Origin of the sequence: Exilibacterium tricleocarpae (assembly GCF_007004655.1) — a bacterium.
Classification (GTDB): domain Bacteria; phylum Pseudomonadota; class Gammaproteobacteria; order Pseudomonadales; family Cellvibrionaceae; genus Exilibacterium; species Exilibacterium tricleocarpae.
Genome location: NZ_ML660089.1, coordinates 346,029 through 403,699, shown reverse-complemented (window position 1 = coordinate 403,699; position 57,671 = coordinate 346,029). Strand labels below are relative to the sequence as shown.

The window sequence follows — 57,671 nt, the reverse complement described above, 5'->3', positions numbered from 1 at the left end:
CTAATGAGCGACCCTTGAGAGACATGTTTTTTAGATTTGACTGTCCGGAAGCGATTTCCTCCAGTAAAGCCCCGCGCTGGCGCTCCATTTCTTTGATGCTAATCCTTACTTCAATAAATTGCGAATACTTTACATTGTATTCGTTCTTGGGGATTATCTTTTTATCCAGCAACTTTTTGGCGGCCGACAGCTCGCTACTAAGCAGACTGAGATGTTTTCGCTTTAATTCTATCTCCTCTTCTATATGCGCTACCGTTATTTTCTTGCCGTCAATTTTCTTGGTGAACTCCTCGGCATCCAAACTCATAATCTCTTGCTGGTACTGTATTTTTTGTTCAACCAAGGCGTAGCTCTCTTTTAGGTCCTCCGCCAACTTTGTGTTAATCGACCCGGTGGCCCCATCTCGATCCGTGCCTATTTTGTAGAGTGCGTCGCCCTCTTCCACTATGTCGCCTTCTTCAACGTACAGATCGATTACGGTGCCTTCCTCGAAAGCGAAAACCTTCGTCATACCTTCGGTGGTTTTCAATACCCCTTTGACGCCAATGGACTTGGTGTAGGAAGAAAGACTCAGGTACAGCCCCGATATAAACAGGATTGCGAATATAAGGCCCGTTATGACCGAAAAAGACATCGGCCTGGCCAGCACGACGTGTCCGTGATTTTTAAGCTGGCTTTCTATGGCCTCTTCACGAAAGGTGGATTTTCTGATTTTTTTCGTTGTTGGCGAACTGATATCACACCTCTTCTGCCGGCTTACGGGTAGGTTGCGTTTTCAAATAGTAGCATTGAGCATCACATCGGCCAGATAACGTTACGGCCATTAATCATAAGAAAAAAGCCAGCTTTGAAATAGATACTAATCAGACAATAGGCGGTAAATATCAGCCAAAAAACGAGGGCGCGCCCAATGAAAATATATATTCGACTATACTATTCGACAGTATTTACACTGAGGAAAGAGCAATGAATAGCGGAAAGAACCACAGCGGCAAGCAAAAGAGTGAAGGCAAAACAAAAGAGGAGAAGTATGACGACAAGGAAACTGATGATACCCACAACGACGACATGTTATATGACGATGATCTGCTGGATGAGATATCTGGCGGGACGAGTAATGTAGGGTGCCAGCCCCACGGCGGGTGAACCGGTCGCTAGAGGGGCGCTATCAGGTCGAAACAGGGGGCAGCTTGAAGTTTGGAGAGCGATTTAAGAAGAAATTTTTTGTCGCAAGTAGCGAAAACTACCTGAACCTGACGATTCTTCCAACAGAAAAGTGCAATTTCAGATGTACGTACTGCTATGAGGACTTTGCGCTGGGAAAAATGTCAACCGACACCATAAAAGGTATAAAGAGCCTGCTTTCAAAAGCAGCGCCCACGCTGAAAGGTCTGTCGGTCAATTGGTTTGGGGGAGAGCCGACCCTGCACATCGCGGCCGTTAAAGACATCTCTCGCCATATCATGGCTCTCAGGAGAAAACGCGAATTTGGTTACGCGGCATCTATGACCACAAACGGCTACCTGCTTGATCGAGAACTGTTGGCGGAGCTCTGTGCTCTGGGGATACGTAAATATCAGATTAGCCTGGATGGTGATAAAATCGACCACGATACTACCCGGAAGTTAACTAATGGGACGGGGAGCTTCGCCAAGATATGGGGGAATCTTCTGTCTTTTAGAGGTTTGGAAGATCAGTTTAAAATAATATTGAGACTCAATATTTCTAGCTGTAATTCTGTCTCTATGTTGAAGCTGTGTGAACGTATTAAAAGTAGACTACTGGTCGATAAACGCTATGTGGTAAATATCGAAAAGATTAACAATCTGGGAGAAGGTATAAGCTCTGATGTAGAGCAGTATGTCGCCAAGGACGTGGATGACACTATTGCCCGTATCAGAGACTCTGTGGGCCTGTCGCTAAGAGATCAAGATGAGACCGACAAACAGAGTGATCCCTATATCTGCTACGCGGCCATGCCTAATCACCTGATGATAAGGGCAGATGGCAGTCTTGGTAAATGCACGGTTATGTTAAAGGACGACAGAAATATTATCGGTCATTTGAACACCGACGGGACCTATACGTTAGATAACAGAAAGATGGAGCTTTGGACCAGGGGTTTCGTCGATATGGATGCCGCATCGCTGGGTTGCCCTGCCTACAGACTGCCAAGTATCCATACCAGGAAAGGGGTAATCAACTCTGTGACTATATAGCCTTGCCGGTAATTCCACAGGCTTAGGAGTTTTCTGCGGCTTTAAATGGCGCATATGTACTCTCTCCCGGTAACTCGAACGAGCAAAGTGATGGAAGCTGACTCGGACGGGATAACCGCAACAGACTATAGCCGATACCGGCCATACCGTACGATAGACCCGGCGTTTCGACCCCTGTGGTTGTAGCGCAAATCGCTCTACTGTGCTCAAGCCTGGCCAATAACACTGCCGTTCTCCGTTCCAAGAGCTGATGCCAGCCAGCGCTCGGGTACATTAGACAAGCCTGTGATATAAAATCCAAGAGGCCCGCCTCACCTTTAACTAGTGAGTGATCTTGCTGATATTTTTCATTCTCCAGGCTCTCTATGAAGGTGCTAATGCGGCGGAGAACAGTAGTGTCATGGTCCGCCGCCCTAGCCAGCAGCACTGGCCCCGGGCCGAGCGGTTCATAGGGAGAAGGATGTACCGTGCGACACGGAGATTCATAAGGCTCTATCGTTATGCTCCCTAGTCTGAGTTTGTCCGGGCCGAGCTGTCGTACCAACATTTTCAAACTGAGTTTCACTCCATCGAGGTAAACCGGGCGCCTGACTTGCTGATGACAATCATGTTGATGCTCCAGGTTTTCATCACGCCGGTCTCCGAAGCGTATCCTGTTTGACAAATCTTCACCCCATTCAACAACCATGTTCTCAATGGGCTTTGACTGGCGGCACCGCAAGAAACTTAAAACCCCCATAATACCCGATGCCCTTTCGTACAGGCCGTCAGTGCTTTTGGCGCTAGCAGCCGACCCATCGAAGGTGTCAATCAGGGCCTCTGCACGATCGAGCAAACGCTGGTCTTTCCAAAGACGACTAAGATGAGAAAAGCTGTAGACCAGACCACCCAAGCCGTCAAAGCCTATCGATGAGGCGGGTTTGTGCTCGAGAATTTTGGTGGCATTAAGTACCGCCTGTTTCGCAAGTGCGGTATAGCGGGTGGTGTTTGTCGCCACCCCAAGGCTAGCCAGAAAAAGAGCGATACCGGTCAGCCCGTTCGGTAGATCGGCGCCCAACGGCTCGAGGCGCCAAAAACGGCGATGCCGGAAGTTGAGGCCAATCCAGCCCATATTGCCGTTGTCCCTAACGGCCAGGCGCTCCAGCTCATCGCCAATCGACATGCTGTGATATATAGGACAGGGGTTTTTCGGAAAGCGGTCCCGGCACTTATTGATACGTATGGCGGATTTGGTTCTGGGTTGGGGCAAAGTGGCAAAGCAGGCGCGGATATACCATAGCTGTCGATGGTATGCTTTCCGGGTGAAAGTCGTTAGACGCTGTTGTACAACTTCCCAGCCACTGCGTTCGAAGAAGTTACGCACGACCTTGCCTGAATTGAGTATAAGGTCTCTCGAATCAGCTTGAGCCGTAAACAGTGGCACATCGTTTCGTAACAGTGCTGAGTGTTCATCGGCATTGGTCTTGTCGGCATTTTCCATACCGGCGGTAGCAATCCACAAGTCATCCATCCTGCGATCCCGTTCCAGTGCATCCCGTAAGGAAGCCGGCTGCACGGCACGCTTTAGTAAAAGAGCATAGGCCGAAGTTGGACGCAAAACTATCCGGCATTTATCGTTACGGAATGGACAAAGGGGGCCTGCCGATGAAAGCAGAGTGCTGCGATGGCGGATAAAAACATCGCACATCTTTTTGAAGCCCGAAATAATTGTGTTTTCGTAGCTGGAAACATCGATACTCTTATCATTGAGGGTCGGCGTATTGTCACGTTTAACGACGGGCTTTTTCACACGGCGGAATTTCATTTCATCGGTGGCAGGATTCACTAACTCTAAGGTAGTGGATTGACCCGACCAGGATACCAGCCCGCCACCGACCCGCCCCTCCTCAGTCACATAAGGCAGAAGCATGACATTAAAGACTGACGCCTCGATCTCCTTGCGTGAAGCGATATTGTACCGATCCTTAGCCGGGCAAGAGATGACGGGGCGGAAAAGCGCTTCTAGATCGATCAGCATTGGGTGCTCGCCAGCAGCGATAACGTTTTCTGAATGGAAGTCGTGTCCGCGGAGAAAATACAGGAGGGCCAAGTAAGCACCCTGTCTTTCAAAAAAACGCGTCACCTCCTGCTGTTGGGTACAGGTCGAAGAAGAGACAAATTCCTGCCAACCATAATCACCTCGATCGAAGGTTTTGACCGGGCGCAAAGGCGGGAATTCTCCCCAGGCGTTAAGGCTGACCAGCAGTGCTGTAAAATGAGTCTCAAGTAACAGGCTTCTGGGTTTGTAGACTACTTGAAAGCCGGATTCGAATCCTGCAATCATCACCGAACGCCCATTTCTGTGAGTATCTCCAGTCTGTGTCAGTGAGACAAGCGCGCCCGGATGTTCAGAGTGATTGAATTTGTCGAGGATCGACTGCCAGTCGGTGCCAAGGCGGTGTAGGAATTCGCACTTGGCGGTGGTCCAGGTTTCTAGAAAGTCAGAAGTTATTCTGGCTAGTACGGGATACTCTCTAAATAATTCAAGCCGCCTATCTCGACGCCCCAATTGGCTAATAAAAGCCTGATAACGCTCGTCCGCACTCTCCCCATAGAGCTGTGAAGTCAGCTTGCTGACATGAAGTTCGAGTATGAGAGTATAGTTTAGTAGCACCAGGCAGGATTTTTCGAGCGCATCGTAGAAAACTGATGCATGCCTGTCGAAATCGGAATCTTTTTGGTTTGTTACTTTCTGATAGTGCCTTATGGCAGAGGTCAGGCGGGTGTTCGGAGTATGTAAAAAAGGTGCAATTAGTGTAAGAAAGCTCCCGCTTAGTTTTTTCTCAAGAAGGGCGGGGAGTGGACGATCGCTGCCATATATTATGGCCTGAAGTATTTCAATCAACCACTTGGGAGGCTGACAGCAACTGGACAGCACTGCGTCGGACGTGCTTATCGCCCTGCGGAAGGTGGCCTCATTCAGTTCGATTGAGCGAAGTCGTGCATGGAAAACAGTATCGTCGTTAAAAGGGCGTTGATTTTTCCAAACTTGGAAGAGATCTTCTGTGGCGGTATTTGAAGAGCCATCAGCGGTATTTGAAGAGCCATCAGCGGTATTTGAAGAGCCGTCAGCGGTATTTGAAGAGCCATCAGCGGTATTTGAAGAGCCGTCAGGGGTTTTTAAGGGTACACCAGCGGTTGTTAAAGGGTCATCAGCAGTTTTTTTTGTACTACCCCCGTCGATCCCAGAGACATCTTCTTCCGCCCTTGGCAAGGCGTCGTTTTTGGCTTTCTCACAGTGCTCCCGCAACAAGCGGGACCGTTCATATAAGGTCAAGGCGCGAAACCAACCGCAATTACTATGTAATTCCGCCTGGATTGTTTCTGTACGACTGGCTTTCATGGTGATTTTTTTAGGTCTTCGGCACCGCCTGTAGCTTAAAAGCGACTGTGATTCTGAGATCCCAGAATTCCCGGCTCGGGGGGGAACCAAAATGAGGAATCCGTGCATCAAAGAAAACCAACCGCAACGGGCTTGGTAAGACAGTGTGGATGACCTGAGAAAGATCATCGCTATAATATTGCGTTTCTCCTCCAAATCTTGGATGCCACTCTGGGTTGGCATAGTACAGCAACGTGTAGAAGCCAGGGGATTCATTGTCTTGATGAATCGATCCTCCCAGGCCGTGGGTGTGGCCATTTGCGTAAACCTTACGGATAACAAGGTCGTTGTCGGCAATTGTGGGAAGGCGGTGTTTCACTCCCTCAAACAACTCGATAATAGCTTCTTCATCGTCCAGATCTTTTGCCCAGAATTTTTGGGGGGTCTTTCCTGTCGAACGCTGACCCCAGCGCCAGTCGGGGCGCTGTAGGATCTCCCAGATACGATCTGCCAAACCTGTATCAACACCATTGTCTATAATGCGAAAGTACTTATCATCGGTCTGTTGGCCTGTTTCGGTACAGGCAATGCTGTTATGCATAGGCGTCCCACCAACTCTTGGTATTAACGTGCGGGCCCTTGGACTGAGGGGCCCCCCTCTCCTGTGAGTGAAGCGAGGTTTAGATAGTCGTTACCAACACCGCCCACTCTTCTTTCTCAGAAGAGTGGGCTTCGCTGTTTTAACTACCTGTGGGGAAATAGATGCCCGAATATTCGCTTATCTCAAACATTCGTCAAGACATCGTTTTCGGTGCCCGCTGTGCACTCGCAGCCACCTGCCACTTCTTCCAACTCCGATACTGATAACTCGCTGGCATCGGCAGGGGCTTCGGGAAGATGCTTTAACTGCTCTTCGCTTAGACTTTTGCGATAATCGGCATCTTTCCAGGCCCGTGCTATTTGTTCTTTAGTCAACATACTCATTTGCGACTCCTAACTTTTCTGATAGGTGATAAATGTTTCCTCAATACCGCTACAATCCTACCTTTATTTTTCTACCGGTTGCTATAATTATCCGGCCATTGAGCGAGCTAAATGGGCCAATATAATGAGTCGGTTCAGCTATTTTGAATCGGCCTAAGTCGATGAATGCAATGAGCTTACTGTCGTAACTGGAATTTTGGGTCAGGCAGTAGTCGAAGGGAAGACCTTGAGCTTGTCTTTGGAGATGAGCTATAGCAAATGCGGACAAACCCATTCTCACCTAAGCAGGAGAGAATGGGCTGGCTGACGGCCTTGAGGTTGCCATCGGTGACGGTGATATCAAACTTCGTTCAGAACGTCATTTTCGGTTCCCAGCGTGCACTCACAACCACCGGCTACTTCCTCCAGTTCGGATATGGACAATTCATCAGCATCCGTCGGCGCATTGGGAAGCTGCTTTTGTTGTTCAGGCGTCAGACTCTTGCGGTAGTCAGCGTCTTTCCAGGCTCGTGCAATTTGTTCTTTTGACAGAGTGCTCATTGTGTGGCTCCTAGTTTTCAAAATATAAAGTTCTGTATTCCACCTAGCAATATCATCCTATCCCGATTAGTTAATGAGCTACCATAACTATTCAGCCATTGAATGCACGAAACGGGACAATATTTTTCTGAGTGGACGATGTTCTCTATGCCATTGTTAGCGACCGTGAAGCGGGAGATGTTTTACATAATCGTCCGAAGCGTAACTCGCTTGAATATAGGACGTTGTCATCACCGACAGCGTGTTTGCCGAAAAGTCAGGTATTTTTTTCACCGGCATAGCTGACGCGATAAATCGCGTCAACACAGTCGCCGGAGGCTAAAATGAAATCATCTGCTCCGACAAGCACCTTTTTCCGGGCCAACCAGCCTTCAGTAAACGACTGACAGCCGGTACTATTATCGCTGTCGGATGTCGCCACCTTCAACCGATCACTATCAGTCCAGTCTGTGGATTTTTCACCGTTTAGGACAAGTGCACTTAGGATAGCCGTCAATTTTTGACGTGAGTGCTGGACTGGAAATAGCCAATGCAGCACGATGCTATTAAATACCATACCCGAGAAAGGACCAAGGAGACAGAGAAGTACGCCTATTTGTTTTGATGCAAGCAACACACTCGAGAGACTTAGAGGGCTGGTGCAACGCCGCAGATGTTAACATCGCCTTGTTAGGCCAAGCAGCATCAGCGACGCGATCCTAATAACTGTCTTGTACGATCAAAAAGACAGGCTAAGTCTCGATTTTACGCCTTGCTGAAATTTAAGCTGCCCCCAACCCTGAATGGTTACTGGTGTTAGCATTGTTAAACCATTTAGAGATACGATCTGCGGCCTCTTCGAGCACATCCGGTTGATCGTAGTAGGAAAGATGCGGTGTGTCGTTCCAGACCACTTCATGTTTTGTGGTGGGGGCAATCGCCCCGATATGACGCTTTGCCGCTGAGGGCAAGAAGCAATTGTCGCCGTGAATCATCAACCATGGGGCCTTAATGTTCGGCACTGCCGAAATGGATTCAAAGGACAATAAATCCGCATCGCTCATAACGGCATACCGGTTTTTCCAAATACCGCGATCAGCCCAGGGGCCATACCACGCAAAAACGAAGTCGCCGGGCATGCCAACATTCACATCGACTGGATCAGAGGCCTTTACATAGTCGACTTTTCCAGTGTCGGCGTACTTCTTCGCAGCGGCCTCCCCTGCGGCTTTGCGAGCAGCATATCCGTCTTCTGTCAGCCACTCAAAGTCGCCTTCAGCGTCTCTATAGTGACCCGCCAATGTGGCCAGTGCGTGCAAATCTGGAAGTTCCCCGGCGGCTTTGACTGCTTCTGAACTACCTTGACAGATGGCCAAGATCGAGACTTGACCGGACTCTACATCATCGCGGCTCTTCAGGTAGTTCACCGCTGCCTTTAAATCTGCAACTTTGTGAGCGGGGTTTTCCCATTCCCGTGGCTCACCACCGCTTTCACCACGGTAGCGACTGTCATAGGCTAGCGCTATGAATCCGCGATCCGCGAGGCGCTTCGCATACTCTGTTGGAGCTTGTTCCTTGTGATACGTCATTGGGCCGATGATCGCTACCGCTGGCGCCTTACCTGTACTAGCAGGTTTGTAGAGATCGCCAACCAGGGGTGTTCCGTCGATATTGAAGCTTACTTTTTCCACAATCATTGTCCTCCTAAATGAATGAATAGGCTAATCAGTGAGGTATCCATTTAAATTGCCGGGGTTCAGAGGTTGTACGCGCTCAATTGTTTAAGCGCGTTCTAATGTTGACAATGGGACTACGTTTTGGGGTTTAAAGCGGATCAACTATCTTGTTCAGTGGGACAAGGAAAATCCACAATGGCGCCTTAAAAAACAAATTATTTGACATCCAACAGGAAGGCCATTTGTAGTGGTGCAGTAGATGGCACTTATTTGAGACCCCGATTTCATTGAGCCGGGCGATCATAGGATCATCGCGACATTAGAGAGCAATATGGCAGCACCTGAGCACAACAAGTTCTGGGCGTTACACAGCTCTCACGGCCGCCGTCCTAAATTCAAGTCCCCCCGATGATTTGTGGTAAAAATGCAAGGGCTATTTCAACTGGCTTCAGGAAACACATGCACAAAAGGTCAGAGCTGCTCGAGTCCGCCAAGCCATCCTCCCTGGAAGCATTCGCATGTCCAAATTTTTCGGGGAGGCCGGCGTACCTCTGGCAGAAATCAAAGAGGCCATGCGACACAGCAACATCAAGGAGACGGAGAAATACGCCCATCTGGCCAAGGGGACGGCGGCCAAAGTGGTGTCGGTACTGGATGGCGTGCAACGAACGCACACTGGTAAAACGGGCACGTCTCGCGATGTGTTACTGGTAGAGAAATTACTAATGGAATCAAGGTGCTAGATGGTCGGAGCGGCCGGATTTGAACCGACGACCACCACACCCCCAGTGTGGTGCGCTACCAGGCTGCGCTACGCTCCGAATAGGCTAAGCTCGGCCGGGAGGCTCCGCTTGCTTTTTATAACTCACTATCTTGATAACTTATTGATTTGCTTAGAAATCAACCCCTATGAGGGAGGCCAAAATAATAACTGATCGGGTCCGGATTGCAAGCGGTTTTTCAGGTACCGAAACGAGATCGGAAGCTGTTGGAACGACCCGATGCCGGCACCTCAGGAATCCATACGCAGAACCTGCAACACCTCTTCCAGCTCATTGACCATCTGACTGACCAACTGATTGAACTGACTGGCATCCTGCTTGGCACTCTCGCCGTTCATCTGCTGGCGGGCACCGCCGATGGTAAACCCCTGATCATAGAGCAGCGCGCGAATCTGGCGGATGGTCAGGACATCCTGGCGCTGGTAGTAACGGCGGTTGCCGCGGCGTTTAACGGGCTTTAGCTGAGGGAATTCCTGCTCCCAATAACGCAGGACGTGGGGCTTGACCGCACATAACTCGCTGACCTCACCGATGGTGAAATACCGTTTGCCGGGAATGACCGGCAGCTCGTCATTGTTGCTTGGTTCCAGCATATGCCTCGACTCGCGCCTTTAGCTTTTGTCCCGGTCGAAAAGTTACCACACGCCTGGCGGTGATAGGGATTTCCTCGCCCGTCTTCGGATTGCGGCCCGGGCGTTGGCGTTTGTCCCTTACCTCGAAATTGCCAAAACCGGACAGTTTTACCTGTTCGTTATTCTCCAGGGCTGAACGAATTTCTTCGAAAAACATCTCCACCAGCTCTTTGGCTTCGCGTTTGTTGAGGCCAAGCTCTTCATACAGCTTTTCGGCCAAGTCCGCCTTGGTCAGCGCCTGTGTCATTGGTCAGAGGCCCTTATTATCTGAGAGTAGCGTTAAATTCCACCTCCAGGCTTCTAACCACCGCATCCATAGAGGCGTTAATCTCATCCTCAGTAAGAGTGCGGGAAGGATGCTGAAACGTCAAGCCCAAAGCAACACTTTTTCTATGTGGATCAATGCCTTTGCCCACATACAGGTCAAATACCTTTAACTCTCGGAGGTAATCCCCGGCCTTTTTGGAGGCAACCTTGCGTAAAGTCTCAACCGGTTGCGATTGGTCGACAATAACGGCTATATCGCGGCGAACTTCGGGGAACTTGGACAGTTCCCGGAACTTTGGCAGCCGTGCCTCCCGCAATGCCGATTGGGCGATCTCAAACAGGAAAATCGGCTGTGATAAACCCAAAGACTGTTGTATTTGTGGGTGAATGGTGCCGATATAACCCACCTCGGTACCATTGTTCAGGATCGCGGCCGACTGGCCGGGATGCAGGGCCGGGTGGGCTGCACTGACAAAGGAAAACGCCACTTCATCGCCGGTTAGGGTCAACAATGACTCAAGATCGCCTTTCAAGTCATAAAAATCCGAGGGGTCCGCTTCCTGCCCCCAGTTTTCAGCGTGGCGCTGGCCGTATATCACACCCGCCAGTACGGGTTCCTGCGCCAGGCCACGCGAACCGGGTACGAAGCGCAAACCGGCCTCAAACAAACGCACACGGCTTTGTTGACGGTGGATATTGTGCAGCACGGCTTGCACCAGACCGGCCCACAAGGTAGTGCGCATCACCGCCATTTCGGCACTGATCGGGTTCTGCAGTGTGACCGGCTCTGCCTGGGGATCAAGCAGTTTGAGCAAAGCGGGATCAACAAAACTATAAGTAATTGCTTCCCGATAGCCTCTGGCAATTAGCTGCTGGCGCAGCGCAGCCAGTCCCCGCAGTGTTTCCGGTTGTGGTTGAATGCGCATTTGACCGCTGAAACTGGTGGTGGGCAGGCGGTTGTATCCGTAGATCCGGGCCAGCTCTTCTAGCAGGTCCTCCTCCAGAGCGATATCGAACCGGTAACTGGGAATGCCGAACGTCCAACCCTGCGCATCGCCGTCGAGTTGTGTCAGACCCAGACGGCTGAGGATATCGACAACATCCGCATCGTCCATGGCGAAACCGAGGCCATCGTGGATACGCTCACGACGCAGTGTTACCCGACGTTCTGTGGGTACCTCCTCTGCCAGTTCGGTCACTGTTACCGGCCCCGGTGCCCCGCCGACGATATCCAGCAACAGTTGCGTGGCGCGCTCCACCGCCTGCTCCTGCAGGCGAAAGTCGACTCCCCGCTCAAAGCGGTGAGAAGAGTCGGTGTGCAAACCATAAGCGCGCGCCCGACCGGCAATGGCAATGGGATCGAAAAATGCACTTTCCAGGAAGATGTCCTTAGTGCCGGCACCCACGGCGGTTTCGGCACCGCCCATAATACCGGCCATGGCCACAGCCTTGCCGGCATCGGCAATGACCAGGGTATCGTCACTCAGTTTCACGTCCTGTCCGTCCAGGAGCTTTAACGGCTCCCCAGCGCGCGCCATGCGCACCACAATGCCCTGCTCGAGGGTATTGAGATCGAAGGCGTGCATTGGCTGTCCAAGTTCCAGCAGGACATAGTTGGTGACGTCGACCACCGGATCGATACTGCGCACACCCGAGCGGCGCAGCCGTTCCTGCATCCAGGTGGGACTGCTACGGGAGAGATCGACATTGCGAATAACGCGGCCGACGTAGCGGGAGCAGCGTGCCCCGGCCTCGAGAGTCACCGGCAGAGTGTCATCGATGCCGGGCGACACCGGGGCGATATCCGGTTCGACCACCGGCAGGCGATTGAGCACGCCGACATCGCGGGCCACACCTTTGATGGACAAACAGTCGCCGCGATTAGGCGTGAGATCAAGTTCAATAATGGTATCGTTCAGCCCCAGGAAATCCTGCAATACGGCACCGGTCGGCGCGTCGCCAGGCAGTTCCCACAGACCGCTGGCGTCATCGCCTGCCTCCAGTTCGGTCTGGGCGCATAACATGCCGCAGGATTCAACCCCGCGCAACTTGGCCTTTTTGATTTTGAAATTGCCCGGCAACTTGGCGCCAACGGTGGCAAACGGCACCTTGATACCGGCACGGGCATTGGGCGCGCCACACACCACCTGAGCTACCTCAGCGCCGCCGGCTACCTGACAGACCCGCAGTTTGTCGGCGTTTGGATGCTGCTCGACACTGAGAATCTCGCCCACCACCACGCCGGAGAAAGCCCCTGCCACCGCCTCGGTAGCGTCGACTTCCAACCCCGCCATGGTAATTTGCTCCACCAGTTCGGCGGTGTTGAGGTTCGGGTTGACCCACTCGCGCAACCAGGATTCACTTAACTTCATAAGCTGTCTCGAATTGTTTTGTCACTGGGTTCAGTTCACCATCGTCGGCCCATCACTATCGGTTCACCGCTATCGATTCACCAAGCCGGGCTCACACAGCACCGGAGACTCACCGCCCCCGGCCGATGGAAAAATACTCAATGCCCTTTTCCGCCATCAACGCCGGATCGTAAAGGTTGCGGCCATCGACGATCACGGCATGGGTCAAACGCTGTTTGATTTCCGCAAAGTCCGGTGAGCGGAACTGCTGCCACTCGGTGCAGATCACCAGGGCGTCGGCACCGTCAAGCACTTCAAACGCGCTGCTGCAAAGCTGCAGATCGTCGCGGTCGCCGTAGAGCCGCTCGGCTTCGTGCAGCGCTTCGGGATCAAAGGCGCGCACCTTGGCGCCGGCCGCCCACAGCGCCTCCATCAGGGTGCGACTGGGCGCTTCGCGCATATCGTCGGTGTTGGGTTTGAAAGCCAATCCCCACAGGGCGATGGTTTTGCCCGTGAGGTCATCCCCGAAGCGGATCCTAAGTTTTTGAAAGAGGCGCTCTTTCTGGCGGTCGTTGACGGCATCAACAGCGGACAGCAGTTGCGGCGCGTAGCTGAGGTCCTCCGCAGTCTTAACCAGTGCTTTTACATCTTTCGGAAAACAGGAACCGCCGTAACCACAACCGGGGTAAATAAAATGGTAGCCAATACGCGGGTCGGAACCTATGCCCTGACGCACCTGCTCGATATCGGCCCCCACCTTTTCAGCAATATTGGCCAACTCGTTCATAAAACTGATTTTGGTGGCAAGCAGCGCATTGGCGGCGTATTTCGTCAACTCGGAGGAGCGCACGTCGGTAAAAATCAGCTTGTCGTGGTTGCGGTTGAACGGGGCATAGAGTTCCCGCATCAGCTTCTCGACCCGTGGCGAATCCGTGCCGACAACGATACGGTCGGGTTTCATAAAGTCACTGACAGCCGCGCCCTCTTTTAGAAACTCGGGGTTGGAAGCGACATCGAAGGCTATAGTGGCGGCACGCGCCTCGAGTACCTCTGTCATCGCGCTTTTCACCTTATCTGCCGTACCCACGGGTACGGTCGATTTAGTGACAACCAGCCGATAATCCTGCATATGTTCGGCAACGGTTTTGCCGACTGCGAGCACATAGCGCAAGTCCGCTGAGCCGTCTTCATCCGGCGGCGTTCCCACGGCGATAAAAATGACCTCGCCGTGGTCGACAGCCTCCCGGGCATCGGTGGTAAATGAAAGCCGGCCCTCGGCGACAGCATGCTCGACGACATCCTTGAGGCCCGGTTCGTAGATAGGAATAACGCCGGCGCGGAGACTGGCGACTTTGTCTTTATCGACATCCACACAGCAGACATTATGTCCCACCTGCGCCAGGCAGGCGCCGGTTACCAAGCCTACATATCCGGTTCCAAAAATGGCAATTTTCATCTACATATTCCTAAAAAAAGATAATCCCAAAAAACGACGCCGTGGAGCTGCAGCTACCGAATACAAGAGTTCCTGCAGACAAAGGCCCTCGGAAACAGAAATTCCCACAAAAAAATACCAGTCGCAAGCAACGTCCTTAAAGCCCCCGCGGTTGGCACCTAAGAGTGAGCTTATTAAATGTGCCGAGGGTAGGCCCGGCTCTGCGAGGGGCTTTCAGAAACTCTCGACAGCAGGGATGCTGTCGAGAAGTCCCCAGGGAAGGGTTTACGACGTGTTTCTGAAAGCCCCTCGCAGAGCCGGGCCGATCAAGTGGCACAATCCCTCTTCCAAGCATCAGCCAGGCCCCCTAAAGCGAGCCTCTTTCGCGCCAGCCTTTGGTTTCGACGACTGGCGTTGAAAGCCCGACCAGCCTAAAACTGCTTTAAAAACTTCAAATCATTTTCAAAAAACAGGCGCAGGTCGTTGACGCCATAGCGCAGCATCGCCAGGCGCTCCACACCCATGCCAAAAGCAAAACCGGTATAAACCTGCGCGTCAATACCGGACGCCTTAAAGACATTCGGATGCACCATACCGCAGCCCATTATCTCCAGCCAACCCGTGTGGCTGCAGACCCGACAGCCATCGCCGCCGCAATTGGTGCATTGAATATCCACCTCAGCGGAGGGCTCGGTAAACGGGAAATAAGATGGGCGAAAACGCACCGGCACATCCGCCTCGAAAAATGCCTTGATAAACTGGTCCACCGTGCCTTTGAGATCGGCAAAGCTGATGCCCTTATCGACCACCAGGCCCTCGAGCTGATGAAACATCGGGGTGTGGGTCAGGTCTGAGTCGCAGCGATAGACCCGGCCGGGGCAGACGATGCGGATCGGCGGCTCGCGATTTTCCATGGTTCGCACCTGCACCGGCGAGGTATGGGTGCGCAGTACATAGGACGCCGACGAGTCGGTCTTGCCACTGCGACCCATGGTGGCGGCATCGATATAAAACGTATCGTGCATGGCCCGGGCCGGATGGTGGGCGGGAATATTGAGCGCTTCAAAGTTGTGGTAGTCGTCCTCGATTTCCGGCCCTTCCTCGACGGTATAGCCGGCCACGGCAAACAGGGCCGTCATACGCTCCAGGGTGCGGGTAACCGGATGCAAGCCGCCGCTGTCGCCGCCGCGGCCCGGCAGGGTGACATCGATGGTTTCCGCGGCTAATTTCGACGCCACGGCGGCCTGTTCCAGGCGCTGCTTCGAGGCGGTAATCTGGTCCTGGATACGCTGCTTGGCCCGATTGATCTCCGCCCCTACTTTCGGTCGCTCTTCGGCAGACAGGCGGCCGAGGCCTTTTAGCAAGGCAGTAAGCTGGCCTTTTTTACCGAGATACTCCACCCGCACATGATCGAGTGCCGCCAGGTCATCCGCCTTCTCCACCAGCTTCAGGGCCTGGTCGGTCAGTGTTGACAAATTTTCCATTCACGGTCTCCGCACAAACTGACGGCCTGTTATCGCTTCGAGTGGCGGTCAGCGCTGTATACACTGTGATCTGTAAGCTTTATGAAAAAAGGGAAGAGAACTCAGCAGTCCCCTCCCCTTCCTATCGTACCCGCTTTGGTGACAAACAACGATAACACAAAGCGGGATAATTGCAGTCTGGGCGACCGGCTCCTAAGCCTAAGCGGCGGGAGCCAGGGCTGCTTTAGCCTTATCAACCACAGCCGCAAAAGCCACCTTGTCGTGTACCGCCAGGTCGGCCAGGACGCGGCGGTCCAGACCGATTTCGGCCTTTTTCAGACCGGCGATCAACTGACTGTAGGTCATGCCCAGGGCTCGCGACTGCGCGTTGATGCGGGTAATCCACAGAGCGCGGAAGTTGCGCTTCTTGACGCGACGATCACGATAGGCGTACTGACCGGCTTTGATCACCGCCTGCTTGGCGACGCGGAAGACGCGCGAGCGCGCGCCGTAATAGCCTTTGGCTGCTTTCAAAACCTTCTTGTGACGACGGCGCGCCTCTACACCACGTTTTACACGGGCCATAATTCAATCCTCTTGCTGGCAGGCTCCGGCTGGAGTCTGCATAATCATACGAAACGAAAAAAACTAACGAATGGAAACGGCCGTTATTTGGCCCGCAGCATACGCTCCACCAATGGCTTGTCCGCAGCGTTAATTACGCTGGTACCACGCAACTGACGCTTGCGCTTGGTGGTCATCTTCGTGAGGATATGGCTTTTAAAAGCGTGCTTGTGCTTGTAACCGGCACCGGTTTTCTTGAAGCGCTTGGCAGCGCCACTATGTATTTTAGCTTTTGGCATGAGAAAAACTCCGCATTTGGAAGCCTTTTGGCTTCTAAGTGAATAAACAAAGTAAAGAGGCAGCTAAAAGCCCGGTTACTTTTTCTTTTTCGGGGCAATCACCATGATCAGCTGTCGGCCTTCCATTTTCGGTCGCTGCTCAACGGTGCCCAATTCCTCCAGGTCGTGTTCGATGCGTTGCATCATCTCCATTCCCAGTTCCTGGTGGGCCATTTCGCGGCCGCGATATCTGAGCGATACCTTGGCCTTGTCCCCGTGCTCTAGGAAACGTATCAGGTTGCGCAGTTTGACCTGATAATCTCCCACTTCCGTCCCTGGGCGAAACTTCATTTCTTTTACCTGTTGCTGCTTTTGCTTCTTCTTCGAAGCCGCTCGCGTTTTCTTTATATCAAACAAATGCTTGCCGTAATCCATGACTTTACAGACGATCGGGTCGCTGTCCGGGGCGATTTCCACCAAATCCAGTCCGGCGGCCTGGGCCACCTGCAAGGCCTCTTCCAGTGGTACGATACCGGCCTGTTGGCCTTCGGCATCGATCAGCCGTACCTGTGCGGCCTCAATTTGGTCGTTAATCCGGGCCTTTTTAGACCGCCCTTTCGCATTATCTCGTTTGATAATTGTTGTCTCCTGTCTCGGCTATACCGCCTGTTATACGCCCGGGTTCTTATCAATGGATGACCCGACGCGCTACTCTCAACCACAAAAGCCCCGATCCACGGGGAAAAAGCCACAGCCCCAGAGCTGTCGATGCCCCGGGGTAAAGCGGCTGGTCCTGAGTTATGGCTTGTTTTTCGTCGGTCCGGCGGCCAGTTTGCGCGGGGGCCGTCCAACAGCGAGCCATTCAGTAATGTGACCGCGGATTTTATAGGCGATTTGTGCGTTTCTCAAGTCAGATGTGGCTGCGAAGCCCTTGTTTCTTAAGGAATCTTCTATATTCCGCCTATTTTGTTCAAATAGGGGAGCCTGTGGGATGAAAGATTCGGAGTCACACTGAAATTATTGGCGCAAAATGCGCCTTGCGGGGCGGGAGGTGTGTTCACATGACAAGGTACTCGAACATCGGCTGATTAGTTCTCGAGGTGAGTGCCGGGATTAAATCTGGGCAGGGCGCCGCCAGGTCAGCGGGCAGTTAGCAGATCAACGCCAACAATAAACCAATTCTATTGGTGCTTCTGCCGTGATAAGGTCTTTTGATAGGATTTGTAGGCATCGTAAGCCAGAAAGCCCATAAACCCTAGAAAGCTAATTAACATAACGCCTAACAACGCTGCATTAAGCATCGCTCAACTCCTTCAACAAAGCCTGGATTTGCCGATAGTTCCAAAGCCCGAAACCAATCGCCAGTGTCGATCCCGCGGCCGCCGTGGCCAAAATCCACCCGTTAACTGCCTGATAGTTCTCGACTGCCCAGGCTATCAAAGCAACGAAGACTGCCAGGGCTGCGAAAAACATTTTTTCGTGGAACGCAATTTCGGCCTTAAGTCTATCAGACTTGGACATGATTTGGCTTCCTTGCCTGGGGTCGTTATTTCTTGCCTTGGGCCGCTATTTAAAGGACCGATTCGCCCGCGGCCAACGGATCACAGGCTATTTAAACCATCGTTCTCCGCGACCAATCGCTCAAGACCCTTTCGGATCATAGGGCACTGCCCGCTTCTGCTCCACCTCGGCCGCTAAATGCTGAGCGAAGGCGTCAACGGACATTGAACCCAGGTTGTCACCGGAGAGACTCCTGACCGACACTGTGCCGCTGTCCAGCTCCTTGTCGCCTACCACCAACAGGTAGGGAAGTTTCTGTAAGGTGTGCTCGCGAATCTTGAAGCCGACCTTTTCATTTCTGACATCAGCAATCGCCCGGAAGCCTTTGTTTACCAATGTTTTTTCCACACTGCGGGCGTATTCAGCCTGGTTGTCGGTGATATTCATGACTACGGCCTGTTGCGGTGCCAGCCAGGTGGGAAAGGCCCCCTCATATTGCTCTGTCAGAATACCGATAAAACGTTCAAATGAGCCCAGGATAGCGCGGTGCAGCATCACCGGCACCTGCCGAGACCCGTCCTCGGCGACATACTGTGCATCGAGGCGGCCGGGCATGGAGAAATCCACCTGGATAGTGCCGCACTGCCAGACCCGACCAAGGCAATCCTTGAGCGAGAACTCGACTTTAGGTCCGTAGAAGGCTCCCTCTCCCGGCAGCTCATCCCAGGGCAGGTCTTTGGCATTTAGCGCATCGGCCAGCGCCTGCTCCGCGCGATCCCAGTCCTGGTCGGAGCCGACCCGCTGTTCCGGTCGGGTCGACAGCTTGTAAATCAGCCCCTCAAAACCGAAATCGCGATAGACCTGGTGGAGAAAATCGATAAAGGCGGCCACTTCCGACTGAATCTGCTCTTCGGTGCAGAAGATATGGGCATCATCCTGGACAAAGCCGCGCACGCGCATAATGCCGTGCAGCGAACCCGAGGGCTCATTGCGGTGACAAGAACCGAACTCCGCCAGCCGCAGGGGCAGATCGCGATAGCTGCGCAGGCCCTGGTTGAACACCTGCACATGGCAGGGGCAGTTCATGGGTTTGACGGCGAAGGTTCGCCCGTCGGCATCCAGCATAAACATATCGTCGCCGAACTTGTCGGCGTGGCCGGACCGCTCCCAAAGGCTCAAATCGACCACCTGGGGTGTGCGAATCTCCTGGTAGCCGTGCAGTTCCTGCTGGCGGCGCATGTAGGTTTCGATCGTCTTGTAAATCGTCCAGCCTTTGGGATGCCAGAAGATCATGCCCGGGGCTTCGTCCTGCAGGTGGAACAGGTCGAATTTCTTGCCCAGTTTGCGATGATCGCGCTTTTCCGCCTCTTCGAGGCGATGTAGGTAGGCTTTTAGGTCTTTCTTGCTGGCCCAGGCGGTGCCGTATATACGCTGCAGCATTTCGTTGCGGGCATCGCCGCGCCAGTAGGCGCCGGCCACCTTCATCAGTTTGAAAAACTTCAGCTTGCCGGTAGAGGGCACATGGGGGCCGCGGCAGAGGTCTTCAAAGTCCCCCTGCTTGTAGAGAGAGAGCTCTTCATCGGCGGGGATACTCTCTATGATTTCCGCCTTGTACGCCTCGCCGATACCCCGGAAATAGGCGGCGGCATCGTCCCGCGACAGCACCCGCCGGGTTACCGGATAGTCGGCCCTGGCCAGCACCTCCATTTTCTTTTCAATAGCCGTCAAGTCTTCCTGGGTAAAGGGTCGCTCGTAGGCAAAATCATAGTAAAACCCATCCTCGATGGTAGGGCCTATAGTCACCTGGGCATCGGGAAACAGTTGCTTGACGGCCTGGGCCAGCAAATGGGCAGTGGAGTGGCGTATGACCTCGATACCCTCGGGGGATTTATCGGTCAGGATGGCTAACTGGGCGTCTTGTTCGATCGTATAGGAGGCATCGACTTCTTTGCCATCAACGACGCCGGCCAGGGCCGCTTTGGCAAGCCCGGGGCCTATGTCGGCCGCGACATCGAGGACGGAAACAGGGTGGTCGAAAATGCGTTGAGAACCATCGGGGAGCGAGATTACAGGCATGGGTGTTCCTTAATTTTCAGTGGTGACCCCTACGAAAGGTCACGTGATTGGGGTGTATTGCGTCAGTTCCAAAGGGGCCGGATTATAGACTGAGTGTGTGGCAGTGGCTAGACTTGGAGCAGCAACGGACTTAAACTCGTTTCAAACCAATGGTTTAGTAGGAAATCATCGAGGGGCACCAAGCCCAAAGTCATCGTAGTTAAGGACAACTACCCTGCATGTCAAAACAACATCCGCCGGACAAGGATTTGTCAGTCAACATACAAACCATTCAGTCCGAAAGTGGCACCAGCAACACCGCCTATTACTACCTATTACCAACCGGCGAGAGAATACCTTTGGGCACCGATCGCCAGGAGGCCTCAAAGGCTGCCAGCAAATTGGACCAACAGTTTATCGGACGGTACAACCAAGAAGCATTCCCTCTGAAAACGCCTGGTTCAAGGAAAAATCCACTCTTGGCAACAGTTATCGATAAGTTCTACACGGATCGTATCGCGGAAAAACACCGCAGGGGAAAAATCTCCGCTCGCACAACTGAAGAAAAGCGGTACAAATTGGAAGAATACAAGCAAACCTGGATCAATAGGGATATACAAAGTATCGAGACTCTCGACCTGGCTGAGTTTCTCGAAGGGAAAACCGGGCACGTCCAGGCTAAACACGGCCCGTTACTGCGCGACCTGTTTCGGTATGCTGTTAACAAGGGTTGGATCAAACACAATCCGGCAGCCGAGTTGGAAACCAGAGAACCGGAAGACAGAAGACGTCGGCGTCATACCCTCGAGGGGCTTATGGCGGTGCGAGCAGCAAGCCCCACATGGTTGCAAAGAGCAATTAACGTGGCGCTCTATTCCCTGCAGCGGCGCACCGATCTGGTCGAAATTGATTGCAGGAAACAGATTTCTAAAGAAAAGCAGACTATTGAAATTCTGCAACAAAAGACCAGGCGCTATAAGAGGCCTGTTTATATCGAAATCTCGGCCACCGGCACACTTTGGCAGGCCATCAGCGAATGCCTGGACAGTGGTGTGTCCTGCCCCTACCTGATTCATTACCGACCGCAAAGGCAGCGCCAGTCCCAATTGGCGAGCAAACCGCACCCTTGCGCAGTACTCCCAGCTTATCTTTCCAGGCAGTTCACTAAATACCGCGATAAGTCCGGCGCCTATGATTACATTGTCAATAAAGCTGAACGGCCAACCTTTCACGACATTCGGGCGCTGGGTATTTTGCTGTACTTTAAGGCGGGTTACTCAATCGAGTACATAATGGCACTGGCCGGGCATGCCAAACAGGCGACGACAGATAGCTATGTCAAGGGACATGAAAAAGCGCGGCCCGTTACCGTGCACGCGGGGCTGGATCTGGCCCAAATCTCTCCTGGCTGTATTGACTGGGACGATGCTGGGATTCCTGGTGCTATACAGTCGTTGTTGAACGAAAAAGGGTAACTCTACTATTGCACAACAGTAAAAATAACGGACTTCTTATGGGCTCTGGCCGGTATCATGGGCAACTACGCCAGTGAGCAACCCCGGGTCCACAGTAAAAGACTGCCTGTCAACGCCTGGTCATATGGTCCACACACTCCTGCATATTCCGGCCGAAGCCGAACAGCTATTCCGGCGCAACGTGAACACCCACTCCGACTCAACGTGAACACGCATTCCGGCCCATGGTGAACACTTTGCCGATTTTTCCGGAATGGGTGTTCATCTTCGCCGGAATACGCAACTCCAATACCACAACCTGAAAGTGCGTCTCATCAAGGGCTGGAGGCATGAATTTTTTCTTCATTTAAGCACATAGTCAAATATACATTTAAATGCTATATTCATCTCAAATTATGACCCCTAACCCAGGTAACACACCCCATGCAGAGTTTACTGACCAATAAAACCGCATCCATTACAGAATTTCGCGATCCCAGCAAAGTGATCGACAGTGCAGGAGGCGAGCCGGTTGCCGTGCTCAATCGAAATCGGGTGGTTGGCTATTTCGTGCCAGTAGAGGCTGTCGAAAAGCTGTCCTTTGAATCTACAGGCGCCGGTGAAGCGAAGGCCACTATCAAAAAGCGCAAACCGGCAATAGCCTCAGTGCTGAAGTACTTGGAGGATAAATAACATTGCGGTATTTAACGGCTGCAGATGTTATCGATATTCACGAAGAGGTCATTAACCCCCACGAGCTGCAGGGATTAGCCAAGGACAAGTCCATAGAGGCAGTAGTAGCCCGAATCGAAAACCGGATCTGCTACGGCATGGTGGCAGATGTTTTTGAGCTGGCTGCCTGTTATGGCACTTACATTGCCGTCGGTCACGTTTTCAATGATGCAAATAAACGCACGGCCTTTGCATCTATGGATACCTGCCTTTACTTGAACAACATTGAACTAACTTATGAAACCATAGAGGCTGGCGATATGATCCGCAGGGTTGCTCAAGGAAGGCTTGAGGAATCAGCACTTGCCAATTGGCTCAGGGTTATTTCTACATAAGGCCCGGAATCACCCGGACCCCAAAGCTTAAGTCTATGATTTTGAAGGAAATTGGTAGGCACGATTGGATTCGAACCAACGACCCCCACCATGTCAAGGTGGTGCTCTAACCAACTGAGCTACGTGCCTGGTGCTTAGGGTGGCGAACTTTAGCAATGAATATGGGGGATCGCAAGTTTAATTTTCGGAGGCAACGATAGCCGCTTCTCTCGCCTTGTAGCTTTGAATTCCATGCCGGATAAAGATGGCGACTAAGCCTAGAATAAGGCCGAAGACGACAGCCATTGCCAATATCAGCGTGCTTTTTGGGCCGATGGGCTGAAGCGGAGGGCTGATGGAATCGGAGTAAGTGAATGGGCGAAAATCTGCCACATTGCGGCTGATGCGCTCTCGATCAGCCAGCAAAGAGGCTTTGGCGTCCTGCAATTCTCGTAGACTGGGCACGAAAGCGTCTTGGTTGCGTCGGCGCTCCAGTGCCTGCAGCTCTGACTTTAGGGCTTTTGTTCCCAGAAGATATTGTCGGCTGTTAAACAGGGTGATCTCTACGTTGGCTAAACGGCTAAACTCAGGCTCCTCGATCCCCAGGGAGGTGGCGATTTCAAGAGCTTCACGCACGTCCACAATTTGATCGCTGATTTCGGCGTCGGCTTTGGTGCGGGCTTGGAGAATGGCTAGATCAATGCGTTCAATACTGACATCAATAGCTCTTAGCAATTTGGAGATAGATTTTACTGCTACTTCAGTGGATACGTAGTTCAGAAATGCTGTTAGGCGGTCAGCAATCAAAGCGGGGGTATTTCCCCTAATACTGAGACTCGCAGGTCTATCCTGTTGAGGCGGGGATAAGTCCAGGGAATGTCTAAACCTCAGAAAATCGTCCAGAGATGCATCCTCCAGAGGGGTTGCATCATCAAGGACGAACTGGCTTTTCCAGAATTGTTTTTGAAGCTCAAGGCTTCCCAAACTATCTAAAGCTGAGCGAAAGAATATATTTGGGTCTTGAATATTGACGCCATAGCCCAATTCCTTCCCCCCGTTTCCCGGGGCTACAGGCGCCATTTGAATAGCATCGAGAGGGTATAGGTTTTCCGAAACTTGGTACTGCTTTGGCGTTAATTCAAGGTAAACGAAGGAGGCCAGGAGGCAGAATGTCACTAAAGCCAACAGAATCCACTTGCCCTGCCAAATGACACCAAGCAGGGCTACTAAATCAATCTCATCTTCCGTTTGGGGGCTAATAGGGTACTGTAGACTAGGCTGTTTTTGTGGATGCATAAGCCAGTACCTCTATACTCCCTAACAGGCTTCACCATATTACAGGTATGTTCTTGGTCAATCTATTGACCGATTCCTCAAGGCCTGACGAATCATGACGGTGGGCACCACGATAATTGCTGTGATAAAGAGTAGAGCTACCCAAATAAGCAATGTGCGTTTGATGTCAATATAGGGCGCTCTTATGAACGGCTCGTTGGTAATTGGCTTGTAAAGTTTACCATTGATACCGACACTCTCTCTGCTGACCTGCTGGTATATATTCTGGGTAATATCCAGATAATCTGAGATTCGATCTAATATTTTTGGTAACGTATGCTCAGCCCTGGCCAGATACTCGTCCCTAAGAACTTTGGATGTTTCAGACTGCCCTACACCGTTTAGTGCTTTGATAAGCCGATCTACCTCATCGATCTGATTTTGAATCCCTGCTGCCTTTAAGTTGGTTTCAAGCCACTGCCGATTTAACTCCTGCCGATACTCCTCCGCTTTACCTTCACTAGACATCTGGAGTACTTTGTCTAGGGCCCCAGCACTCAGTTGGGCACTCCCACCACCCACAAAAGTGCCGCTGTCTTTAGGCAAATTAGTTCCCGCCGGCGAAGGTTGTGACGAATATTTTTCAAAGGCCTGTCTAATTAATTCGGCCTGGCTTTGCAGCAACCGGATATCTTCACTGAGGCGTTGTTTTTTGTCTTCGTAATAGTACAACGACAAGTCACGATTGCGGGTAAGACCCAAGGACCTAATAGGCGACATAAGATCATCGATGACATATCGCCGCAAGTCTTCTAGCGCCTGCTTCAAATCGGCAAGTCCCATCCCGGTATCAGGGTCTTTCAGGGTAGCGGCTCCATCAAACTCAGAAAGAAGTTCGATATTAGTTTCTACCAATCCAGTTTTTTCCTTTAAAAGGTCACTGATTACCATATAGTCAACAGCGTTGATAAGCTCGCGATCTATAGATTTAGCCGACGCAAGCTCGATATCAAGATGTAATACACCCTTATTGGCTATGGAGTATTGAGCCCACGTAGCAGGCAAATCTGATACTATCTGATGCGCTCGTTCTGGAGACACCTCAAAGCGATCTAAACTCATAGTCAGCATTGCAGCCCCACTTACAGCGGCGGCAAGCTCGGCAGACAGACGCTTTTCTAGAGCCTCAACCTCAGGTACAGTGAGTTTTGAGTTGCTTAAAAGCATCTTATACCTGTCAACTATTAGTGCATAAGTCGGCGCATAAGGCTCGACATTGAGGGACCGACGAAACTCGTCTACGGTAATACCTGACTCCAACAAATTGTGCCTTTCAAAGACCTCTTGGATAATAACAGGTGCAATAACGTCCGCAAGTTGAAAGGGGGCACCATTTGGATAAATGCCCTTTTCTACACCAACGAAAGTCAGTTTAATGGCTTTATTTACATTGACACTAGGTTTATGCACGAGCACCTTGAGAGAAACCCATCCGGCATAACCCACGGAGACAACAATAACCGCTGCGAAAAGGTGTCTCCATGTTCTGCAGATGGAACGAAATAACCCAAGCAAATCTATCTCATCAGACTGAGCCGCTCTCACAGGGTCTGACTCAGTAATCGGACTAGCCATATTGTTCAAATTTTAACCTTCCCACTGTTTATAAAGCTTCCAGCCCCTTGACTAAAACGGAGCCAATAAAATCGATACTCTCCGCCCACTAAGCGGTGATTCTCATAGATATGCACTTCGGAATCAATGCCCACCCACCTGAGGCTCGGCGAAAAGTCTCTCTAACAACGGGCCAGATATACTAAAGTTTAAATTTCCGCTATAAATCAATAAGTTACAAATCAAAAAGAATTGACAGTATTCGAACAACTATATAACATAACCGGATTTACAAACACGCTAGGTAGAACTAAACGTGTTTACTTTAACTACTTTGAAAGAGCCAATCAAAAAACTCTACAGGCGCTCAAAACCACGTTCTAATACCTGCACGTAAAGGGCTGCTATGGTAACTCAGCAGAGTTTTATGTAAAACATTAGCTACATTTTTTTTCATTTACTACGGGCTTTTTCGACTAAGATAAGTCGACTACTACTAAAAATAGCTAAGTTACCCCAAAATAAAGAAAAGGAGTTACTGTGTAAATGTTAGGGTTATTGCTAAATGCACCAAGGAAGGCTAAAAGAGCCCTATCTTTGTTTTATGATACGACCGCCATCGCATTAGCGCTTTACGCATCTATATGCTTACGACTGGGCACGGTATGGGTAGATATCGGCCAGAAAGAAATGGCGAGCCTCGGAATAACCTTGATTGTCTCCCTGGTCGCTTTTATTAAGCTTGGCTTATACAGAGCGATTTTACGCTACATGGCACATCAAGCATTAATTAGCGTAATCATAGGTGTCTGCATATCCGGAACAGTTTTAGCTGCCAGTAGCTTTTTCATAAAAGCTTCCATACCGCGATCCGTGCCTTTTATATATATATTTACAGCTCTATTCTTTGTAGGCACACCCCGCTTGCTCATTCGAAGTACGGTGTCTCTTATTAGCCGTGCTAGGAAAGATATTGAAGAAAATATAATAATATATGGCGCAGGCTACAGCGGGTATCAGCTCGCTAACTCAATACAGAATACTCACTATAAAGTGATCGCTTTTGTAGATGATAATCCAAAACTGAAGGGAACCCTACTGAGAGGCTTACCCGTACATAAACCTAGGAACCTAGCCAAACTCATTAAGCTACACCAAATTACCAAAGTATTTCTAGCCCTGGGATCCGCTTCGAGAACTTGCAGATCGCAAATTATTAAATCCCTTGAACCTCTTGGAATCGGTATACAGACAATCCCCCCGATTCAAGACATTCTTAGTGGTAAAGCTAAAATTGAGGACATTAAAGACGTTGAAATTGAAGATCTGCTTGGCCGCGATCCCATCAAACCCGAACCCCGGCTACTCCACGCCTGTATTACCGGCAAGTCGGTAATGGTCACTGGAGCGGGGGGGTCTATAGGCTCTGAGCTTTGCAGACAGATTATTCGACAACGGCCTTCGAAACTGATCTTATTTGAAATCAGCGAGGCCAGTCTGTATCAAATAGAGCTGGAACTATCGAAACACATCGTAAAATTGCCCCACTCTGTTGAGCTAATCCCTCTTATTGGATCAGTGCAAAATCAAAGGCTAATCACGACAATTATGCAGACATTCGATGTACAAACTGTGTATCACGCAGCCGCATATAAACACGTCCCCATAGTTGAACAAAATATCATCGAGGGTGTACGCAACAACGTATTTGGAACGTGGTATTGCGCGGAAGCCGCAATTAAGGCAAACGTCGAGTCTTTTGTATTGATCTCAACCGATAAAGCTGTACGTTCCACAAACATAATGGGAGCTTCTAAGCGGTTCGCAGAATTGGTGCTACAGGGTTTAGCTCAAAGACAGCATAAAACTCGGTTCACTATGGTGCGTTTTGGTAATGTGCTGGGTTCTTCAGGCTCAGTGGTGCCTCTTTTTCGACAACAAATTAAAACGGGGGGCCCGGTAACGGTCACGCACCCTGATATTATAAGATATTTTATGACTATTCCAGAAGCAGCTGAGCTTGTAATTCAAGCAGGAGCAATGGGGCGAGGCGGAGATGTTTTTGTATTAGATATGGGAGAACCGGTCAAAATAGTTGAACTTGCCAAACGAATGATTCACCTCTCAGGGCTGGAAATAAAGGACGAAAACCATCAAGAGGGTGATATAGAAATTGAATTTTCTGGCCTACGGCCTGGCGAAAAACTTTTTGAAGAACTCCTCATAGGTGACAACGTGTCGGGAACTCAACACCCGCGGATACTTAGAGCGGAAGAAAAGTTGTTGACATGGCAAGAGATGGAAAAACTACTCACCAAACTCGAAGTTGCATGTTTAGGCTTACAATGCAACGACGTAAAGGCTGTATTGCTGGAAGCACCAACAGACTTTGTAAGTAAAGAAGGTTTCGTCGATCCCGTTTGGATCAGCAATGAACACCCACAAACAACTAAACCAGTCGACTATAGTGATTCAAAAATTGCCGAGCTACGCACATAAACTATTAAAGATAGATCTTGTGCAATGCCAATTTATCCGCTACTGCTACATATATAAAATATCAGCTTACCATCTTTCCCCACGAGTTATCATTAGGTAAATGCAAATGCATACTGCTGCCAAAACTAATTTTGCCGAAAAATATCGGCAAGCAATCTATAAAACTCTTTGCGCCGGCTTGCTGTTATTCACAAACAGCTTTTTAGTATTTCCTGAAGTGTCTTGGGTGAAGTCTACTTTCTATTGGCTAATACTCTTTCCCTGCATCCTGTTACTACCTCTAGAGATCAGACGTTTTCCATTCAAAAGTAAAGCCTTCTTAGGGTTTATGGCGTTACCTGTCTACCTGTGTATCAGCCACCTATGGGCATCTCAGGATGAAATCACTCGAGGTTTTTTATTCTTCCTTAAACAAATAGTGTTCCTTTTTACATTATTGTTTTCTCTGTGGGTAACCATCAGGCAAAACCGCAGCTTCTTTTTACAACTTACCTCCTCGCTAGTGGTGAGCGGAGCCTTTATGGCCTTCATTTCAATTGCTCAACATATCTTTATCAATGGTGATGTATTCGTTTATAAAGAATTAATGGGGTTTTCAACCAACGATTCAAATAAAGCTGCTGCCTTTCATTCCGTTCACTTGGGATTATGTTGCTGCTTTCTTTTTTTTAATACTGCTCTACGTAAATCAATTAACGCTAAGTTCTTACTCACCATTGCAATAGCATTAGATGTGGCACTAATTTATTTAACTCAGGCCAAAGGGCCCTGGCTAATAATCCCCATAGTTTGCTTTGTTCTGGTTATGTATAAAAGTACTATTTCTACGAGAATCATAACTTCCCTGATAGTAGCCAGCATTACTGCTATTGTAACCTGGTATTTCAAACCTATTGAGATTCTTGACGGTATGTTTAGCTACCGAATTAGGGTTACGCTAGTCAAAGAAAGTATAAGCCAGATGGAGGGTAACTTCCTATATGGGTTAGGGCTAACCTACAAACTACCTGTCAGCGACACAGGGCTAACCCACTCACACAACATATTCGCAGACAGTTTCAGATTTGGCGGTATCATAGCCCTACTACTCATGATAGGACAGGTACTATCAATAGTTTGGTTACAGGTTTCCGCCAATGACAACCTCAACAGCTTTATGGCTTTTGTGTGGTTCTTCGTCGGAGTGGGTCTTTTAAGTCTTTATGGTCAACAAGTATTGACTAGACCAGGGTATATATGGTTCTTATACTGGATTCCAGCGTCAATAACCATAGCCGGTTACCTAAACAGAAGTAATGGTCATTCCTCTATTTGTAACGGAGATGGAGTCAACCGTTCGCTACAAAGCTGACGTTCAGTTTATCCATAGGTGTCTGGAAGACCAATGTATTTCTGGATCATCACATGCACTCGGATTAGCGTTACCGTCTGGTGTTTTTGATTCTAAAGTTGCCCCCTTGTTGGCGTAATTTTATCCCCCGCCCCTCTGCCCAAAGCTGTTGTCGAAATGATTCTAACATAAAGCAGTATGTTCAATTTGGTGATCATTATAGAATCATAGATTGCTAGCTTTTTTGGTGTTGACATATCGATGTTTTTGACTTGAGCTAGGCCGGTAATCCCAGGACGTACATCGAATACTCCTCTCTTTTCTCGCTCCAAAGTTAACTGTATTTGGCTTGGCAGGCCTGGCCGCGGTCCCACGAGGCTCATATGTCCTAAGAGCACATTGAAGAGCTGTGGTAGCTCGTCCAACTTGGATTTTCTTAATAGATTCCCGAGCTTAGTTGTTGAGGTTGCCGGAACCAGATGAGTACCAATAGACGGAGTACCTATTCTCATGGTTCTAAATTTAACGAGTGTGAACTGCTTTTTGTGCCTACCAAGTCGCTTTTGAAAAAAGAGTGGAGACCCACTATCAAAAAAGGTTAAAACAAGGATGGCAGCCATAATTGGAATTGTCAGTATTATTCCCAGTAGGGAAAGTACAAGATCGAGAAATCGTAAAACTAACCTTCTATTTTTTACACTTTCGTGGTGATTTTTCATATAAGACTTAAGTAGATTTCATTTGATAACGTAAAATGTCTTTCGCAACCTTGAGACAGTCGTTCCCTTTCTAAATTGATAAGATTGAGCTACGAAACTTAATCCACCAGCAACGAGGAAAGCCACCGGTAATTGGTGGCACCAAACATTTAAACAAAATTGCGCATATTAGCGGCGCTCCAAAGTAAATATCCTCCGACAAAGCCAAGGGCTTTAGTCTGTGAGTCACTCAAAGCGCAGATGCAAACCTGAGGTTGGTTTGGTACTTACGCATCTATCATGTACCATTTCTTTTTGTTCGACTTTAATGAAACGAAATAGAATTTTGAATACAACCAGATGCACAGCCACACTCTCGTTAGATGGCTTTATAGCCGTATTCACTTACAATCTTCCCCGTTTTTAGTAAGAGCAATATGGACCCCTCTGATTTTCAACTCTTCCTCTGATAGATATCTAAAAGGGGCAGCCAGCGACTCGCGAGAAATAGGCAATTCACTCCAAGTAAATTCTGAAACTTTCTCTAAGTGAAATCCGACAGCAGTGATTAACTCAATCAATGCATTACAACGAATGCGATTGGTATAAAAACCTGACTGGCTAAAAAGAGGACGCTCCCAAACCTGTTCGCTGAATCTTAAATTATACAACCCTCCACCTAAATGGTCTTTTAAGTCTATATGATGTACAACCTTACCACCAGGCCGTAATACTCGATATAGTTCTTCCATATAACCCTCAAACTCTCTCTTGGGTAAGTGTTCCAACACTGAATTAGAGACAATAAAATCAATCGAATTCGACTCCATTAACTTTATCGATTCAATTCCTCTGATAGCATACTCTAGACCGATCCGATCATAAATCGCCTTACTGTCTTTGAGACTTATTAGATCATCACAACAAAACCCTTTATCTTCTAAATATCGGATCATTCTACGGCAGTCGTCATAACCCGACAAAGCTGCGTCAGCAACATCTACTAAATAACTCTTTGATGCTCCCATACGATTAGCTATTATCGCTGTAAAGATTGAATCACCAGGGCCAAGCTCAAGTACCTCAAATTCAGCACTGTCTTTTCTTTCAACAAATGTACACACTGAGGCATTATGGTGTAACAGATCACCATAGGCAGCATGCCGCAAAAAGGTATCATAAGCCCATTTTGGCTCATCCATCCGCCCACGCCTAAAAAGACTTATTCGACGCCACATTGGATAGCTCACAGGCAAACGGGATAGAACTATTTTTAACAATAATTTACATGTCGGAAAAAAAACTCTTTTAAAAAACATTACTCTTCTCTTATGTGGTTAACAATTTAGCCTGAGCCCGTGATTTTGTAACATTGCTGCTACACTCTGCGTCAACGAGTTCTGACCTCAACCCACTTTTCGTGAAAGTATCTTCAGCGCAATCAGATCTGTGCTTTTTATACCATTTTAACAAACTTACCCTTTAAAGCTAACCTAACAGCTTGGCCGATGAACTGATTGTTCGTTGTCACACTAAGCAAATGTTAAGACCTCATAAAGTTCGTCTAATATATGTCGGGATCGGCAACCTCTGCTAATATACAGTCGACAGGCTTGTGCACACCGAATAAGCATTGCCGCCACAGACATTAAATCTGCCTCGCTTTCTGACGCTTCGGTGTGCATGGATTCAATAACCCGTTTTGCCCTATCAAGCGCAAAATATTGTAAACCAACATACAGTATCCTAACTTTGCTTCGACCTTTGTAATCTCGACCACGTAATGCAACTTTCAGAATAATGCCCATTAACCTCTTGTGCTTTAAGCGCCATTAAACCGACGTATTGACACCCTCCGAGTGACGGCCTGAAATGACGGGCCATCAGATGCTCTCCAGTAACTCTCGAACAATGGCGACGTTGTCAGAGCAAATGCCTCGAAGGACCAAATCACTGGGTAGAGCTAGAAAGAGGCTCTCTGTCTGGCTGGATCGACAAAGAACCTGCGTGCCTCCACGTTTGTCCAGCCCGGTCGGCTTGATCTCACTTTTTTGTGAAGCTTCTGTCACCAATAGACGAATCGGTTATAGTTCAGACCGTTGGTCTGATAAAATTGGCTCCGGAGAGCCTGGATTGTATTCACGCATAAAATGTGTTTGGCGAGCTCGATTTATCTGTCATCATAAACAATTGACTATCACTGTTTTTTTTGTCAAAGGTTATAGGGTTTTTACAACAGCGCTCTGTTGATTCTATCAGGGCTCCGCTTGTTAACCTACCATTACCGCTTTGTACATTCTTCATTATGGAACATCATAGAGAATGACTCCTCAACTGTGTAGGGAGGTACCCAATCCAATTTATGTTTAGTATACGAAATGTCGACCTCAAGATCACCGGCTAGTCGATTTACAAGTTCTGCCTTACCCAAAAAGCTGGCAAAAGTTTTCAAAACTATAATAGGAACTGGTAGCAAAACTACTTTTCGCTGCAATCCCTTAGAAAGGTATTTCACGAGCTGTTTAGTCGAAATCGTTCGATCGTCAGACGCCAAAAAAGTCTGCCCTGCAGCATGAGGATTGGTAAGGCAAACCCTCATCAAATCCACCAAGTTATAAACACTAATCAGACTTCTTCTGTTGTTTACCATGCCCAACGGTAAAGGATTTCCCCTCTTAATCATTTTAGCCAATGTCTGGATATTTCCCTTTACACCCGGACCATAGACTAATGGAGGCCGAATAATAACAATTTCTAGACCTAACTTTTGCGATAGTTCTTTAAGCCCTATTTCTGCCTCCTGTTTTGATATAGCATAGGGCTCCTCGGGAGCAGCTACCTGATTGTGAGAAAATGGCGTAGCACTGCTCTCTCCGTTGACTTTAATACTACTAACATAAACAAATCGTTTAATCCCTGCATTAGCTGCCTGCTTGGCTAGGTTTATCGTGCCCTGGACATTTGTTGTCCTAAAAATGTCAAGCGAGTCGTCAGCGCTATCCTGCATAGTATGAACTCTAGCAGCCAAATGAATCAAGGCATCATTATTAGCAAGCGCTTTACCCCAATCAGTATGGGCGGTGATATCACCCACCACAAAATCTGTGATGTCGGGAAGACTTAGTTTACCTTCTGGTGAACGAACTGAAGCACTCACTCTAAGCCCAGTTTTTACTAACTGCTGGCACAAAGTTCTACCGATAAAGCCATTGGCTCCTGTCACAAGCACGCGCATTAGCTTAGCAACCTTTTATAAAGATCTAATGAAGCGGCCACGACAAGCTCCTCAGAAAACTCTTGCTCAACTATCTGACGTCCGCACTTTCCCATTTCTTTACGTTGAAACTCGTTTACCATCAGTTTTTCGAGGGCTGATGCTAAAGCGACTACATCTCGAGGGGGTACTAAAAGTCCATTCCTATTATTTCTCACTATCTCACGACAACCCGGCATATCGGTCGTGACGATCGCCCGACCACTAGCAGCAGCCTCGATAAGGCTTTTGGGAACACCCTCGCCGTAATAGCTAGGTAAAACTGCAATATGGGACTCCGCCCAAACCGCCGGTATGTCGTTCCGATGGCCGCACCACTCAATCAATCCCGACTCCTGCCACCTTAATAGCTGCTCTCGACTAACCGATGCTGGGTTTTCAGAATCAGGTTTACCTACTAATAGAGCCCTAAAACTAAGGCCATTCTCTTTAAGTATTTTTGTTGCATTAACAAACTCTCCAACACCTTTATCCCATAACATCCTCGACACCAAAGTTACCACCATAGGTCCGCTGGGCTCCCTCAGATTTTTAAATTGCTTAATATCGACTCCGGAACCACTAATTAGCTTTACTCTCGCGTCCGGAACAGAGAGAGACTGAAGCAGTAACTGTTGATCTTCTGGATTCTGGACGATTACGACACTATTGGAATTTCTAAATAGCCTACTATAAACAAACTTTATTACCGGCCTAAGTATTCGAGCCAACGGGCGATTAGAACTAAATATAAAACCAAGACCCGCAACTGCATTAACAACTTTCACATTTTTCAAGAATTTTGTAGCTATACTACCGTATATAACAGGCTTCAGAGCAACATGGTGAACTATATCCGGTTTTTCTTTCCTATATATACGAATGATCTCAAGTAGAAGTGCTAGTTCGCTGAGGGGATTTATGCTACGTCGACTCAATGTCAGTGGCAACAGCCGAAAACCTTCTTTCTCTATGACATCACCATGTTGCCGGACGCGAGTTGCCACTATCACATCGTAACCATTTTTTTTGGCTGCCCGGGCTATCGGCAAACGATGAGAACAAAAATACCAGTCTTCTGTAACAAAAAAGATTAACTTAGTTTTCAATTATACAGTTCTCAAAAAAACTTTATCGAAATAGTACAGCTAAATCTGCTTTTCAATACCAGCTAGGATCTACTTTACTCAAATAAATAGCGAAAACGCGAAAGAAAAAAATCTTACAGTAAATCTCTATAAAGCGATTTATAACCAACTACTACATTATTCAACGCATAGCATTTGTGAATCTTCTCTTTCGCCCTAACCTTCAAAAAGGATCTTTCTTCGTCCGAAGCCAAAAGCAACTTTTCGATGCCCGCTTCCAAAGCGGCTTCATCTCGCGGTGGGACAATTATACCAGAGTCACCAACGATGCTTGCACTATCGCCAACATCGGTGGCAACACAAGGGAGGCTAGAGGCCATTGCCTCGCCAAGGACATTGGGAAACGCTTCAGACCAAGAACTTTGACAAAAAATATCCATAACGCTCATAACACCAGGAATGTCATTACGCTCACCTAACAGGCGGAATCTGTTTCTTAAACTTACCGGGATCAAGCTACTCAACTCTCTATTTTCAATTACGACATCTCGGCCACATAGTACAACATACAAGCCAGGGTAACGAGAAACAAGGGAAGTGGTTACTTTCAAAAAACTCATGTGATTCTTCATCGGGTGAAAACGTGCCACATGACCTACAACAAATGAGTTGGCTGGGATCCCTAAACCTTCCCGCATACGCGACCGTGTATTATGAGAGTAAGAGAAAAGCTTCAAGTCAAAGCCATTGGGAAGCACTTTCCCCTTATACTTCGAAAAGCCAAGTGCCTCATGCTGCTGTCGTGATGTTTGACTGTTATAAAGAATCGTATCAGGAACTGTGGAAAAAAGGCGGTTTAAGTAAATGATAAACCTAGTCGAGGGTTTTTCATCCTTCATATTATAGACTGAGTGTCGGATATTCCAAACTACTTTAGTCTGCTTACGAGCCATTTTACTTGCAAAGGTTGACACTAAATTACCATGGTACATCCATCCTTGGATTAAATCAGGTTGGAATTTATAGATAATATTCCTTAATTTGAATACACTTGAAATAGACGGTCTTCCTCTCTGCATACCTAAAGTAGCTACCGGTACGCCTAACGCTCTAATTGATGCACCCACAGTCCCTTCATCTGTTAGAGAAACAACGAGGTTATCGAAATCTTTGCTTACCCCCCCTTGGAGCACGTTGCAAAGCGCCCGCTCCGCCCCACCAGTTGATAAACCGGTTATTAAATGAATGACTTTGTACATAGCTATCTTACGTTAGCACCTCAGCTCTACCAATTTCACACATTCACACAATAGACCTTTCTCTTGGTTCAACTCCTACACGCGTTCCCAAATAAAATAACCTTAAACCAAAAAGCGACCAAATAAACCGTGAAGAATAACCGTGATACAAAAAAGGCTCTTTAAGCTCTGCGATAAACAAAGCCCCGACTATAGGCAGAAAATAGAACACAAGGTTTTTGCTTAACACAAGCCTGGAAAAAGCTATAGCAATTGCTATATATATAAAAAACGCAAGAGGAATCCCAACAGCGAATATCGTTTTTACATATCCAATGTCTGAGTGTCTATTAGCGGGATCATTGTGGACCCCACCAACACCTGTTATCAAGTGACACAAAGACTCAGGAAGAAACAACATTTTTTTTAAAATCTCTGTTGTGCCTTCTTCTCTAAAACTCGATAAACCATCTTCGAGAAAAAACAAAGAATACTTCATCACCGTATTACTGACAAATTGTTCTAGTAAGGGAAATAGAGCTATTCCCCCAATAGTAAAAACCAGGACCCATGATAAAATTTGCCGCCTCCTCTTTAACATACAAAATAGTAGCAAAAGAAAAATTGAAATAAATCCTATACCGAGAAGCAGACCAGTTCTGCCGATATAGAGGGTAGCGAAAAGAAGTATCGTACATAACAGTATCGAGGTAATTGGCTTCAGCTCACCTCTTGCCGATAAGACAAGAGCAATCCAAACCATCAAAGCGTTTAAAAGAGAAAGATTAGCACCTCCAGCCGATGCAAGTCCGCGATGCCTAAACGGATGTTCTGCGTGTTTGATGTTGCCAGTCTCCGCCAGCATTCCTTCCAAAAATGCTTTAAGCTCAGAATTATAGTGACTTAATATAATCAGTATGCTGTTTATAACAGCGGTGGCTAAAACGAATTTCGCTAATCGTATATGAGCTTGATCGTTAGTACACCCCTCCCGCCACCAGATTCTTCCTATGATGTGACCAAAGGTTATGTAGATAGGAATTTGCAACCCAATTTTAAGATGATCGAAATCCGGTGCTCCATTTAGTAGGCCCATTAATATAGCATAGAACCCTATTCCCACCCCTAGTAATCCTATTATATACAGTTTTTCATTCCGTAATGAGCGGATCGTGGCACCTGGCGCTGATAAAAACAAGGCGAAGAGACCGATCAGGCCACCGTGCAGCACTCCTCCTTTTATAGCAAAATAAGGTGACAATATAAACATTGCCACCGCAAATCCAATAAAAATATTAACCAGAGAAGCTCTCTTCACAAGGTAAGTCAAAACAGCCTCCCAACTCTTTAGTCCTAACAATCTAAAATAAGAATGATTAAGTAATTACAACAAAGGTATAACCAACTTAGCTCTTACCCTCCAACTGTAAGAACGAAGAAGAGTTTCATAGGCATTTTTCGACATTTTTTCTGCAAGTAATGGATCGTCAGATATCCTCCTTAATGCGGCACACCACCCCAATATATCCCGAGGATCAACAAGCAAGGCAGAATGTTCGTGGACCAGAACCTCACGGATCACAGGTAAGTCTGATGCAACAATAGGGCGACTAGCGCTCATATATTCAAACATTTTTAGGGGGGACATGAAGCGTGCTATATCACCACCTTGTGCTGTTTCCACTTTGTTTTGTGGGGGTAGGAGAAGGATATCAAAACTTTGCATAAGCTCTGGAACTAAAGCAGCCTGCACTTGCCCGTGAAATATTACTCTCTCTTCGAGTTCCTGACGCCATTTATCAAAAAGACCATTAGCACCAACAACGTGATATTCATACTCCGGTGCTGTTCTCGCTAATCTTGCAATGACTTCCATTCCTTTTCCTGGATAGAGAGATCCGACATAACCCACCTTTAGTTTTGCACTTTTATTGTTACGAGTTCTACAACCTCCTGGTACATTACTTACATCTGCTCCATCATGGGCAACAACTATATCCTTGCCTTTTAAAACTGAAAATTTCTCCAAATAAGCCTGTTTGAGCGCATTGCTTATAACAATTAAGCGCTTGAAATTTGGATTTAAAAACAACAACCGCTCCAGCCCATATCTAAATTGATTACCTGGGAGTGAATGAGCTTCATAAATAAAAGAAATTCCAAGTCCACAGCTAAAAAATAGGCTATGCGGACACCTGCCGTATAGTAAGGTTGGTTTAAGAGATGTTAAATACCAAGCCACTCCAGCACCATAGAGTACGCTACCTAACTTTCCAGCAAAACGCTTAACAAATTTAATACCAAAATTGCTATTAACTCCATAATTCGACCAAATACTGCTGTTCTTTTTTGTATGCCCCTGTTGTCCAACTAAGGTAACGTTGTGCCCCTCACTCGCAAGTGCTGAACACATTTTCATCACATGCACGCTATTTGCCTGTGTTGACGGGAGTGTCGAGCTAGAAAGATATGCTATTTTCATTTAATCACTTTCCTGCGATCTCAGTTTTTTACGCTGGCCCTAAAAACTCCAACCAGACAACGAACCAACGAAACTTTAATTCGTAAAAAGACTTCTACCACATTTTCTTGATCGGTCTCGCAGCGACTCTTCTTTTTACACAGCTATAGGGTAGGCCTTTGGCCGCCAATAGTAACGTAACACTAAAACCAATTTAAACATCGCCCCCTCCTACTATAAAACGTCATAAGCCACTCTACTTTATTGTGTTCTAATGTCTGAATAGTATTTGCTTGCCTTTATCTATATAAAAATTGGTCTAACTTTAATATAGTTAAATAATATTAACCGCACAAAAAATGGTTATTCGCTTTATGTATCGTCTACCGCTTTTTTAATTTCATCAAGACTGAGAACCCTAACTTTATCTCCTTCAAATATCCCACAAGGCACCTCATAGTCTGTGAAAACTGTTTTATAAAAAAGACTGTGCAGATATGCTCTTTTTTCTGAACCGAATTTATCAAGAACTTCGGCTTTGGCACGAGAAACTATCGCACTAACACTCTGTTTATCTATATCTAAAAAATAATCTATCTTACTTACAAGCGAACTCAGATTTTTATGCTCATGAACAAAGCCAGAAACCCCATCCGCAACTATCTTATCCACCCATTCGACATCAGGGAGTAAGACGGGGACTTCCAAAAGCATAGCCTCTAATACAGAATTATTTAACCAAACTAAGTCAGCAGGAAGAACAAACAAATCCGCCAGACCATAATAAAATTCTCTGTTATCATTCATCTGGTGAATTTGAACCCGCCATCTGTCCTGCGGCGAAATTCTCTGAACTATGTTAGATACACTATCGACTTCATTACGGTTCCTAGCCCCTACAAGAAGAAAAACAACGTCATTTCGTCTTCTCACTAACTCTAATGCAGCCTCCGCGAGAAGGTCAACATTCCTCCAGACCTTAAAGGAGTTGAAGAACAAAACAACTTTCTGGTCTTTGCTTTTTTTAAATTGACATTTGGATAGGCCTTCAAATACCCCGTTGTGTATAAACTTAGCTTTTTCTCTCGGCACTATATCAAATTCATCAAGTTTAGAAAGCATATAGCTTTCCTTTATTTGAAACCTCTTTGAACATCTAAGTGCCAGCTTTACGGATAAGTCTTTTAAAAATCTACTTCTCCCAAAGTCTAACAACTCTCTACCAGTACAAATGACTGTAATAGGAGTACGAAAAAACAGACAAGAGCCTATCTTCAAAATCTCAAACAGAACACCCAAGCGTCCAAACTGATGCAGATAGAACTCAACAAGGTCAGGCTTTTCCTTTATCAGTAAAAAAACAAACTGAAAGAACTCAATAAAGTAGTTAGCGGAAAATTTTTTTGTGCGAACTTGCAAAGCAGGAGAAGGAAGCCGATCAGCACTTCTATAGGCGAGCAGATGATCAAATCCATATCTTTTTAATCGATAGTAAAGCGCCACATTACCGTCCGTTAGCGCACTCAAACCATCTACAAGTATTTTTTTCTGCATTAAAACCTTCCTCTAAAAAAATTCATAAAGTCATTAAAAATCTCAAAAAACAAAATAATTTTCTGCCCATAACTAGACACTGAAAGAAAACGCTTTAAAAATAGCGAATCTTTATCTGTAAAAATCTTGCTAACAAAAGAAAAAACAAAAGCAATTAAAAAATAGATTCCCGTAATTCCTATAAATACCCAGACGTTGTATACACTCAATGATCGAAATAAGATACAAAACAAGGCAAGCAAACCAAAATAAACAACAACTCCTTTGAGCTCATACCATTTGATCTTCAGGCCATATTTTCCACTAAGTAATCTATACAGGAGATAATTGCGCGCGAAGTCACCAAAAAGTGTAATAATAACAATGCCTAATATACCATAGACCTTGGCGCAAACGACACTTAAAGGGAGCGTAATCAAGACAATCAGCTTACAGTACATTGCCAAGTCGATCCGTTCTAATACTACAGCCATCAGGCCTGTAGAATAAAATAACGAAACCGTTAACCCCCCAAGGAGGACCACTGAAACGACTAACCAAGAATTAGAATACTGGCTTCCAAATATTAATGATACAAAAATATCGCTAAAAGCAACCAAATAGATTATAGGCACGCCAAAAATACAAAGCAGTATTTTGGTCATCAGATTTGCAATACTATTAGCTTCTTCACTAACTTGTTTCTCTGACCCGAAGCGATTGACCATTGCAGGCCTAAACACCGCATTTAATTCTTTTAAAGGTATAAGCTGAAACAGCATTTGATAAAGTCGATACCCCACTGAAAGTAGCCCTACCTGTATAGGGTTCAAGGTCGCAGAGGCAACTATCAAGCTAGAGACTTTACCGACAACAGCTGATCCAAATTCATTACCTAGGCTAAAAAACCCATACTTGTACACTCTGAAGCGATTACTTTTTCTCTTCTGTATATATTGCATGTTATCGGTGCTTCTTTTTAGACGTATAATATAGCGGGTAACAATCACTGCACCGGGAACTACTACAGTTACAAACCCTAAAGAACTTACTAACAACAAAAGTGATAAATTAATCCACGGCAATATGCTCAAATTAAGTGCCGTAGTAACTAACGACTGAACAATATAGAGCTTCGCCAATTTCCCGTGAAGCATCATAGAAGTAAGAGTTGCAGCTATTAATATATTTAGCAGCGCTAAAGCTATATAAAAACAAATGGGAATTAACACATCGTCAAAGTACGGAAAATTTAAAAAACCAATAAAAATTGAGGAATAAATATTTATTAGAAGTAGTATAAGAAAAATGGACACGACAGACAGAAAACAGGAATATACAAATAGCGACTTAATTCTGAAATAGTCCTCGAAACGGGCATATTCCGGGATGTACCTTGCTAAGACACACCCTATCGGAGTAACACTTGCAGCTCCCAACAAAGTAGCTATGCTAGCAACTAAACTGAAAGAACCAAATTCAGATACAGACAGGTGGCGGATCACCAAAAGCTGTGTAACTATTGAGGCTAGTTGGATAAAAATTTTATATGTATATGTCCAAACTATACTAGAAAGGACTGCAGACTTACTGTAATCCATGTGAGCTATTTTTTTTCAAAGTCATTTACTACATCGCATGTAGAACATCTCCATCGACCGATTGATTCATGCATCTGTAGGCCACAAGTACAAATTTGGCCAATCTTAGCTGCTGGAACTCCAGCAACTATTTCATACTCACCAACATTTTTAGTAACTACTGCTCCCGCTCCAACTACCGCATTATCACCGACACTAACACCAGACAATATGACAGCTGACGTACCGATCCAAACATTATCCCCCACCTTAACAGGATCGCTTTTAACTGCAGCTCTAGAAATGTCCATTGAATGATTACCGCTAATAATCCTGACCCCAGGAGCAAATAATACATTATGTCCAAAATAGATCCCATTTACCGCAGAAAAATAGCACCCCCCGCTGGATTCCATACTTGAAATAAACTTCTCTCCGCCCTTAAACTTAATATTACTGGGTGATGCTAACGTGGTCGTATAGTGAACGCTCAATGGAAACTTTGAATTCACACCAAACCACTTTTGAACTATGTGATTTATCAATCGAATGTTATTTCGTTTGGAGGGCCGAAAAAGTCGCTTTACCAGTAAGACAAAAAATTTCATTTATCTATACTCCTAACGTCACAGAGATGCATAGTTCAAAGCTTCCCTCGGAGAAGTTTTGGATCACAATGAAAAAATGAACTTTACAATTTCCTTTACGCACCTCCTACTAGCTCCACATTTACCAAGCGCATCAGGCCTTTCAGCAGGCACATTTATATTGCATAGCGCCTCACGGATCATAACAGGGTTAGCCCCAACCAACTGATTCCAACCCATATCGACTGTTTCTACCCATTCAGTTTCTTCTCTTAATGTTACACATGGGCGCCCTAACCAATACGCTTCTTTCTGCATTCCTCCCGAATCGGTTATCAGTGCCTTTGAGTTTTTGAGGAGTGTAATAGTCTCACCATATCCCAGAGGGCTAGTAACGATAACACTGCTAGGAACATTCACATTGGTACTTTGGATTACGCTTTGCGCCCGAGGATGAATAGGCCATAAAACTTTAGTGTCTATTTCTGCTAACTCATTTAGAATTGAGGTTATGTTTTCTCCATTTTTAGTATTTTCCGCACGATGCAAAGTTAACAAAAAGTATTCTTCAAAACAGAGATTGTGTTTGACTAACACCTCTGAGTTATCGAAACCTTTTGCCGCTTCTAACACCGCATCTTGCATCACGTCACCAACTTCTCGCACTCCATCTTTTATTCCCTCTTTTTCGAGATTTACTGTAGCTGTCTTAGTAGGGCATAACAGAAGCGACGAAACATGATCCGTAATTACCCTATTTATCTCTTCAGGCATATTTCTATTAAAACTCCGTAAGCCTGACTCAATATGTACCAATGGAATATTCATCTTTGAGGCTGCTAATGCTCCCGCCAAAGTAGAATTAGTATCTCCATAGGTAAGAACGCATTGCGGCTTTTCTTTTTGAAGAACTTCTTCAATTTTAATAAGCATAGCTGCTGTTTGCTGGCCATGTGTTCCAGAACCTACACTTAGGAAATATTTGGGGTTAGGTATACCTAATTCTTTAAAGAAGATATCGGACATATTGCCGTCGTAGTGCTGGCCTGTATGAACTATTATCTCATCAATATAAATGTTCTGTTCATTAGCGAAATTAACGAAAGCTTTGGATACGGTAGCCGCTTTAATGAACTGAGGTCGTGCCCCTAAAATGGTGATTAGTTTCATACCAGTTAATTCAAATTACCCAATCAATGTATATAGTTTTAGACGACGCCTTTTTGAGACATAAGTAAATACTTGTAGTTATCAAGCCCAAATGGACACCCAGTTAAGCCGCTTTAGGTAAAGTGGCAGCCTCATAATCATTTGGGCTCTGATGGACCAGGTAGATATGAAGTCGTCGGCTGTTGTAAAACACTGCTATATAGTCAATCACGTCCTGTTGTGCCACTTCACACACTTGATACACTCGATGACTTGTCCGTTCCGTTTTCAAGCTGCGAAAAAAGCGCTCGACCACGGCATTATCCCAACAATTCCCCTTGCGACTCATGCTACACACCATGCCGTGCTTTTTCAGCTCTGCCTGGGCATAGCTCGCGTACTGGCTATCGCGATCAGAGTGCTGCGGCAGGTCTCTCGGTGGCCGTATGCGCCACACCGCCATCGTCAACTCATTGGTCACCAACGCCTTCGTCAAGCGCTTGTCGATACCCAACCCACTACTTTGCGCGAGAACAGATCAATAACCACCACCAAGTACAACCAGCCTTCCTGGGCCCACAGACAAGTGATATTTTTCGACCATAAAGTAAAACAGCCTGTCGAGCCGATTAGGTGCCACAGGGTAGTTATAGCGACTATGGGTGGCTACTCTAAAACGCCTCGCCGGCAATACCCGCAGTCCCAACGTCTGCATCAAGTTTCTCGCCTGATGGCGCCCAATATTAAAGCCCAAGACCTGAAGGCATTCGACATACGTCAAGAACCGTAGGTCCTGGGAACGTTCAAAAATGTCTTTGTTAGTCGCTTTCAGCTCGCGATCGCCACCCGCCCCAAAGCCTTTAAATCCACTTCGGCTAACGCTCATGGCACGCACAACAAGGTCACGGGATAGGCCTTCCTCTCCTGCCGAATAAAGTCGAGCCTACAACCGCCTTTTTTAAGATCTCCCGCCCCATTTCTAGGCGTTTCACCTGCGCCTCCAACTCGCGGATTCGCGCCTGCTCTTTGATGGGCTCGGCGCTTGATGGCTACCCACTATCAGTTGTGCCGGTGGCCTTCCAGCGCCGACTCCCCAAATTTCTGGTGGCCTCAAGTACCTTGTACCCCTGTTCAATCACTAGCCTCACCGCATCCTGCTTTAACTCATCGGTATATTTGCGTCTCTTTTGTACAGTCATTAAACACCTCGCTAGCGCTATTTTCACGCTTAAGGGTGTGTACATTCAAATTAAACCACTTCAACTCTGTTCTTACACAAGCTAATAACTTCCATACCAAGTCTCACCACACTTCGGTCTATTCAAAATGGAGCAATGAAAAATGTTACCCCACTCTGTTTAAAGCCAGAAGACCAAAGTCCGCTTCTGGCATCAGCCTATATAGCTCATTGTGCTATGGAGAAAAAATTCACCACTCAAGGCCTTTTTTACGTCCCAAAGGTCTTTATTTTCGCTTTAGTGCATGCTCTATTTAATTCCTCTACAACAATTAGTTGCTCCTCTTCTGACAGGTTTGGATGCATGGGTATACTAAGCACATGTTTAGCTAACCTTTCACTTACCGGTACAAAAGCAGCGTCATCACTTATGGCAGGCTGCTTATTCAGTGACATAGGGTAATGAATTGCTGTTGGGATACCTGCCTGCTTCAAGTGGTTTACAACACAATCGCGATGCTCCAACACGATCGTGTACTGCGCGTACACACAACTATTCCATTCGTTAATAAAAGGAGTTTTTACTTCAGGACAAATATCATTGAATAACTTCGTATACTTGGCACCGAGCTCGCCTCGAAGCTCAAGTTCTTGCGGAAATATCACAAGCTTCGCCAATAAAACAGCCGCCTGAAGTGTATCAATGCGACCATTAACACCCACTCTAACGTGGTGATAACGATAATCTTGTCCGTGCTTGCTAATTTGACGCATGACTGTCGCAAGCTCATCATCGTTTGTGAAAACCGCTCCTCCGTCTCCATAACCTCCCAGTGGTTTCGACGGAAAAAAGCTAGTAGTTCCAACCGTTGTTAACCCACAGGATCTTCGGCCCTTGTATAACGCACCAAAGCTCTGTGCACCATCCTCGATGACAGGTAACTTATACTTTTCAGCGATTTGATTAATTTCATCAAAATCAGCGCATTGCCCATATAAACTCACTGGTATTACTGCTTTAGTATTCTCGGTAATCGCTGCTTCCAATAGTTGCGGATCAAGGTTATAAGTTTTTTTATCAACATCTACATATATGGGTTTAGCGCCAAGAAGCGCTACTATCTCTGCCGGGGCGATATATGTAAAGGCTGGAACAATAACTTCGTCGTCATGACCAACGCCTAAAGCCATCAGTGATATAAGTAATGCATCTGTTCCGCTAGAAACAGCAATACAATTCCTAACACCAACAAAGCTAGCGAGAGAGGCTTCTAGCTCAGACACCTCCGGGCCAAGAATATACTGTCCATGTTCTAAGACGCCTTTAATTCTTCGGTTGATTTCTTTCTCGATCTGGCGATACTGTGCATTTAAATCAATAAATTGCATACAAACACTTCTTAAACGACCAGGTATTTAAAACTTTAGCTAAGAGAGTCATAAACTAGTTCTTTGAAATCACACTACCACGTAACTTATAGACACAGTTCTTATGTGGGCAAACTGTCTCCGCATTTCCTTCCAATGGTAAGTCTAACTGCTCTCCATATTCACTCATCCATCCAATTTGCTTAGCAGGAACGCCAGCAACCAGAGCGTAATCAGGTATATCTTTTGTAACAACAGCACCAGCACCGACGAAGGCATGTGCCCCTATGGTCACACCACACACGATGGTACAGTTAGCACCCAAAGTGGCACCGCGCCTGACCAAAGTGCGCCTATATTCGTTCTTACGATTTATGGCCGTACGAGGATTATAAACATTAGTAAACACCATACTCGGACCACAAAACACCCCATCTTCCAAAATCACACTATCATATACCGATACATTATTTTGAATCTTACATAGATCACCGATCACAACGTCATTACCCACGAACACATTCTGACCAAGTGAAACACCGGCACCAACTCTAGCACCACTACATACGTGCACAAAGTGCCAGATTCGCGAACCTTCACCGATCTGAGCACCGTCATCAATGACTGCGCTGTCATGTACCTCGTATGTCATATAGACACCTTTTTTAGAAATGGGTGGTAGTCCCCCACCAAGCCTCTAACCTCAGCTGTACGAATATCAGCTACTGTCTCAATTGCGACCCGATTTTCCTCTAGACCAAAACCTCCCCCCACCAGAATCTCTTGGTAACTGCGAGTATGTAAATCCGCAAAGCCCTCAGAAAACTCAATCTCCTTACCATCGACAACAATCGAACGAAAAGTTCGCTGCGCTGCTTTTTTTATAGGGGTTGGAATATCATCAAAATCACATGACAAGAACCACCGAACTCGAGCGTTCTCATACTCGAGATATCCCGCCGATTTGTTATCGGCGTGACAGTGCACGACGTTTTCTTGCAGCGCACCAAATAAATAGTGAAGCATATCGTAAAAATGTACACCTATATTTGTTGCAATACCGCCAGATTTCTTCACATCTCCCTTCCACGACTGCATATACCAGCTCCCGCGAGAGGTAATGTAGGTCAAATCCACTTCGCATTTTTTGTTAGAAGTATCTTTTTTTACCTTCTCATGTAACGCAATAATCTCTGGATGCAATCGTAGTTGGAGGATGGTATTTACCTTTCGACCACTATCCCGCTCAACATCCAACAAACCATCTATATTCCACGGATTAAGCACAAGAGGCTTTTCGCAAATTGCGTCACAATCGGACCTTAAAGCAAACCTGACATGCGAGTCATGCAAATAATTGGGCGAACAAATTGATATATAATCAACCTTATGCTCATGATTACTTCTCCTCAGCTTATCAATATGTCTATCAAATCTCTCATATTCTGTAAAAAATTTAGCGTCGGGGGAGAAACTATCTATTATCCCAACAGAGTCACTAGGATCTAAAGCCGCCACCAATTTGTTTTTCGTTTCTTTAATTGCTCTCATGTGACGTGGGGCTATATAACCAGCAGCGCCGACTAACGCAAAGTTCTTCATAACACTAGTTTATTTTCCTCAAGTAGACATTGATGTGCATGAGATTATTTCTAAATCTAGGGTAATCGGAAAGCCTACCGCGCTTTAAATGAGAAGAGACTTAAAGTCCACAAAAACTCCATTAACTGACAAACCTAATTCCAGCAAAATAGTCTTTATACACAAGTAATAACTCCAGCTTAACAAACAAGCTACTTATGTCCATGGACCAGCTATATCAACTGGCTCTGTAATTCTCCTAACACTTTTATTGGATAACCGTACCACTCTGGTAAAGCCGCAACCCGCTTTATCCTAGCGTCACAACCCAAAGTTAGATACTTTTCTCGAATTTATCTCCCGCAGACAAATAATCGAATCCAAGCTCAATGACTGCATGAATTGCATCGGGGTCAATAAAGCACGCACCACAATGATGTGGGTAGACTTTCTTGTTAGCCAAAACTAAACTTTCTAAGCTCAAAAGATTTAAATAATATAGATAAAGATGCTAGTGGCCCAAACTCTCATTAACCCGATCCCGCATCTCCTTCCCAGGCTTAAAATGCGGCACATACTTCCCAGCCAACTCCACAGAATCCCCAGTCTTCGGATTCCGTCCAATCCGCGGCGACCGATAATGCAGCGAAAAACTCCCAAACCCCCGAATCTCAATCCTCTCACCAGCGGCAAGCACCTGGGACATATGCTCCAACATCAACTTCACCGCCAGTTCCACATCTTTCCCGGACAATTGATCCTGGTGCTCAGCAAGGTGTTCGATTAATTCAGATTTGGTCATAATCTTTCCCTAGTGTTGCATAAGAGTTATTGTGGTTAGTAACGGCAACGAGCTTCCCTAATGTTGTGGAAGTATGGAAAGGGGCGACTCACGCCGCCCCTCCGCCCTACTGCTTGTCCCGACTCTGCATCTGCGCCTTGATCAAATCACCAATGGTCGCCGGTTGAGCCTGCTCAGCCTGCTTGGCCGAATGCTCTTTAATCGCCGCCTTCTCCTCATCAGTGTCTTTCGACTTGATGGAGAGGTTAATGGCGCGATTCTTGCGATCAATGCTGATAATCTTGGCTTCCACTTCGTCGCCTTCTTTCAACACGTTACGTGCATCTTCAACTTTATCGCGGCTGATCTCTGAGGCCTTCAGGGTCGCTTCTACATCTTCCGCCAAAGTAATAATAGCAGCTTTTGCATCCACCTCTTTCACAGTGCCCTTAATCACAGTGCCCTTGTCGTTGGCGGCTACATAACTGGAGAAGGGGTCTTCCTCCAACTGCTTGATACCCAGCGAGATACGCTCACGTTCCGGATCGATGGCCAAAATAACGGTCTCCAGCTCATCGCCCTTCTTGTATTTGCGCACGGCCTCTTCACCAGCTTCTTGCCAGGAAATATCGGACAGGTGCACCAAACCATCGATACCACCATCCAAACCAATGAAAATACCAAAGTCTGTAATCGACTTGATCTTGCCGGAAATCTTGTCGCCTTTGGCAAACTGTCGGCCGAACGCATCCCACGGATTTTCCTGACACTGCTTGATACCCAGGGAAATTCGACGCCGCTCTTCGTCAATATCCAAGACCATGACTTCAAGCTCATCACCAACCTGCACAACCTTGGACGGATGGATATTTTTGTTGGTCCAGTCCATTTCAGAGACGTGCACCAAACCTTCGACACCCTCTTCCAACTCGGCGAAACAACCGTAGTCCGTGAGATTGGTAATCTTGGCTTTGATGCGGGCACCTTCCGGATAACGCTGGGTAATAGACACCCAGGGGTCCTCACCCAACTGCTTGAGGCCGAGGGAGACGCGGTTGCGCTCGCGATCAAACTTCAACACTTTAACGTCAATTTCATCGCCGACATTGACAATCTCACTCGGGTGCTTAATACGCTTCCAAGCCATATCGGTGATATGCAGCAGACCGTCAACACCACCCAGGTCAACAAAGGCACCGTAGTCGGTCAGGTTCTTGACGATACCCTTGACCGCCATACCCTCCTGCAAACTGGCCAGCAATTCTTCGCGCTCGGCAGAGTTGGCCTGCTCCAAAACAGCGCGGCGAGACACGACAACATTGTTGCGCTTCTGGTCCAGCTTGATAACTTTAAATTCCAGCTCTTTCCCTTCGAGATGAGTCGTTTCGCGCACGGGGCGAACATCGACCAGGGAACCCGGTAGGAAGGCGCGGATGCTGGAAACATCGACCGTAAAGCCACCTTTAACCTTACCGTTAATTACGCCTTTAACCACTTCATCGGCGGTGTGGGCCGCTTCAAGTACTTTCCAGGCTTCTGCGCGCTTGGCTTTTTCACGCGAGAGGCGAGTCTCACCAAAGCCATCTTCAACAGTCTCCAGCGCAACCTGAACTTCATCACCGACATTGAGCGTGATCTCGCCCATATCGTTGTAAAACTGTGCAGCAGGAATAACACCTTCAGACTTGAGACCGGCGTGTACAGTCACCCAGTCTTTATCAATATCAATCACAACACCGGTCACTATGGAACCGGGGACCATATCAACGGTCTTTAAACTTTCTTCAAATAGTTCAGCAAAGCTTTCGCTCATTAGATTACCCATCAATATACAGCACAGAACCATCCAGCCGCGTCCACCTGTGGTCTAACCCGTAATCGGGCTACAGGGAATCGCCAACATCGTCGAACTGCTCTACCACACCGCCAGATGTGTGGGCCGATTTTACTTGGGGTGACAATCCGGCAATCCTGGCAGACCAGCCTTGTCACCCATCCTAAAAATGGTCCCTGTCACATGGGCTTTATGCCCGTCGTTATACAGGGACCGTCGGAGGCGCAAACGTACCAGAATCCTCCTTGTACATCAAGGGCTTACATGATTTTACACATTAAACACTGGGCGGGGTTTATTTTCCAGTGCAGAGGCACAAATCCGCTCGGCCGACGCCGGTAATGAACCGGAAAATGACCCAGGTCAACACCAGGGTCCCAATCTGACATAGCGAAAATTGAGCCCATACAAAAAGAGCCTATCCCGGGGGATAAGCTCTCTTTAACTACCTTAATATGGCTCCGCCTGCTGGGCTCGAACCAGCGACCCAATGATTAACAGTCATTTGCTCTACCAACTGAGCTAAGGCGGAACGGAAACATTGGCCCCAGCCAATGTAGGGGCGCATCTTATAGAGGGATCGGGGCCCTGTCAACTGTTTATTTGAGTTAGTAACTGTTTGTTTTCTATATGGTTTTTCGTAGATGGCGGCTCATACCTGGCCTATCACATCCATATAAATTTGATCTATCGGAAGAGACAAGTTCACAGACTCTAAGACGGTGACTTCCCCGCCTTTATAGGTGTTCAATACCCAGTTTTCTCCGACCCGCCGGTATATATCAGCGCCAATCCAGTCCTGGCCGACCAGCATATACTCTACCAGGGAGGGAATAGACGTATAAGCTGCCAGCTTTTCAAGTCGGTCCCTGGCTTCTGTGGTGGCGGACAACACTTCAATTAGTAGTGCAGGCTTGTCTTCATAGTAGTCGTGAGGCGGGTTGGAATCATATGAAACCATCAAATCCGGATAATAAAAGCATTCAATGCCCGCAGTCCGTATATTTAACTTCATATCCGCCATATAAGTCCTGCAAGACTTCCCTTGCAGATAATCGCCTAGCAACCGGACCAGTGCCATGGCTATTAGATTATGTCGCCGGCTAGCGCTAGCCTTGGCATAAATATAACCATTGACATATTCATGCCTGATATCACCCTCCTCCTCTGATCGAATGTACTCATCAGGGGTAAGAAGGGTCACTTTTTGCGCAATCGGCATAAATACTCCGCTCCCCGCCTAACTGCAGCACCAGCAGCCACTATGCTTGCTGCCACGATGCTAATGAACCCAACGGCGTTTAAACCTCCTCACATGCTCCACGCCCCACCAAGTTCACGAGGCGTATACAAGGCCCTAAGGGATAACATTGTGTCTACTAACTCGACTAAAAGCCGACAAGAGATATCATAGTGTCTTTTAACATTTAATAATCTACTCCCCCTCAGCCCCCCTCACCGCCTTGGTCGACCCCCAGGACTTACAGCTCGGACACAACCAATGCAACTGGTTGCCGGAAAAACCACAGGATTGGCAGGTGTATGTAGAGCGGGCCACCATCAGTTGGTCGATCAGTTGTTTCACCAGGCCGAGGTTTTCTTTTAGGCGGGTATTGGTACCATTTTGGAATTCCAGTAGCCGGCCGACCGCTTTCAGCGACGGACGGGATTGCAGGTGATCGCCGATAAAACCGGCGGCTGCCACCTCGCCCTGCTCCTGGTTAACCCGCTCGGCCAATGACAAGATCACGGAGCTGCTGGGGTGTTCTTCCAAGAGCTGATTGAGGTATTTCTTCAGGTCCCCGAGCTTGCCCAGGGCCTCATAGCTGGCAATCACCAGGGACAAGGACTCGGGAATATAGGTGGGGTCCTGCTCCGGAATCCGCTTCAGGACTTTGATCGCCTCGCGATGGTGACCCAACCTGTGTTCGAGGTCACCCAATAGCAAACTGGCCCGCACGGACTCCTTGTCATAGCTGAATGCCTGCTTCAGATGCCGCCGCACCGACAGGTAATCGGAGCGCTCCAGCGCCTCGTCAGCCAACTCGCAGCAAAAGTGAGCCTGGGCCACCCGCCATTTCAGCGGTAACTTGGCAAACCGGCGGCCGCCCAGCAAGTCCACGGTATGAATGGCTTTCTCCCACTCCCGCTCGTCCCGGTAGATTTCCGCCAGGTGCTCCAGGCAGATATCCCGGGTGGCCTGGGAGGCGGATTCCGCCAATTCCTGCAGCAAACTCTCGGCGCGATCCAGAAGGCCGGCCTTAATATAGTCGCGGGCCAGTTCCAACTGCGCCTGTTGCAGTTGCAGGGGCGATAATGAGGGCCGGGCCAGCAGATTCTGGTGGATGCGAATGGCCCGTCCGGCCTCGCCGCGCTTGCGCAGGAGGTTGCCCAGGGCCAGGTGAGTCTCCAGGGTTTCACTGTTGACTTCCAGGGCCTCGATAAAGGTATCTATAGCGGCATCCGGCTCTTCATTGAGCAGGTAGTTGAGACCCTGGAAATAGCGGCTGTCCAAACCCGAGCGGGCCAGGGCCTGTTGTTTCTTTTTATGCCCGCGCCAGCCCAGCCAGTAGCCGATGGCTATGGCGACAAAAACCAGTGGGATCAGGCCCCAATCAATCATGATGCTATGTCCGCAGCGGCGCCGTTCGGAGTTTGGCTATCTCTTTTTCGTAGCCGCTGACCTTCCGGTTCAGCAGCAATACCTGTTTCTTGGCACCGAAATAGGGCAGCAGGCTGACAAAAAAACCAAACAGGCCGCCTGCAAAAAAGAACAACAGCAGCAACAAGCCTAAGCCCGTGGGCACAAAGGTGATACCAAATAGATTCAAGGGTACTTCAACGGCATTGCTGGAGTGGAATACAAAGCCAACCACCAGAAAAAGGCACACCACCGCCAGCAGCACTATACGTTTTAGCCATAACATGGAGTAAACCAACCTAAATTCAGGGTATAACGCGGTCTTCGAAAGCCCTCATCACCGCGTTAAATACATCATCTATGGACATGCCGGTACTATCCAGCAACAACGCATCCTGCGCGGGTTTTAGCGGCGCGGCGGCGCGACTGCTATCCCTTTCGTCCCGGGCTTCGATATCCGCCAAAATATCGTCGAAGCTAACAGACTCGCCTTTCTCCAGCAACTGCTTGTAACGCCTCTGGGCCCGTTCGCGGGCGCTGGCGGTAAGAAAAACCTTCACCGGCGCGTCGGGAAACACCACTGTGCCCATATCGCGGCCATCCGCTACCAGGCCCGGTTGCACCGCAAATGCCCGCTGTCGCGCCAGCAGTGCCTGCCGCACGGTGGGCAGAGCACCGACCCGGGACGCATTCATCCCCCCCTCCTCCGACCGGACTTCCCGGGTCACGTCGGCGCCTTCCAGGATGATTTTCACACCGGCATCGGCGCCGGTTTCGAACCGCACATCCAGATTTGCCGCAATTTGCGCCAGCGCCGGCTCGTCATCCATAGCGACGCCGTGGAACTTGGCGGCTACCCCGGTTACCCGGTAGAGCGCACCGCTATCGAGAAAATGATAACCGAGTTTTTGCGCCACTAACTGGCTGATGGTCCCCTTGCCCGAGCCGCTGGGGCCGTCAATAGTGATAACGGGAAATGACATAAAAAACAAAACTCCTTAAAATGCTGACCGCCACATGGATTTGATTGCGGGATAAAAAACCTAATCACTTCGCACGAATGCCGCTGTCTTAAGCGTATTTGCACCGGTTTATCGACCTGATCCAATCGAACCGGCTTCAATTAAACGCACTGAAGGTAGGTCTGGCACTGACTGGGGCTTTCAGAAACTCTCGACAGCAGGGATGCTGTCGGGACCAAAAGTAGGCGCTTTAGGCGAGTCCCCAAGGACGGGATCACGACGTGTTTCTGAAAGCCCCAGTCAGTGCCAGACCGATCAATTGGAGCATATTTGCTTAAGGAAATGCCATTCCTAACAGCACCTAGGTACCATCAAAAGTAGTCTCCTCAAGCGAATGCCATTCGAGTAAGGCCCGATATTGTGGCTGCTCACGGGAAGCAAACTTGGCCCAAGTGCCAAGCCGCACAGTCCTCCAACCAACCTGTTAGCATCGCGCCCAAAGCACCCACGACAGGTCAATTCCACGTTACCAACTCATTTGCCGAGCGATTTTTCGATCCCAGCGCAGACCTCCGCCGGGTCCTCAGCCTGGGTAATCGGGCGGCCAATAACCAGGTAACTACTGCCGGCAGCAATGGCATCGGCAGGTGTCACCACGCGGCGCTGGTCGTCAGCGGCGCTGCCGGCGGGCCGAATACCGGGGGTAACGAGACAAAAATCCGTGCCCAGGGACTGCCGTAAAACCGGGGCCTCCAGCGCTGAACACACTACCCCATCCAGCCCCGACTTTAGAGTCAACTGCGCCAATAGCTGTACCTGCTGTGCCGGCGCCCGCTCGACACCGACCGCCGCCAGATCACCGGCATCCATACTGGTCAATACGGTGACCCCAATCAGTAGCGGCACCCGACCTGTACGCCCGGCCAAGGCCTCTCGCGCCGCAACCATCATTCGCTCACCGCCGCCGGCGTGCACATTCAACATCCAGACCCCCAAATCGGCCGCCGCCACCACCGCTTTGGCTACCGTATTGGGAATATCGTGAAATTTCAGATCGAGGAAAATATCGAAGCCGCGAGCAATCAATTGCTCGACTACCTGGGGACCACAGGACGTGAAAAGTTCTTTACCCACCTTCAACCGGCAGCTCGACGGGTTCAGACGCTCAGCCAATTTTAAACTGTCGGCCGCATTGTCATAGTCCAGCGCGACAATGATACGGGGTCCGGCTGTGCGGCCTCCCGAAGGGCGGGGGCCTGTACCGGCAGCAGGTTTACTCGCCTGGGAAGTACCCGATGTCATGGCAAACTCTCCGCACAAAAGCGGGAGTATACACCGATAGAAGCCGACTGATAAAAGTTCATTGATTAACCCCGCCTACCAGGGCATAGCTCTGCGGGCGCGCATCGCGTCCCTGATGCCTCGATAATCCGTTATCGAGCTTCATCCCTGAAGCACCCGTCCGTCTCCTTTGACGGGGCCCGCAAAGCTATGCCCTGGTAGGCGGGGCAGCCAAACGCCGGCTGGACCGGCTCTAACGGTTATTTCAGCAGGATGCGATCGCGATTCTTCTCCACCAGCTTGAGGCCAATCCCCTTGACCTCCGCCAACTGATCTGCCGAGCTGAAACCGCCGTGACTCTCACGCCAGGCCACAATGGCTTCCGCCTTGGAGCGGCCCACGCCCTTGAGTACCAGAGAGAGTGTCTCGGCATCGGCTGAATTGATATTGACCTGGGCCGGCATTTGCTGAGCACCGCTTTCGGCGACCGCCGCAGTGGATGCAAGAGAAAGTAAAAGCGCGAAAACAAAAAAGAGAGAAGAAACAACTTGTTTCATTACATAACCTCCATGTTAGGTTGAGAAGTCAGCATACGCCGCGAAAACGAGAAGTTATACTGGAAAAAAGCTGAAAGTTTTGTGAGAAATTGCTTACAAAAGTGGGGAATTTCCTACAGCAATGTTGATATCTGCAACCCTTTATCAACAGTTTCCCCTTGCGATCCGCAGCTAAGTGTCGACAGAGTTTGAAAAAAATCGATCACTCAACGACCTGAATAAAAATCAGAAACTCCAGACTGAGTTAAACAACCTGCATAGAATTAACAAGGTCGGAGACGATGGAACGCCATCAGGCATACTTGCATCAGTTTATCGATCCCTGTCCCAATCGCACCGGCATTGATTAAGCATACTGAAGGTAGGCCTGGCACTGGCTGGCGCTTTCAGAAACTCTCGACAGCAGGGATGCTGTCGGGAAGCCCCCAGGGACGGGTTTATCGAGGGGGCGCCTAGCCCGTGTTTCTGAAAGCGCCAGCCAGTGCCAGGCCGTTCAATTGGCACATTTTCGCTTAAGGCAAGCCCCAAGGGGCGGGGGTACCGAGAGGATACACTCTGTGTTTCTGAAAGCCCCAGTCATAGCCAGACCAGCAAATTAGCAAACGATTTCTTAAGGAAGTGCTGTTAAACGCCTCCTTTTCAAGCCAGAGAACGGCTACAAAATCAGGAAATTTCCTGCGAGAACCTTGTCATCACCCACTCTCTGTCAACACGCAGTGCATTCAGGCTTCGTCGGAAAAAAAGCGCTTCAATTCAATCAAATGGATTCATCAACTCGACACCCGTTGCGGCGAAATCGCCGATATTTCTCGTCACCAGGGTCAGACCAAAGGTGAGCGCCGTAGCGGCTATTTGCTTATCGAGGGCATGTTCATAATGAGGGGTTCTCAACCTTCCCCAGACCTGCGCTTCCGCCTCAGTGAAATCCAGTATGTTATCGGAGTAGGCGTCGATTATTGTCGTTAACCATGCCTCCAGGCGATCCGCTTGTCGCGTATCGCCCCGGTGTCGAATCATCTCCACACCTCGCCTGAGTTCACCGATGGTGATTACACTGATAAAAAGCCGAGCGTCCTCTTGATCGGCTTGCCTGAAAAACGACTTGACACCACGGTTGGCTTTGGCTTTTTTCCTGATCTCGCTGATAACATTTGTATCAATTAAATACATCGCCTTCCCTGTCATCCTGAATGCGCTCGAAGTCGGAGTCTTCCCCCACATTGGGGATTGATCTCAGCACTTCGGCAAAGCTCCTTCTTTTGGGTGCCAGCAGTACAGATTCTAAAATTTTCCGGTGCTCCGCCTCTGCGCTGACACCATGCTTACCGGCACGGGCCTTGAGGCTTCGTACTATAGCATCATCAATGTTTCGAACGACTAAATTCGCCATAGGTCACCTCCGTAGCACTATTGCCAGCGACCAGGGATGATAGCATTGCTATCACTTGAGTGCAATCAGTGATAGCACCTTGGGATGGACCTATATAGCTTGCCAAACCACAAAACCACGAGCCTCGATAAGAAGGCTCTGGGCAAGTTTGGCACCCACCAGCTTAACCAAGAGCCGCAGCACCTGCCTTTAGCCAGACTGCTTTGACTAAAAAGCAAGCACTACGACCCCTTACACGACCCCTTACAAGCCACTACCGCTTCAACAACTTCTCAATATCCACCGCCCCCCAATGGGGAAAATGCTTGCGCACCAACGCATTCAACTCGATTTCAAATTCACTGACCGCATCCGGGTCGAAACTCTTGGCTTCAGTTTGCTGGAGGCTCTCAACCACCATACCCGCCCCAACCGTAATATTCGTCAACCGATCAATAACAATAAACGCACCCGTCGCCCGGTTACGTCCATAGGGATCCACCGCCACCACCTGATTCAAGGTAATGTCGACCAAAGCAATATCGTTTAACTGGAGCAAATCCGCCTGGTGCAATTCCTGCGTATTGACATCAATGCGATGATCCACATTCTCGACCTGGCCGGTAACCGCTTTGCTGGCAAACTTAAACAGGTACTGCCTGCCCGGCGATAAGGCCGCCTCCGCCATCCAGACCACATGCGCCTTCAGATGGTTGGACTGGGTCACCTCCTGCGCCGCATGCACAATCAGATCACCGCGGCTGATATCGATTTCGTCCTCCAGCGTCAGGGTCACCGCCTGTCCCGAGAAAGCTTCCGGCAAGTCGCCATCGAAAGTGACAATATCGGCAACCCGGCTGGTATTTCCCGAAGGCAACACCTTCACCTCATCGCCCACCTTGACAATGCCCGAGGCAACCGTGCCGCAAAAACCGCGGAAGTCCAGATTCGGCCGGTTGACATACTGGACAGGGAAACGAAAGTCGGTCAGGTTCTTATCGTCCCTGATCTGCACCGACTCCAAAATATCCATCAACGGCTGGCCGTCATACCAGGGCATGTAGTCACTGCGGTTAACCACATTGTCGCCGTCCAGCGCCGATAGCGGCACAAAATGAATATCCTGCATACCCAGCTTTTCGCCAAACTGAATATAGTCCGCTTTGATTTTGTCGAAAATAACCTGGCTGAAATCAACCAGGTCCATCTTATTGATGGCCACCACAATA

Annotated in this window: 54 protein-coding genes and 3 tRNA genes (2 of these 57 cut by a window edge); 8 read left to right on the top strand and 49 right to left on the bottom strand. The window is 48.2% G+C overall.

Translation table 11 applies throughout. The annotated features are described in order from the left end of the window. Positions 1 to 649, bottom strand: partial view of a beta-barrel domain-containing protein gene (locus FKG94_RS06295; protein WP_142903342.1) — the 5' portion only. Its footprint begins 536 nt before the window's first position; the window shows 649 of its 1,185 coding nt (coding positions 1-649); it begins with the start codon at positions 647 to 649; the stop codon falls past the left edge of the window. Between the two features lie 317 nt (positions 650 to 966). On the opposite strand from FKG94_RS06295, the gene FKG94_RS06290 reads away from it, so the two are divergent. Further along, the gene (locus FKG94_RS06290) at positions 967 to 1,146 is read left to right on the top strand and encodes a hypothetical protein (protein WP_142903341.1); all 180 of its coding nucleotides are present in this window, start codon (positions 967 to 969) and stop codon (positions 1,144 to 1,146) included. Between the two features lie 44 nt (positions 1,147 to 1,190). Continuing rightward, positions 1,191 to 2,219, top strand: coding sequence for a radical SAM protein (locus FKG94_RS06285; protein ID WP_179957508.1), 1,029 nt, complete (start codon positions 1,191 to 1,193; stop codon positions 2,217 to 2,219). A 22-nt stretch (positions 2,220 to 2,241) separates the two neighbouring features. On the opposite strand, the gene FKG94_RS06280 is transcribed toward FKG94_RS06285, so the two are convergent. The 6 genes from FKG94_RS06280 to FKG94_RS06255 form a co-directional block, all read right to left on the bottom strand. Beyond that, on the bottom strand, positions 2,242 to 5,601 hold the full coding sequence (locus FKG94_RS06280) for a type 2 lanthipeptide synthetase LanM (protein WP_142903339.1): 3,360 nt from the start codon (positions 5,599 to 5,601) through the stop codon (positions 2,242 to 2,244). Between the two features lie 10 nt (positions 5,602 to 5,611). Then, on the bottom strand, positions 5,612 to 6,181 hold the full coding sequence (locus FKG94_RS06275) for a 2OG-Fe(II) oxygenase (RefSeq protein ID WP_142903338.1): 570 nt from the start codon (positions 6,179 to 6,181) through the stop codon (positions 5,612 to 5,614). Between the two features lie 182 nt (positions 6,182 to 6,363). Beyond that, positions 6,364 to 6,564, bottom strand: a complete 201-nt coding sequence (locus tag FKG94_RS06270; RefSeq protein ID WP_218943451.1) for a mersacidin/lichenicidin family type 2 lantibiotic — start codon at positions 6,562 to 6,564, stop codon at positions 6,364 to 6,366. Positions 6,565 to 6,903: 339 nt separating this feature from the next. Continuing rightward, entirely contained in the window at positions 6,904 to 7,104 is a 201-nt protein-coding gene (locus FKG94_RS06265; protein ID WP_142903337.1) for a mersacidin/lichenicidin family type 2 lantibiotic, read from the bottom strand. A 256-nt stretch (positions 7,105 to 7,360) separates the two neighbouring features. Beyond that, positions 7,361 to 7,720 carry a hypothetical protein gene (locus FKG94_RS06260; protein WP_179957507.1) on the bottom strand — a complete coding sequence of 120 codons (360 nt, stop codon included), beginning with the start codon at positions 7,718 to 7,720 and terminating at the stop codon, positions 7,361 to 7,363. A gap of 145 nt (positions 7,721 to 7,865) precedes the next feature. Beyond that, a complete protein-coding gene (locus FKG94_RS06255; protein WP_179957506.1) occupies positions 7,866 to 8,774 on the bottom strand; it encodes an alpha/beta hydrolase in 909 nt (302 codons plus the stop codon). A gap of 503 nt (positions 8,775 to 9,277) precedes the next feature. Between FKG94_RS06255 and FKG94_RS06250 the strand changes: the two genes are divergently transcribed. Then, positions 9,278 to 9,502 (top strand): hypothetical protein, encoded by a 225-nt coding sequence (locus tag FKG94_RS06250; protein WP_142903334.1) that lies wholly within the window; start codon positions 9,278 to 9,280, stop codon positions 9,500 to 9,502. Position 9,503: 1 nt separating this feature from the next. On the opposite strand, the gene FKG94_RS06245 is transcribed toward FKG94_RS06250, so the two are convergent. The 11 genes from FKG94_RS06245 to thrS form a co-directional block, all read right to left on the bottom strand. Next, positions 9,504 to 9,580 (bottom strand) — tRNA-Pro (locus tag FKG94_RS06245). A gap of 191 nt (positions 9,581 to 9,771) precedes the next feature. Next, entirely contained in the window at positions 9,772 to 10,134 is a 363-nt protein-coding gene (locus tag FKG94_RS06240; RefSeq protein WP_142903333.1) for a MerR family transcriptional regulator, read from the bottom strand. Beyond that, complete coding sequence (gene ihfA, locus FKG94_RS06235) at positions 10,112 to 10,420, bottom strand: integration host factor subunit alpha (protein ID WP_142903332.1); 309 nt, start codon at positions 10,418 to 10,420, stop codon at positions 10,112 to 10,114. Before ihfA ends, FKG94_RS06240 begins: the two co-directional genes overlap by 23 nt. Before the next feature lie 16 nt (positions 10,421 to 10,436). Next, a complete protein-coding gene (pheT, locus tag FKG94_RS06230) occupies positions 10,437 to 12,812 on the bottom strand; it encodes a phenylalanine--tRNA ligase subunit beta (RefSeq protein WP_142903331.1) in 2,376 nt (791 codons plus the stop codon). Positions 12,813 to 12,921: 109 nt separating this feature from the next. Beyond that, positions 12,922 to 14,247, bottom strand: a complete 1,326-nt coding sequence (locus tag FKG94_RS06225) for a UDP-glucose dehydrogenase family protein (RefSeq protein ID WP_142903330.1) — start codon at positions 14,245 to 14,247, stop codon at positions 12,922 to 12,924. 410 nt (positions 14,248 to 14,657) lie between these two features. Then, complete coding sequence (gene pheS, locus FKG94_RS06220; protein ID WP_142903329.1) at positions 14,658 to 15,710, bottom strand: phenylalanine--tRNA ligase subunit alpha; 1,053 nt, start codon at positions 15,708 to 15,710, stop codon at positions 14,658 to 14,660. A gap of 198 nt (positions 15,711 to 15,908) precedes the next feature. Continuing rightward, positions 15,909 to 16,274, bottom strand: a complete 366-nt coding sequence (gene rplT / locus FKG94_RS06215) for a 50S ribosomal protein L20 (RefSeq protein ID WP_142903328.1) — start codon at positions 16,272 to 16,274, stop codon at positions 15,909 to 15,911. 83 nt (positions 16,275 to 16,357) lie between these two features. After that, positions 16,358 to 16,552: a 50S ribosomal protein L35 gene (gene rpmI / locus FKG94_RS06210; RefSeq protein ID WP_142903327.1), complete on the bottom strand. Its 195-nt coding sequence runs from the start codon at positions 16,550 to 16,552 to the stop codon at positions 16,358 to 16,360. 75 nt (positions 16,553 to 16,627) lie between these two features. Beyond that, the gene (gene infC, locus FKG94_RS06205; RefSeq protein WP_142903326.1) at positions 16,628 to 17,167 is read right to left on the bottom strand and encodes a translation initiation factor IF-3; all 540 of its coding nucleotides are present in this window, start codon (positions 17,165 to 17,167) and stop codon (positions 16,628 to 16,630) included. A 657-nt stretch (positions 17,168 to 17,824) separates the two neighbouring features. Continuing rightward, positions 17,825 to 18,052: a hypothetical protein gene (locus FKG94_RS06200; protein WP_142903325.1), complete on the bottom strand. Its 228-nt coding sequence runs from the start codon at positions 18,050 to 18,052 to the stop codon at positions 17,825 to 17,827. Between the two features lie 120 nt (positions 18,053 to 18,172). After that, entirely contained in the window at positions 18,173 to 20,107 is a 1,935-nt protein-coding gene (gene thrS, locus FKG94_RS06195; protein ID WP_142903324.1) for a threonine--tRNA ligase, read from the bottom strand. Positions 20,108 to 20,325: 218 nt separating this feature from the next. On the opposite strand from thrS, the gene FKG94_RS06190 reads away from it, so the two are divergent. The 3 genes from FKG94_RS06190 to FKG94_RS06180 all read left to right on the top strand — a co-directional run bounded on the left by FKG94_RS06190 (position 20,326) and on the right by FKG94_RS06180 (position 22,607). Further along, the gene (locus tag FKG94_RS06190) at positions 20,326 to 21,561 is read left to right on the top strand and encodes a tyrosine-type recombinase/integrase (protein ID WP_142903323.1); all 1,236 of its coding nucleotides are present in this window, start codon (positions 20,326 to 20,328) and stop codon (positions 21,559 to 21,561) included. A gap of 423 nt (positions 21,562 to 21,984) precedes the next feature. After that, the gene (locus FKG94_RS29435) at positions 21,985 to 22,233 is read left to right on the top strand and encodes a type II toxin-antitoxin system Phd/YefM family antitoxin (RefSeq protein WP_142903322.1); all 249 of its coding nucleotides are present in this window, start codon (positions 21,985 to 21,987) and stop codon (positions 22,231 to 22,233) included. 2 nt (positions 22,234 to 22,235) lie between these two features. Next, positions 22,236 to 22,607, top strand: coding sequence for a type II toxin-antitoxin system death-on-curing family toxin (locus FKG94_RS06180; protein ID WP_218943450.1), 372 nt, complete (start codon positions 22,236 to 22,238; stop codon positions 22,605 to 22,607). A 52-nt stretch (positions 22,608 to 22,659) separates the two neighbouring features. Here the strand turns inward: FKG94_RS06180 and FKG94_RS06175 are convergent. From FKG94_RS06175 to FKG94_RS06165, 3 genes are all read right to left on the bottom strand, one after another. Next, positions 22,660 to 22,736, bottom strand: a tRNA-Val gene (locus FKG94_RS06175). A gap of 48 nt (positions 22,737 to 22,784) precedes the next feature. After that, positions 22,785 to 23,882, bottom strand: coding sequence for a Wzz/FepE/Etk N-terminal domain-containing protein (locus FKG94_RS06170; protein ID WP_142903320.1), 1,098 nt, complete (start codon positions 23,880 to 23,882; stop codon positions 22,785 to 22,787). Between the two features lie 57 nt (positions 23,883 to 23,939). Continuing rightward, positions 23,940 to 25,505 carry a hypothetical protein gene (locus tag FKG94_RS06165; protein ID WP_142903319.1) on the bottom strand — a complete coding sequence of 522 codons (1,566 nt, stop codon included), beginning with the start codon at positions 25,503 to 25,505 and terminating at the stop codon, positions 23,940 to 23,942. Positions 25,506 to 26,021: 516 nt separating this feature from the next. Between FKG94_RS06165 and FKG94_RS06160 the strand changes: the two genes are divergently transcribed. Both FKG94_RS06160 and FKG94_RS06155 read left to right on the top strand, forming a co-directional pair. Further along, positions 26,022 to 27,974: a nucleoside-diphosphate sugar epimerase/dehydratase gene (locus tag FKG94_RS06160; protein ID WP_142903318.1), complete on the top strand. Its 1,953-nt coding sequence runs from the start codon at positions 26,022 to 26,024 to the stop codon at positions 27,972 to 27,974. A gap of 106 nt (positions 27,975 to 28,080) precedes the next feature. After that, entirely contained in the window at positions 28,081 to 29,325 is a 1,245-nt protein-coding gene (locus FKG94_RS06155) for an O-antigen ligase family protein (protein WP_142903317.1), read from the top strand. Positions 29,326 to 29,417: 92 nt separating this feature from the next. Here FKG94_RS06155 and FKG94_RS06150 read toward each other — a convergent pair whose 3' ends face one another. The 28 genes from FKG94_RS06150 to cysN form a co-directional block, all read right to left on the bottom strand. Further along, on the bottom strand, positions 29,418 to 30,023 hold the full coding sequence (locus tag FKG94_RS06150; RefSeq protein ID WP_142903316.1) for a sugar transferase: 606 nt from the start codon (positions 30,021 to 30,023) through the stop codon (positions 29,418 to 29,420). A gap of 380 nt (positions 30,024 to 30,403) precedes the next feature. Beyond that, positions 30,404 to 31,204: a class I SAM-dependent methyltransferase gene (locus FKG94_RS06145; protein WP_179957505.1), complete on the bottom strand. Its 801-nt coding sequence runs from the start codon at positions 31,202 to 31,204 to the stop codon at positions 30,404 to 30,406. Between the two features lie 1,079 nt (positions 31,205 to 32,283). Further along, positions 32,284 to 33,237, bottom strand: a complete 954-nt coding sequence (locus FKG94_RS06140; RefSeq protein WP_142903314.1) for a UDP-glucose 4-epimerase family protein — start codon at positions 33,235 to 33,237, stop codon at positions 32,284 to 32,286. Then, positions 33,237 to 34,364 (bottom strand): glycosyltransferase family 4 protein, encoded by a 1,128-nt coding sequence (locus FKG94_RS06135; RefSeq protein ID WP_142903313.1) that lies wholly within the window; start codon positions 34,362 to 34,364, stop codon positions 33,237 to 33,239. The genes FKG94_RS06140 and FKG94_RS06135 overlap by 1 nt, the downstream gene beginning before the upstream one ends. 113 nt (positions 34,365 to 34,477) lie before the next feature. Continuing rightward, positions 34,478 to 35,602, bottom strand: coding sequence for a glycosyltransferase family 4 protein (locus FKG94_RS06130; RefSeq protein ID WP_142903312.1), 1,125 nt, complete (start codon positions 35,600 to 35,602; stop codon positions 34,478 to 34,480). Between the two features lie 43 nt (positions 35,603 to 35,645). Then, positions 35,646 to 36,911 carry a hypothetical protein gene (locus tag FKG94_RS06125; RefSeq protein ID WP_142903311.1) on the bottom strand — a complete coding sequence of 422 codons (1,266 nt, stop codon included), beginning with the start codon at positions 36,909 to 36,911 and terminating at the stop codon, positions 35,646 to 35,648. A 54-nt stretch (positions 36,912 to 36,965) separates the two neighbouring features. Further along, a complete protein-coding gene (locus FKG94_RS06120) occupies positions 36,966 to 38,063 on the bottom strand; it encodes a glycosyltransferase family 4 protein (RefSeq protein ID WP_142903310.1) in 1,098 nt (365 codons plus the stop codon). A gap of 351 nt (positions 38,064 to 38,414) precedes the next feature. Continuing rightward, complete coding sequence (locus tag FKG94_RS06115; RefSeq protein ID WP_142903309.1) at positions 38,415 to 39,596, bottom strand: glycosyltransferase family 4 protein; 1,182 nt, start codon at positions 39,594 to 39,596, stop codon at positions 38,415 to 38,417. Next, complete coding sequence (locus FKG94_RS06110) at positions 39,596 to 41,176, bottom strand: lipopolysaccharide biosynthesis protein (RefSeq protein ID WP_142903308.1); 1,581 nt, start codon at positions 41,174 to 41,176, stop codon at positions 39,596 to 39,598. Before FKG94_RS06110 ends, FKG94_RS06115 begins: the two co-directional genes overlap by 1 nt. 5 nt (positions 41,177 to 41,181) lie before the next feature. After that, a complete protein-coding gene (locus tag FKG94_RS29340) occupies positions 41,182 to 41,763 on the bottom strand; it encodes an acyltransferase (RefSeq protein ID WP_142903307.1) in 582 nt (193 codons plus the stop codon). A 63-nt stretch (positions 41,764 to 41,826) separates the two neighbouring features. Next, complete coding sequence (gene wecB / locus FKG94_RS06100; RefSeq protein ID WP_142903306.1) at positions 41,827 to 42,912, bottom strand: non-hydrolyzing UDP-N-acetylglucosamine 2-epimerase; 1,086 nt, start codon at positions 42,910 to 42,912, stop codon at positions 41,827 to 41,829. Between the two features lie 103 nt (positions 42,913 to 43,015). Continuing rightward, positions 43,016 to 43,405, bottom strand: coding sequence for an IS3 family transposase (locus FKG94_RS06095; protein ID WP_142903305.1), 390 nt, complete (start codon positions 43,403 to 43,405; stop codon positions 43,016 to 43,018). A gap of 535 nt (positions 43,406 to 43,940) precedes the next feature. Then, positions 43,941 to 44,090, bottom strand: a complete 150-nt coding sequence (locus tag FKG94_RS29475; RefSeq protein WP_179957504.1) for a transposase — start codon at positions 44,088 to 44,090, stop codon at positions 43,941 to 43,943. A gap of 248 nt (positions 44,091 to 44,338) precedes the next feature. After that, positions 44,339 to 45,457 carry a DegT/DnrJ/EryC1/StrS family aminotransferase gene (locus FKG94_RS06085; RefSeq protein ID WP_142903303.1) on the bottom strand — a complete coding sequence of 373 codons (1,119 nt, stop codon included), beginning with the start codon at positions 45,455 to 45,457 and terminating at the stop codon, positions 44,339 to 44,341. Between the two features lie 55 nt (positions 45,458 to 45,512). Then, positions 45,513 to 46,088 (bottom strand): acyltransferase, encoded by a 576-nt coding sequence (locus FKG94_RS06080; RefSeq protein WP_142903302.1) that lies wholly within the window; start codon positions 46,086 to 46,088, stop codon positions 45,513 to 45,515. Beyond that, on the bottom strand, positions 46,085 to 47,038 hold the full coding sequence (locus FKG94_RS06075; protein ID WP_142903301.1) for a Gfo/Idh/MocA family protein: 954 nt from the start codon (positions 47,036 to 47,038) through the stop codon (positions 46,085 to 46,087). The genes FKG94_RS06080 and FKG94_RS06075 overlap by 4 nt, the downstream gene beginning before the upstream one ends. A 490-nt stretch (positions 47,039 to 47,528) precedes the next feature. After that, positions 47,529 to 47,819, bottom strand: a complete 291-nt coding sequence (ihfB, locus tag FKG94_RS06070; RefSeq protein WP_142903300.1) for an integration host factor subunit beta — start codon at positions 47,817 to 47,819, stop codon at positions 47,529 to 47,531. Positions 47,820 to 47,925: 106 nt separating this feature from the next. Next, a complete protein-coding gene (gene rpsA / locus FKG94_RS06065; RefSeq protein ID WP_142903299.1) occupies positions 47,926 to 49,611 on the bottom strand; it encodes a 30S ribosomal protein S1 in 1,686 nt (561 codons plus the stop codon). Between the two features lie 477 nt (positions 49,612 to 50,088). Beyond that, positions 50,089 to 50,164, bottom strand: a tRNA-Asn gene (locus FKG94_RS06060). 120 nt (positions 50,165 to 50,284) lie between these two features. After that, positions 50,285 to 50,854 carry a Uma2 family endonuclease gene (locus tag FKG94_RS06055; protein ID WP_142903298.1) on the bottom strand — a complete coding sequence of 190 codons (570 nt, stop codon included), beginning with the start codon at positions 50,852 to 50,854 and terminating at the stop codon, positions 50,285 to 50,287. A gap of 213 nt (positions 50,855 to 51,067) precedes the next feature. Then, on the bottom strand, positions 51,068 to 52,255 hold the full coding sequence (lapB, locus tag FKG94_RS06050; protein ID WP_142903297.1) for a lipopolysaccharide assembly protein LapB: 1,188 nt from the start codon (positions 52,253 to 52,255) through the stop codon (positions 51,068 to 51,070). Between the two features lie 4 nt (positions 52,256 to 52,259). Next, positions 52,260 to 52,538, bottom strand: coding sequence for a lipopolysaccharide assembly protein LapA domain-containing protein (locus FKG94_RS06045; protein WP_179957503.1), 279 nt, complete (start codon positions 52,536 to 52,538; stop codon positions 52,260 to 52,262). Positions 52,539 to 52,578: 40 nt separating this feature from the next. Next, positions 52,579 to 53,256 carry a (d)CMP kinase gene (gene cmk, locus FKG94_RS06040; protein WP_142903295.1) on the bottom strand — a complete coding sequence of 226 codons (678 nt, stop codon included), beginning with the start codon at positions 53,254 to 53,256 and terminating at the stop codon, positions 52,579 to 52,581. A gap of 513 nt (positions 53,257 to 53,769) precedes the next feature. Next, complete coding sequence (gene pyrF / locus FKG94_RS06035; RefSeq protein WP_142903294.1) at positions 53,770 to 54,537, bottom strand: orotidine-5'-phosphate decarboxylase; 768 nt, start codon at positions 54,535 to 54,537, stop codon at positions 53,770 to 53,772. A 239-nt stretch (positions 54,538 to 54,776) separates the two neighbouring features. Further along, the gene (locus FKG94_RS06030; protein WP_142903293.1) at positions 54,777 to 55,073 is read right to left on the bottom strand and encodes a ComEA family DNA-binding protein; all 297 of its coding nucleotides are present in this window, start codon (positions 55,071 to 55,073) and stop codon (positions 54,777 to 54,779) included. A 753-nt stretch (positions 55,074 to 55,826) separates the two neighbouring features. Next, positions 55,827 to 56,243 carry a type II toxin-antitoxin system VapC family toxin gene (locus FKG94_RS06025; protein ID WP_142903292.1) on the bottom strand — a complete coding sequence of 139 codons (417 nt, stop codon included), beginning with the start codon at positions 56,241 to 56,243 and terminating at the stop codon, positions 55,827 to 55,829. Beyond that, positions 56,230 to 56,463 carry a FitA-like ribbon-helix-helix domain-containing protein gene (locus FKG94_RS06020; protein ID WP_142903291.1) on the bottom strand — a complete coding sequence of 78 codons (234 nt, stop codon included), beginning with the start codon at positions 56,461 to 56,463 and terminating at the stop codon, positions 56,230 to 56,232. The genes FKG94_RS06025 and FKG94_RS06020 overlap by 14 nt, the downstream gene beginning before the upstream one ends. Before the next feature lie 253 nt (positions 56,464 to 56,716). Further along, positions 56,717 to 57,671 carry the 3' portion of a sulfate adenylyltransferase subunit CysN gene (cysN, locus tag FKG94_RS06015; protein WP_142903290.1) on the bottom strand. It continues 476 nt past the right edge of the window, so 955 of the gene's 1,431 nt are visible here — the last part of the coding sequence; its start codon lies off the right edge, out of view; its stop codon occupies positions 56,717 to 56,719.

Bases quoted from the DNA above. Each gene is read 5' to 3' on its own strand.
- FKG94_RS06290 (WP_142903341.1), top strand. From the start codon at position 967: ATGAATAGCGGAAAGAACCACAGCGGCAAGCAAAAGAGTGAAGGCAAA.
- FKG94_RS06280 (WP_142903339.1), bottom strand. From the start codon at position 5,601: ATGAAAGCCAGTCGTACAGAAACAATCCAGGCGGAATTACATAGTAAT.
- FKG94_RS06275 (WP_142903338.1), bottom strand. From the start codon at position 6,181: ATGCATAACAGCATTGCCTGTACCGAAACAGGCCAACAGACCGATGAT.
- FKG94_RS06270 (WP_218943451.1), bottom strand. From the start codon at position 6,564: ATGAGTATGTTGACTAAAGAACAAATAGCACGGGCCTGGAAAGATGCC.
- FKG94_RS06265 (WP_142903337.1), bottom strand. From the start codon at position 7,104: ATGAGCACTCTGTCAAAAGAACAAATTGCACGAGCCTGGAAAGACGCT.
- FKG94_RS06250 (WP_142903334.1), top strand. From the start codon at position 9,278: ATGTCCAAATTTTTCGGGGAGGCCGGCGTACCTCTGGCAGAAATCAAA.
- FKG94_RS06240 (WP_142903333.1), bottom strand. From the start codon at position 10,134: ATGCTGGAACCAAGCAACAATGACGAGCTGCCGGTCATTCCCGGCAAA.
- ihfA (WP_142903332.1), bottom strand. From the start codon at position 10,420: ATGACACAGGCGCTGACCAAGGCGGACTTGGCCGAAAAGCTGTATGAA.
- pheT (WP_142903331.1), bottom strand. From the start codon at position 12,812: ATGAAGTTAAGTGAATCCTGGTTGCGCGAGTGGGTCAACCCGAACCTC.
- FKG94_RS06225 (WP_142903330.1), bottom strand. From the start codon at position 14,247: ATGAAAATTGCCATTTTTGGAACCGGATATGTAGGCTTGGTAACCGGC.
- pheS (WP_142903329.1), bottom strand. From the start codon at position 15,710: ATGGAAAATTTGTCAACACTGACCGACCAGGCCCTGAAGCTGGTGGAG.
- rplT (WP_142903328.1), bottom strand. From the start codon at position 16,274: ATGGCCCGTGTAAAACGTGGTGTAGAGGCGCGCCGTCGTCACAAGAAG.
- rpmI (WP_142903327.1), bottom strand. From the start codon at position 16,552: ATGCCAAAAGCTAAAATACATAGTGGCGCTGCCAAGCGCTTCAAGAAA.
- FKG94_RS06200 (WP_142903325.1), bottom strand. From the start codon at position 18,052: ATGTCCAAGTCTGATAGACTTAAGGCCGAAATTGCGTTCCACGAAAAA.
- thrS (WP_142903324.1), bottom strand. From the start codon at position 20,107: ATGCCTGTAATCTCGCTCCCCGATGGTTCTCAACGCATTTTCGACCAC.
- FKG94_RS06190 (WP_142903323.1), top strand. From the start codon at position 20,326: ATGTCAAAACAACATCCGCCGGACAAGGATTTGTCAGTCAACATACAA.
- FKG94_RS29435 (WP_142903322.1), top strand. From the start codon at position 21,985: ATGCAGAGTTTACTGACCAATAAAACCGCATCCATTACAGAATTTCGC.
- FKG94_RS06170 (WP_142903320.1), bottom strand. From the start codon at position 23,882: ATGCATCCACAAAAACAGCCTAGTCTACAGTACCCTATTAGCCCCCAA.
- FKG94_RS06160 (WP_142903318.1), top strand. From the start codon at position 26,022: ATGTTAGGGTTATTGCTAAATGCACCAAGGAAGGCTAAAAGAGCCCTA.
- FKG94_RS06155 (WP_142903317.1), top strand. From the start codon at position 28,081: ATGCATACTGCTGCCAAAACTAATTTTGCCGAAAAATATCGGCAAGCA.
- FKG94_RS06150 (WP_142903316.1), bottom strand. From the start codon at position 30,023: ATGAAAAATCACCACGAAAGTGTAAAAAATAGAAGGTTAGTTTTACGA.
- FKG94_RS06145 (WP_179957505.1), bottom strand. From the start codon at position 31,204: ATGGATGAGCCAAAATGGGCTTATGATACCTTTTTGCGGCATGCTGCC.
- FKG94_RS06140 (WP_142903314.1), bottom strand. From the start codon at position 33,237: ATGCGCGTGCTTGTGACAGGAGCCAATGGCTTTATCGGTAGAACTTTG.
- FKG94_RS06130 (WP_142903312.1), bottom strand. From the start codon at position 35,602: ATGTACAAAGTCATTCATTTAATAACCGGTTTATCAACTGGTGGGGCG.
- FKG94_RS06120 (WP_142903310.1), bottom strand. From the start codon at position 38,063: ATGAAAATAGCATATCTTTCTAGCTCGACACTCCCGTCAACACAGGCA.
- FKG94_RS06115 (WP_142903309.1), bottom strand. From the start codon at position 39,596: ATGCAGAAAAAAATACTTGTAGATGGTTTGAGTGCGCTAACGGACGGT.
- FKG94_RS06110 (WP_142903308.1), bottom strand. From the start codon at position 41,176: ATGGATTACAGTAAGTCTGCAGTCCTTTCTAGTATAGTTTGGACATAT.
- FKG94_RS29340 (WP_142903307.1), bottom strand. From the start codon at position 41,763: ATGAAATTTTTTGTCTTACTGGTAAAGCGACTTTTTCGGCCCTCCAAA.
- wecB (WP_142903306.1), bottom strand. From the start codon at position 42,912: ATGAAACTAATCACCATTTTAGGGGCACGACCTCAGTTCATTAAAGCG.
- FKG94_RS29475 (WP_179957504.1), bottom strand. From the start codon at position 44,090: ATGACTGTACAAAAGAGACGCAAATATACCGATGAGTTAAAGCAGGAT.
- FKG94_RS06085 (WP_142903303.1), bottom strand. From the start codon at position 45,457: ATGCAATTTATTGATTTAAATGCACAGTATCGCCAGATCGAGAAAGAA.
- FKG94_RS06080 (WP_142903302.1), bottom strand. From the start codon at position 46,088: ATGACATACGAGGTACATGACAGCGCAGTCATTGATGACGGTGCTCAG.
- FKG94_RS06075 (WP_142903301.1), bottom strand. From the start codon at position 47,038: ATGAAGAACTTTGCGTTAGTCGGCGCTGCTGGTTATATAGCCCCACGT.
- ihfB (WP_142903300.1), bottom strand. From the start codon at position 47,819: ATGACCAAATCTGAATTAATCGAACACCTTGCTGAGCACCAGGATCAA.
- rpsA (WP_142903299.1), bottom strand. From the start codon at position 49,611: ATGAGCGAAAGCTTTGCTGAACTATTTGAAGAAAGTTTAAAGACCGTT.
- FKG94_RS06055 (WP_142903298.1), bottom strand. From the start codon at position 50,854: ATGCCGATTGCGCAAAAAGTGACCCTTCTTACCCCTGATGAGTACATT.
- lapB (WP_142903297.1), bottom strand. From the start codon at position 52,255: ATGATTGATTGGGGCCTGATCCCACTGGTTTTTGTCGCCATAGCCATC.
- cmk (WP_142903295.1), bottom strand. From the start codon at position 53,256: ATGTCATTTCCCGTTATCACTATTGACGGCCCCAGCGGCTCGGGCAAG.
- pyrF (WP_142903294.1), bottom strand. From the start codon at position 54,537: ATGACATCGGGTACTTCCCAGGCGAGTAAACCTGCTGCCGGTACAGGC.
- FKG94_RS06030 (WP_142903293.1), bottom strand. From the start codon at position 55,073: ATGAAACAAGTTGTTTCTTCTCTCTTTTTTGTTTTCGCGCTTTTACTT.
- FKG94_RS06025 (WP_142903292.1), bottom strand. From the start codon at position 56,243: ATGTATTTAATTGATACAAATGTTATCAGCGAGATCAGGAAAAAAGCC.
- FKG94_RS06020 (WP_142903291.1), bottom strand. From the start codon at position 56,463: ATGGCGAATTTAGTCGTTCGAAACATTGATGATGCTATAGTACGAAGC.